At 48.7% G+C, this 57,671-nt stretch carries 54 protein-coding genes and 2 pseudogenes (1 of these 56 only partly in view); 11 read left to right on the top strand and 45 right to left on the bottom strand.

Annotation, left to right across the window (positions count from 1 at the left end; all coding sequences use genetic code 11):
- Positions 1 to 174, top strand: the final stretch of a protein-coding gene (locus NST07_RS18820; protein WP_341093742.1) for an alpha/beta hydrolase. 603 nt of this gene lie to the left of the window's left edge; 174 of the gene's 777 nt are visible here — the last part of the coding sequence; its start codon lies off the left edge, out of view; its stop codon occupies positions 172 to 174.
- A 34-nt stretch (positions 175 to 208) separates the two neighbouring features.
- Here NST07_RS18820 and NST07_RS18825 read toward each other — a convergent pair whose 3' ends face one another.
- The 7 genes from NST07_RS18825 to pdhA all read right to left on the bottom strand — a co-directional run bounded on the left by NST07_RS18825 (position 209) and on the right by pdhA (position 9,132).
- Positions 209 to 1,711 carry an alkaline phosphatase family protein gene (locus NST07_RS18825; RefSeq protein WP_341093743.1) on the bottom strand — a complete coding sequence of 501 codons (1,503 nt, stop codon included), beginning with the start codon at positions 1,709 to 1,711 and terminating at the stop codon, positions 209 to 211.
- Positions 1,712 to 2,124: 413 nt separating this feature from the next.
- Positions 2,125 to 3,099, bottom strand: coding sequence for a S66 peptidase family protein (locus tag NST07_RS18830; protein ID WP_341093744.1), 975 nt, complete (start codon positions 3,097 to 3,099; stop codon positions 2,125 to 2,127).
- Entirely contained in the window at positions 3,071 to 3,565 is a 495-nt protein-coding gene (locus NST07_RS18835) for a hypothetical protein (protein ID WP_341378837.1), read from the bottom strand. Before NST07_RS18835 ends, NST07_RS18830 begins: the two co-directional genes overlap by 29 nt.
- Before the next feature lie 297 nt (positions 3,566 to 3,862).
- Positions 3,863 to 5,275: a dihydrolipoyl dehydrogenase gene (gene lpdA / locus NST07_RS18840; protein ID WP_038592917.1), complete on the bottom strand. Its 1,413-nt coding sequence runs from the start codon at positions 5,273 to 5,275 to the stop codon at positions 3,863 to 3,865.
- 3 nt (positions 5,276 to 5,278) lie between these two features.
- Positions 5,279 to 6,919 carry a 2-oxo acid dehydrogenase subunit E2 gene (locus NST07_RS18845; RefSeq protein ID WP_341093747.1) on the bottom strand — a complete coding sequence of 547 codons (1,641 nt, stop codon included), beginning with the start codon at positions 6,917 to 6,919 and terminating at the stop codon, positions 5,279 to 5,281.
- Positions 6,920 to 7,071: 152 nt separating this feature from the next.
- Positions 7,072 to 8,049, bottom strand: a complete 978-nt coding sequence (locus NST07_RS18850) for an alpha-ketoacid dehydrogenase subunit beta (RefSeq protein WP_038592923.1) — start codon at positions 8,047 to 8,049, stop codon at positions 7,072 to 7,074.
- Positions 8,050 to 8,064: 15 nt separating this feature from the next.
- Complete coding sequence (gene pdhA / locus NST07_RS18855) at positions 8,065 to 9,132, bottom strand: pyruvate dehydrogenase (acetyl-transferring) E1 component subunit alpha (RefSeq protein ID WP_038592926.1); 1,068 nt, start codon at positions 9,130 to 9,132, stop codon at positions 8,065 to 8,067.
- 276 nt (positions 9,133 to 9,408) lie between these two features.
- On the opposite strand from pdhA, the gene NST07_RS18860 reads away from it, so the two are divergent.
- A complete protein-coding gene (locus tag NST07_RS18860; protein ID WP_341093749.1) occupies positions 9,409 to 10,140 on the top strand; it encodes an alpha/beta hydrolase-fold protein in 732 nt (243 codons plus the stop codon).
- A 147-nt stretch (positions 10,141 to 10,287) separates the two neighbouring features.
- Here the strand turns inward: NST07_RS18860 and NST07_RS18865 are convergent, their stop codons facing one another.
- Entirely contained in the window at positions 10,288 to 10,752 is a 465-nt protein-coding gene (locus NST07_RS18865; protein ID WP_341097696.1) for a low molecular weight protein-tyrosine-phosphatase, read from the bottom strand.
- A gap of 170 nt (positions 10,753 to 10,922) precedes the next feature.
- Here NST07_RS18865 and NST07_RS18870 point away from each other — a divergent pair, with 170 nt between their 5' ends.
- Together NST07_RS18870 and NST07_RS18875 are read left to right on the top strand one after the other, a co-directional pair.
- Entirely contained in the window at positions 10,923 to 11,564 is a 642-nt protein-coding gene (locus NST07_RS18870) for a thiamine diphosphokinase (protein ID WP_341093750.1), read from the top strand.
- A 282-nt stretch (positions 11,565 to 11,846) separates the two neighbouring features.
- Complete coding sequence (locus NST07_RS18875) at positions 11,847 to 12,356, top strand: C40 family peptidase (RefSeq protein ID WP_341093751.1); 510 nt, start codon at positions 11,847 to 11,849, stop codon at positions 12,354 to 12,356.
- A 42-nt stretch (positions 12,357 to 12,398) separates the two neighbouring features.
- Here the strand turns inward: NST07_RS18875 and NST07_RS18880 are convergent, their stop codons facing one another.
- From NST07_RS18880 to NST07_RS18970, 19 genes are all read right to left on the bottom strand, one after another.
- A complete protein-coding gene (locus tag NST07_RS18880; protein WP_342479939.1) occupies positions 12,399 to 13,232 on the bottom strand; it encodes a response regulator transcription factor in 834 nt (277 codons plus the stop codon).
- 38 nt (positions 13,233 to 13,270) lie between these two features.
- On the bottom strand, positions 13,271 to 13,573 hold the full coding sequence (locus NST07_RS18885) for a Dabb family protein (protein ID WP_341093753.1): 303 nt from the start codon (positions 13,571 to 13,573) through the stop codon (positions 13,271 to 13,273).
- Positions 13,574 to 13,591: 18 nt separating this feature from the next.
- Entirely contained in the window at positions 13,592 to 14,662 is a 1,071-nt protein-coding gene (locus NST07_RS18890; protein WP_038592940.1) for a ThiF family adenylyltransferase, read from the bottom strand.
- Positions 14,663 to 14,740: 78 nt separating this feature from the next.
- Complete coding sequence (locus tag NST07_RS18895; RefSeq protein WP_341378840.1) at positions 14,741 to 16,294, bottom strand: ABC-F family ATP-binding cassette domain-containing protein; 1,554 nt, start codon at positions 16,292 to 16,294, stop codon at positions 14,741 to 14,743.
- A 144-nt stretch (positions 16,295 to 16,438) separates the two neighbouring features.
- Positions 16,439 to 17,944: a serine/threonine-protein kinase gene (locus tag NST07_RS18900; protein ID WP_341378841.1), complete on the bottom strand. Its 1,506-nt coding sequence runs from the start codon at positions 17,942 to 17,944 to the stop codon at positions 16,439 to 16,441.
- Between the two features lie 170 nt (positions 17,945 to 18,114).
- Positions 18,115 to 19,182, bottom strand: coding sequence for an SAM-dependent methyltransferase (locus NST07_RS18905; protein ID WP_341093757.1), 1,068 nt, complete (start codon positions 19,180 to 19,182; stop codon positions 18,115 to 18,117).
- Between the two features lies 1 nt (position 19,183).
- Positions 19,184 to 19,960: an ATP-binding cassette domain-containing protein gene (locus NST07_RS18910; RefSeq protein WP_341093758.1), complete on the bottom strand. Its 777-nt coding sequence runs from the start codon at positions 19,958 to 19,960 to the stop codon at positions 19,184 to 19,186.
- On the bottom strand, positions 19,961 to 20,293 hold the full coding sequence (locus NST07_RS18915) for a thioredoxin family protein (protein ID WP_341093760.1): 333 nt from the start codon (positions 20,291 to 20,293) through the stop codon (positions 19,961 to 19,963).
- Positions 20,290 to 20,619, bottom strand: coding sequence for a cyclic-phosphate processing receiver domain-containing protein (locus NST07_RS18920; protein ID WP_342479940.1), 330 nt, complete (start codon positions 20,617 to 20,619; stop codon positions 20,290 to 20,292). The genes NST07_RS18915 and NST07_RS18920 overlap by 4 nt, the downstream gene beginning before the upstream one ends.
- Positions 20,620 to 20,630: 11 nt before the next feature.
- Positions 20,631 to 21,494 (bottom strand): deoxyribonuclease IV, encoded by an 864-nt coding sequence (locus NST07_RS18925; RefSeq protein WP_341093763.1) that lies wholly within the window; start codon positions 21,492 to 21,494, stop codon positions 20,631 to 20,633.
- Entirely contained in the window at positions 21,484 to 22,299 is an 816-nt protein-coding gene (locus NST07_RS18930; protein WP_341097697.1) for a DNA-formamidopyrimidine glycosylase family protein, read from the bottom strand. Before NST07_RS18930 ends, NST07_RS18925 begins: the two co-directional genes overlap by 11 nt.
- 47 nt (positions 22,300 to 22,346) lie before the next feature.
- Positions 22,347 to 23,135, bottom strand: coding sequence for an HAD-IIA family hydrolase (locus tag NST07_RS18935; RefSeq protein ID WP_342479941.1), 789 nt, complete (start codon positions 23,133 to 23,135; stop codon positions 22,347 to 22,349).
- A gap of 249 nt (positions 23,136 to 23,384) precedes the next feature.
- Positions 23,385 to 24,347, bottom strand: coding sequence for a ribonuclease Z (rnz, locus tag NST07_RS18940; RefSeq protein ID WP_342479942.1), 963 nt, complete (start codon positions 24,345 to 24,347; stop codon positions 23,385 to 23,387).
- Positions 24,348 to 24,551: 204 nt separating this feature from the next.
- A complete protein-coding gene (gene metH, locus NST07_RS18945; protein ID WP_342479943.1) occupies positions 24,552 to 27,989 on the bottom strand; it encodes a methionine synthase in 3,438 nt (1,145 codons plus the stop codon).
- 119 nt (positions 27,990 to 28,108) lie between these two features.
- Positions 28,109 to 28,531 (bottom strand): FixH family protein, encoded by a 423-nt coding sequence (locus NST07_RS18950; protein WP_341093770.1) that lies wholly within the window; start codon positions 28,529 to 28,531, stop codon positions 28,109 to 28,111.
- A gap of 238 nt (positions 28,532 to 28,769) precedes the next feature.
- On the bottom strand, positions 28,770 to 29,555 hold the full coding sequence (locus tag NST07_RS18955) for an HAD family hydrolase (RefSeq protein ID WP_341093772.1): 786 nt from the start codon (positions 29,553 to 29,555) through the stop codon (positions 28,770 to 28,772).
- Between the two features lie 35 nt (positions 29,556 to 29,590).
- Entirely contained in the window at positions 29,591 to 30,118 is a 528-nt protein-coding gene (locus NST07_RS18960; protein ID WP_341093773.1) for a hypothetical protein, read from the bottom strand.
- A gap of 50 nt (positions 30,119 to 30,168) precedes the next feature.
- Positions 30,169 to 30,378: a DUF896 domain-containing protein gene (locus tag NST07_RS18965; protein WP_038592973.1), complete on the bottom strand. Its 210-nt coding sequence runs from the start codon at positions 30,376 to 30,378 to the stop codon at positions 30,169 to 30,171.
- A gap of 110 nt (positions 30,379 to 30,488) precedes the next feature.
- The gene (locus NST07_RS18970; RefSeq protein WP_341093774.1) at positions 30,489 to 30,902 is read right to left on the bottom strand and encodes a LysM peptidoglycan-binding domain-containing protein; all 414 of its coding nucleotides are present in this window, start codon (positions 30,900 to 30,902) and stop codon (positions 30,489 to 30,491) included.
- 293 nt (positions 30,903 to 31,195) lie between these two features.
- On the opposite strand from NST07_RS18970, the gene lexA reads away from it, so the two are divergent.
- Positions 31,196 to 31,822 (top strand): transcriptional repressor LexA, encoded by a 627-nt coding sequence (lexA, locus tag NST07_RS18975; RefSeq protein WP_038592979.1) that lies wholly within the window; start codon positions 31,196 to 31,198, stop codon positions 31,820 to 31,822.
- Positions 31,823 to 31,997: 175 nt separating this feature from the next.
- Positions 31,998 to 32,336 (top strand): L,D-transpeptidase, encoded by a 339-nt coding sequence (locus NST07_RS18980; protein ID WP_341093776.1) that lies wholly within the window; start codon positions 31,998 to 32,000, stop codon positions 32,334 to 32,336.
- A gap of 415 nt (positions 32,337 to 32,751) precedes the next feature.
- Here NST07_RS18980 and NST07_RS18985 read toward each other — a convergent pair whose 3' ends face one another.
- Both NST07_RS18985 and NST07_RS18990 read right to left on the bottom strand, forming a co-directional pair.
- Positions 32,752 to 33,129 carry a multidrug efflux SMR transporter gene (locus NST07_RS18985; protein ID WP_341093779.1) on the bottom strand — a complete coding sequence of 126 codons (378 nt, stop codon included), beginning with the start codon at positions 33,127 to 33,129 and terminating at the stop codon, positions 32,752 to 32,754.
- A complete protein-coding gene (locus tag NST07_RS18990) occupies positions 33,130 to 33,681 on the bottom strand; it encodes a TetR/AcrR family transcriptional regulator (RefSeq protein ID WP_341093780.1) in 552 nt (183 codons plus the stop codon).
- A 297-nt stretch (positions 33,682 to 33,978) separates the two neighbouring features.
- Between NST07_RS18990 and NST07_RS18995 the strand changes: the two genes are divergently transcribed.
- On the top strand, positions 33,979 to 34,719 hold the full coding sequence (locus tag NST07_RS18995) for a hypothetical protein (RefSeq protein ID WP_341378849.1): 741 nt from the start codon (positions 33,979 to 33,981) through the stop codon (positions 34,717 to 34,719).
- Between the two features lie 295 nt (positions 34,720 to 35,014).
- On the opposite strand, the gene NST07_RS19000 is transcribed toward NST07_RS18995, so the two are convergent.
- Complete coding sequence (locus NST07_RS19000) at positions 35,015 to 35,434, bottom strand: hypothetical protein (protein WP_341378850.1); 420 nt, start codon at positions 35,432 to 35,434, stop codon at positions 35,015 to 35,017.
- 186 nt (positions 35,435 to 35,620) lie between these two features.
- On the opposite strand from NST07_RS19000, the pseudogene NST07_RS19005 reads away from it, so the two are divergent.
- Together NST07_RS19005 and NST07_RS19010 are read left to right on the top strand one after the other, a co-directional pair.
- Positions 35,621 to 36,040, top strand: a pseudogene (locus NST07_RS19005) (FtsX-like permease family protein); the annotation flags it as partial.
- 96 nt (positions 36,041 to 36,136) lie between these two features.
- Positions 36,137 to 36,589, top strand: coding sequence for a hypothetical protein (locus tag NST07_RS19010; RefSeq protein ID WP_341093786.1), 453 nt, complete (start codon positions 36,137 to 36,139; stop codon positions 36,587 to 36,589).
- 294 nt (positions 36,590 to 36,883) lie between these two features.
- Here the strand turns inward: NST07_RS19010 and NST07_RS19015 are convergent.
- Positions 36,884 to 37,385: pseudogene (locus NST07_RS19015) on the bottom strand (hypothetical protein).
- Positions 37,386 to 38,811: 1,426 nt separating this feature from the next.
- On the opposite strand from NST07_RS19015, the gene NST07_RS19020 reads away from it, so the two are divergent.
- Positions 38,812 to 39,528, top strand: a complete 717-nt coding sequence (locus NST07_RS19020) for a sensor domain-containing protein (protein ID WP_341093788.1) — start codon at positions 38,812 to 38,814, stop codon at positions 39,526 to 39,528.
- 104 nt (positions 39,529 to 39,632) lie between these two features.
- Complete coding sequence (locus NST07_RS19025; RefSeq protein WP_341093790.1) at positions 39,633 to 39,791, top strand: hypothetical protein; 159 nt, start codon at positions 39,633 to 39,635, stop codon at positions 39,789 to 39,791.
- Positions 39,792 to 39,860: 69 nt separating this feature from the next.
- Here NST07_RS19025 and NST07_RS19030 read toward each other — a convergent pair whose 3' ends face one another.
- The 14 genes from NST07_RS19030 to mutS form a co-directional block, all read right to left on the bottom strand.
- The gene (locus tag NST07_RS19030) at positions 39,861 to 40,028 is read right to left on the bottom strand and encodes a hypothetical protein (RefSeq protein ID WP_341093792.1); all 168 of its coding nucleotides are present in this window, start codon (positions 40,026 to 40,028) and stop codon (positions 39,861 to 39,863) included.
- Positions 40,029 to 40,471: 443 nt separating this feature from the next.
- On the bottom strand, positions 40,472 to 41,800 hold the full coding sequence (gene glnA / locus NST07_RS19035; RefSeq protein ID WP_038593006.1) for a type I glutamate--ammonia ligase: 1,329 nt from the start codon (positions 41,798 to 41,800) through the stop codon (positions 40,472 to 40,474).
- Positions 41,801 to 41,830: 30 nt separating this feature from the next.
- Positions 41,831 to 42,241 carry a MerR family transcriptional regulator gene (locus NST07_RS19040; RefSeq protein WP_036656080.1) on the bottom strand — a complete coding sequence of 137 codons (411 nt, stop codon included), beginning with the start codon at positions 42,239 to 42,241 and terminating at the stop codon, positions 41,831 to 41,833.
- A gap of 83 nt (positions 42,242 to 42,324) precedes the next feature.
- The gene (locus tag NST07_RS19045; RefSeq protein ID WP_341093794.1) at positions 42,325 to 43,578 is read right to left on the bottom strand and encodes a methionine gamma-lyase family protein; all 1,254 of its coding nucleotides are present in this window, start codon (positions 43,576 to 43,578) and stop codon (positions 42,325 to 42,327) included.
- Between the two features lie 155 nt (positions 43,579 to 43,733).
- The gene (gene hflX, locus NST07_RS19050) at positions 43,734 to 45,020 is read right to left on the bottom strand and encodes a GTPase HflX (protein WP_341093796.1); all 1,287 of its coding nucleotides are present in this window, start codon (positions 45,018 to 45,020) and stop codon (positions 43,734 to 43,736) included.
- Positions 45,021 to 45,083: 63 nt separating this feature from the next.
- On the bottom strand, positions 45,084 to 46,055 hold the full coding sequence (locus tag NST07_RS19055; protein ID WP_341093797.1) for an AAA family ATPase: 972 nt from the start codon (positions 46,053 to 46,055) through the stop codon (positions 45,084 to 45,086).
- A gap of 101 nt (positions 46,056 to 46,156) precedes the next feature.
- On the bottom strand, positions 46,157 to 46,813 hold the full coding sequence (locus NST07_RS19060; RefSeq protein WP_341093798.1) for a YdcF family protein: 657 nt from the start codon (positions 46,811 to 46,813) through the stop codon (positions 46,157 to 46,159).
- 3 nt (positions 46,814 to 46,816) lie between these two features.
- Positions 46,817 to 47,371 carry a DUF402 domain-containing protein gene (locus tag NST07_RS19065; protein WP_038593019.1) on the bottom strand — a complete coding sequence of 185 codons (555 nt, stop codon included), beginning with the start codon at positions 47,369 to 47,371 and terminating at the stop codon, positions 46,817 to 46,819.
- 201 nt (positions 47,372 to 47,572) lie between these two features.
- A complete protein-coding gene (locus NST07_RS19070) occupies positions 47,573 to 50,224 on the bottom strand; it encodes a PBP1A family penicillin-binding protein (RefSeq protein ID WP_342479944.1) in 2,652 nt (883 codons plus the stop codon).
- Positions 50,225 to 50,365: 141 nt separating this feature from the next.
- A complete protein-coding gene (hfq, locus tag NST07_RS19075; RefSeq protein WP_019910673.1) occupies positions 50,366 to 50,605 on the bottom strand; it encodes an RNA chaperone Hfq in 240 nt (79 codons plus the stop codon).
- 19 nt (positions 50,606 to 50,624) lie between these two features.
- Positions 50,625 to 51,605, bottom strand: a complete 981-nt coding sequence (gene miaA, locus NST07_RS19080; protein WP_341093803.1) for a tRNA (adenosine(37)-N6)-dimethylallyltransferase MiaA — start codon at positions 51,603 to 51,605, stop codon at positions 50,625 to 50,627.
- A complete protein-coding gene (locus NST07_RS19085; RefSeq protein WP_341093805.1) occupies positions 51,595 to 52,374 on the bottom strand; it encodes a class I SAM-dependent methyltransferase in 780 nt (259 codons plus the stop codon). Before NST07_RS19085 ends, miaA begins: the two co-directional genes overlap by 11 nt.
- Positions 52,375 to 52,482: 108 nt before the next feature.
- Positions 52,483 to 54,591: a DNA mismatch repair endonuclease MutL gene (gene mutL / locus NST07_RS19090; protein ID WP_341378853.1), complete on the bottom strand. Its 2,109-nt coding sequence runs from the start codon at positions 54,589 to 54,591 to the stop codon at positions 52,483 to 52,485.
- Between the two features lie 70 nt (positions 54,592 to 54,661).
- The gene (gene mutS / locus NST07_RS19095; protein WP_342479945.1) at positions 54,662 to 57,493 is read right to left on the bottom strand and encodes a DNA mismatch repair protein MutS; all 2,832 of its coding nucleotides are present in this window, start codon (positions 57,491 to 57,493) and stop codon (positions 54,662 to 54,664) included.
- Positions 57,494 to 57,671 lie beyond the last annotated feature (178 nt).

The following is a 57,671-nucleotide window of genomic DNA, read 5'->3' on the forward strand; positions in this document are numbered from 1 at the left end:
TTGATTTATGGAGAAAAGGACACACCCTTCCACCCTTACGCCATGCTGCTGCAAGAACGACTGCCTGTAAGTGAGCTTGTTTTTATCAAAAACACCAAACACCAAATTCCTACAAAAGCAGCGGGTAAATTGAACGTGCTAATCGAGCAGTTTATTCATCGCTGCGGGCAATGATATAGGAAAGCATTTGAAATAACCTGCAGTACATCTACTCCGTTCTCTTTGTCAAAAGGTTAAGCAAATAAGCTTTTAAATCGATAATTCGTAAATAGTCAGGTTTTTGATCCGTTCCGGCGATGATCAAGGGAACAAGCGATTCCATTTTACGAATGGAACCGTGCCCGCCGCCACCCTTATGCGTTGGAGAACTTCTGTCCGCCAATTCATATCCCGGTTTTGCTGTGACCACCAAAAATTCCCCTTGATGTGAATGGAGCGCACCTGACAACCGCTTCAGCACATCGGGATACTCATCATAATTCAGTGAATGAGCAGCAGCGTTTACCTTGATATCCAGTACCTCACTGTTCTGTTCGACCGTCCATGATTGTCCATAAGCATCAGTCAGATTGCCTTTGGCTTTGAACTTGAGCTGTTTGACTGTTGATCCCTGAATTACGTAAATCCAATCCTTTTCTTTCCAAGCAATAAAATCGATACGCGGGTCATTCTTCAGTACATTTGCCACATCTCTAAGGGAACGATCCGCTTTTAATGAATACACATAGGCCATGGTTTCATTGACTGCGAGAATGATTTCGGTCTCCTTTGTTACGGGTTCACCCGGACGTAAAACTTGGGCATCTCCAAACAAAGAAGGCAGATCGATTACCGGATTTTGTTCAGCAGGCAGAATTTGAGTCATTCCACTGTCCCCTACAATGATGATAATCGCATCCTGCAAAGCTTTTTCCGGCGAACCGAATGTTTCCATCAGAGACTGAAGCTGTTGATCCAACTTTCTAACCCCATTTAACTCCGTAGGGCCTTGCTTGTGCAGCTTACGGTCCATATCGGGCAAATATACAAATAAAAAATCCGGCAATGTCTTGTTTTTAATCAAATATTTCACGGCTTCTATAGCGAAATTATTATTAATCCCCATCCGGTTTATCACACTATCGGGCAAATTTTTTATACCTTCAAACGGATTAGACAACGAACCCAAGGAGAAAAAATCCGGACCTTTCACCTGAATTTCTTTCGGCAAAGAGGCAGCGCCTTGAATCCAGCCAGGAATCGACAACTTATGATCGGAAGCCCCCCGGTAAATCAAGCCATTTATCGATCCGGACTTTAAGTCCAGCCGGGCTAAATCTTCATAGATCGTGGGTAAATTCCGGTTTAAGTGACTCCCGTTTAAATGGATTAGCGCATCGGTTAAAACCGGGTGAATTCCGTGTCCGAGCACTTCCAGCGGCCCGGTCCCGTAATTGATTATTTTCTTGTTGTCCGCAGAATACCAGGTCAGACCCGGTACACGGTGAACATCCGGATACTTTCCGGTGAGCAACGAACTGTCGATCGTGACGGACATCGTGGGAAAAGAACTGACGAGGTCTTTATAATATTGCCCGTGATCGATCAGGAATTTAAAGGCGGGAAGCTCTTGCTTTCTGATTCCTTGGTCGATTGCCTGAGCCATTAAAGAGTCCGCAACAAATAAAATGACTTTCTTCGTATTTTCTTCATTTGCTGATTTTATCCTCATTAAATCCGTTTCTTTAGGTTTCGGATTTTGGCATCCAAAAACCAGGATAAAGATAAGCATCGCCGGCAAAATTCGATTCCACTTTTTTCGCATAACAGATCACCTACTTAATATACATTTTGTCGCGGAGATCTAAATGTTATTCAAGGGATATATTGGATTTCAGCTCGCAACCGGAGCAAACTGTTCCATAAAGCTGATCAGATACCGGATCAAACCGTAGATCTCATTTTCATCATTGCGGTACTGCACCATATTCCCGGACGAACTAATTATCGGCTGATCCAGCCAAACTCTATGCTGTACGCCAAGCCTCTATCACGAATCTGACGGCCTCAGAAGAATAGGGCAAGCTATACTTGGGATATCGCAAGGCATTGGAATATACGATATAGTCATGGTTTTGGCCTTTTTTATTCACTAATCCTCAGTTCTACTTTTTGTGACGTTGCCTTTAACACAGCCCTTCCTCCTACTGGAAAAGTAATTATTGGCGAGGTATGCCCAAAGTTCACATCGGCGATGACAGGGAGTTGTGCCAGCTCCTTTTTGGTGTTGATAATTGTACGCAGTGACTCCTGTGTCACTCGTGATGCTCTTTGAAATCTGCCTATCACAATCCCTTTGGCCAGTGCGAAGCCGGGCTGAAGAAGCAGCGACTGCAGATCGCGGTCAAAGTTCCCCGGGCGGGATTCATAGTCATCTTCCACAAAAAGAATCGCGTCCTTCAGGCTGGGCATATACTCTGTCCCCTGCAGCAGATTCAGTGTGCATAGATTACCACCAATTATAATGCCTTCCGCATAACCTTCGTGAATGGCATAAGGCCCGGCGTTTGCTTCGAATACACGATTTTCCTGATCTAAGAACCAGGCATCATCGCTCCACTGCACCGAAGGCAGCACATCCACTTCTTCATCTTCCATCATCATTTTGACAAAATAATCTACAGTGTATTCAATCCCGTGACGCATGGACAGTGTAGAGAAATGAGGACCGGAGTAGGTGATCAGTCCTGTTTTGGCATAAATGGCATTCTGCAGCACCGTAATGTCGGAATAGCCGCATAACCGTTTGGGATTTGCTGCAATCAAGCCGAAATCCAGCCCCCGCAGCAGCTGGTTGCAATTGAAGCCACCAAGCGTCGTCAATATCCCTTTTACCGCAGGGTCGCTGAACGCGCTGTGGAGATCCTCAAGTCTGGAGTCCACCGAAGACGAATCGGAGTCATCTCTTTCATAAGCATGCTTGGAAAAAGAAACGGTAAACCCAAAAGCCTCCAATTTCTTTGTTGCTGCCACGATTTGCTCTTCTGCTATAACCCCTAAGCTCATGGAAGGTGAAATAATCCGGATTTCATCACCGGCTTGCAGTTTTGCTGGCTTCATAGTCTTCACTCCCCTTGTACTTGATTTGCTCCAGCAGCAGATCTGTAAGGTCATTTACAGGCAGCGTACCGTCTGCCACATAGTCGGATGAGGGGAGAACGGTATGAAGCATTGCCAAGTATGCCTCCCGGCCTCCACGCAGGTATCCTTCCATCTCCCGGGTCACATCGCTGCTTGCGGAATCTTTATAATCTCGGATGAATCTTCTGGCCATAGCCACATCAAGCGGAGTGTCGATAAATATAGCAAAATCAATAAGCCGGCTTAGTTCATTATGTACATAGGCGAAAGGATAATCGAGTAAAATATACTCCGGCCGGTCCGCTCGGGCAAGCAGCCCTTTCAGGTCAGCCACCAGGGGCTCAAGCTTCCACTCGTTATAGTCTGCCCCACGTTCCATCCACCGGTCAAACTCATCAGGCCAAGGGAAATCATAGTCATCAAAAAACAAAGCAGCCGAGTTCACCAGCCGCTCCTGCAAGATTCTGACGGCAGTCGTTTTGCCGCCCCCTGAGACGGCTGCTATGGCGATAACACAAGTTCTGTGTGTAATGTTCCTCTCCTCCTTATTTACCCGCTTACGATGAAAGGACAGCTGTATAGGCCCGTTTCTTTCTTGATCTTACCACAAGTAGTTTCGGCTGCCATCTGAATAACTATATGTAATGCGTTAAAAAAAGAGGATGTCTACCAAGCCATTTGCATGGCTCGGCGGACATCCTCTTATTGTTGTCTGCCGAAGCAGTCTATAATTTATAATTTATTATTTAATTACGTGAATTGGGTGGCCTTCCACAAGCTCAGCCGCTTCCATGACGATTTCGCCAAGGGTTGGATGCGCGTGGATTGTCAATGCGATGTCTTCGAGCGTAGCGCCCATTTCAATCGCCAGACCCAGTTCAGCAATCAGGTTGGAAGCTTCGATACCCACAATTTGTGCGCCCAATACGAGGTTGTTCTCGCTGTTTGCCACAATCTTGATAAAGCCATCCGGAGCGTTCAAGGAAACTGCACGGCCATTACCTGCGAACGGGAATTTGCCGGCTTTTACTTTGTAGCCCTTATCCTTCGCTTCTTTCTCGGTCAGACCCACACTGGAGCATTCTGGATCGGTGAACACAACAGCCGGGATGACTTTGTAGTCAACAACGGATTTGTGTCCTGAGATCGCTTCAGCAGCAATTTTGCCTTCGTAAGAAGCTTTGTGTGCCAGAGCAAGGCCTGGAACAATATCGCCGATTGCATAGATGTTAGGAATGTTGGTACGGCCCTGATGGTCAACTTTGATCAAGCCGCGCTCGTCAAGTTCCATACCGATCAGATCCAATCCCAGCTCGCCATCCGTATTTGGACGACGTCCTACAGTTACAAGCAGGTAATCCGCAGTAATTTCCTTGGACTCGCCGCCCACGGAGTATTTCACGGTTACTTCCTTGTCGTTCTGTACAGCACTTTCCGCTTTGGCATTAGTAACAATCTCAATCCCAGTCTTCGCCATGTTCTTGGCAACCAGACGGGTCATATCCTTGTCAAAGCCAGGCAGAACTGTATCCAGACCTTCAATGATGGTTACTTTAGTGCCAAATTTGGAGTACATTTGGCCAAGCTCGGCTCCGATGTAGCCGCCGCCGATAACGATCATGCTCTTCGGAATTTCCGGAAGATCAAGCGCTTCGGTCGAAGACAGAATACGTCCGCCAAATGGGAAAGGCTTCAGTTCGATCGGACGGGAACCTGTAGCAATGATACAGTTGTTGAATTTGTAGCGGGGAGATTCATGTTCATTGAACAAACGGGCTTCGTTTGTATTGATGAACATAGCTTCACCGCTGAATACTTCAATTTTGTTGCCCTTCATCAAACCGGTTACGCCGGTTGTCATTCTTTTGACAACGCCGTTTTTGAATTCCTGTGTTTTTGCCCAGTCCACTTTGACGTTCTCGGCAGTGACACCGAAAACTTCACCGTGCTGTGCAGCTTCGAATTGATGGGCTGCAGAGATCAGAGCCTTGGAAGGAATACATCCGCGGTTCAGACATACACCGCCGAGTTCCGATTTATCCACAATCAGAACCTTCTGGCCGAGCTGGGCGGCACGAATTGCCGCCACATACCCGCCGGGACCTGCACCAATTACCAATGTGTCGATTTCGATTGAAGCGTCTCCGACTACCATTAATTACACCTCCATAACTAACATATCAGGATTTGCGAGCAGGGTCTTAATATAATTCATGAAGTTCTGTGCTGTTGCACCGTCGATGATGCGGTGGTCAAAGCTCAGGGACAGCGCCATAACAGGAGCGGCTACGATTTCACCGTTCTTCACAACTGGTTTCTCAGTGATACGTCCAGTACCGAGGATCGCCACTTCAGGGAAGTTGATGATCGGTGTAAAGAACATACCGCCAGCGGAACCGATGTTGCTGATGGAGATTGTGCTGCCTCTCATTTCGTTAGCTGCCAACTTACCGTCACGTCCACGCACAGCCAGATCGGTAATGCTGCTGGCAATCATCCAGATGCTCTTACGGTCAGCATCCTTGATAACCGGAACGATCAAACCGTTGTCTGTATCTGTAGCGATACCGATATTGTAGTATTTCTTGTAGACAATTTCATTGGACTCTTCATCAATCATGGCGTTAAGCGCCGGGAATTGACGGGAAGCGGCCACGAGTGCTTTGACGATAAACGGAAGATAGGTCACCTTCACGCCTTTCTTCTCAGCAACTGGTTTCATACGGGCACGGAAAGCTACCAGCTCGGTAACATCCACTTCGTCCATGATGGTAACGTGAGGCGCAGTGTATGCAGATTTAACCATCGCATTGGAGATCGCTTTACGGATACCCTTGAATGGAACGCGCTCTTCTTCAAGGCTTACATTGCCGGATGCTGCTGGTGCAGCTTCTTTGGCCTTGGCTTTTGGTGCTTCCGATGCTGCTGGTGCAGCAGCAGGTGCAACTGCTGCCGGTGCAGCGGAGCCGCCTTTCAGGAAGGCTTCAACATCTTCATGAGTGATCTTGCCGTTCTTGCCGGAGCCGTTCACCTTGGAGATGTCAACACTCTGCTCACGGGCAAACTTGCGCACACTTGGCGTAGCAAGTACATCGCGGTTTGGAGCAGGAACCGCTGCTGGTGCAGCTGCTGCCGGTGCGGATTCTTGAGCAGCCGGAGCTTCAGCGTGGCCGCCTTCCTGCTGTGGAACTTCGCCTTCTGCAGCAATGATCGCTACAACTTCGCCCACACGGCATACCTGTCCGTCCTTCACACGTACTTCAAGCACTGTGCCGTTAACAGGGCAGGGCACTTCTACTACAGCTTTGTCATTCTGTACTTCCATTACGATATCGTCATCGGTTACTTTGTCGCCGACTTTGATATGCATCTTTATAATTTCGCCTTCATGCAGACCTTCGCCCAGTTCAGGGAACCGGTATTCAAAGTTTACAGCGCCGCCAGTTGCAGGGCTGCTGGTTGCCGGAGAAGACTTAGTGTCAGCTCCGCCTTTGGCTGCATCTGCTTCTTGAGTAGCCTGTGCTTCCGTATGGCCGCCCTCCTGCTCAGGAACATCGCCTTCTGCATCAATAATTGCCACTACTTCGCCTACGCGGCAGACTTGACCGTCTTTGGTGAAGACTTCAAGCACTGTACCGTTGACCGGACAAGGAACTTCTACAACTGCCTTGTCATTCTGTACTTCCATTACGATATCGTCATCGGTTACTTTATCGCCGGCTTTGATATGCATTTTGATAATTTCGCCTTCATGCAGACCTTCGCCCAGCTCAGGGAACCGGTACTCAAATTTTGCCACCTTGATAACCTCCTAATAGTTATATAGCCGATGCTTCTTCAACTAACTTCTCAGAAACTCGCTTCAAAAACATCCGCTTAGTTTGTGAATACCTCAAAAGCAAATCAGAAACGGGTGCCGCCCTTTTACAAGGACGGCAAGGACGTTTCTTCTTAGAATTCCATAACTTTCTTAACAGCTGCAACTACGCGTGCTGGTGTAGGAATCCAACTATCCTCGATTTGCGCGAACGGATAAATGGTGTCCGGACCGGCAACACGAAGCACTGGCGCTTCCAGATGAAGAATAGCTTTTTCATTGATTTGTGCGATTACCTCTGCAGCCACACCGGAGCTCTTTTGCGCTTCTTGCACAACGATCGCACGGTTTGTCTTCTTCACAGAAGCAACGATGGTATCAATATCAATCGGGCTAACCGTACGCAGATCGATAATTTCAGCCTTGATGCCTTCCTTTTCCAGCTGATCGGCCGCTTTGGTAGCAGTATGTACCATTAGACCGTAAGAGATAATTGTAACATCCGAACCTTCGCGGACAACATTTGCTTTGCCCAGCTCGACGGTATATTCACCTTCAGGCACTTCTGCACGGAATGCATGGTACAGGTTCAAGTGCTCCATGAAAAATACCGGGTCATTATCACGGATCGAGGCAATCAGAAGTCCCTTTGCATCGTATGGATTGGAAGGAATAACCACTTTGATCCCCGGGCTTTGAGCGATCAGGCCTTCGAGGGAATCGGTATGCAGTTCAGCCGCTTTTACGCCGCCGCCAAATGGAGTACGGAATACTACAGGAGCATTGAATCTGCCCCCCGAACGCCAGCGCAGGCGTGCAGCCTGAACGACGATTTGATCGAGTGCTTCAAAGATGAAACCAACAAACTGGATTTCAGCAATCGGACGGAATCCTTGCACGCCCAGACCAAAAGCCAGACCGCCGATGGCGGATTCAGCAAGCGGAGTATCAAAAACACGATCTTCGCCAAATTCTTTTTGCAGCCCTTCCGTTACACGGAAGACGCCCCCTACATTCCCTACATCCTCACCGAAGATAAGAACGTTAGGGTCACGGTTCAGTTCAACGCGCATTGCGTCACGAATTGCTTCTTTCATATTCATTTGTGCCATTGCCTGATATCCCCCTTATTCAAAATCGGCTTTTTGTTCTTCCAGATGTTTCGGAGTTACCTCGAACATGCTGTCGATCAAGCCAGGAACGGTCATTTTTTCGGTTTGCTCTGCTTTTTTAATCTGCTCGTTAACAGTCGCTTTCGCTTCTTCTCTTACGCGCAGCGTATCTTCTTCGGTCCAGAGGCCTTTCTTCTCCAAATACTTGGCAAGACGGGCAATCGGGTCCTTCTCGTTCCATTGTCCTTCTTCTTCTTTGGAACGGTATTTGCTGGCGTCGTCGGAAAGGGAATGCGGACGGAAACGGTAAGTCACAGCTTCAATCAGCGTAGCTCCTTCGCCTTTGCGTGCGCGTTCTGCAGCTTCCTGCACCGCGGAGATTACTGCAAAGACGTCCATGCCGTCGATCTTAATACCGGGAATACCAGCTGCTACTGCTTTATGTGCGATGGATTTGGCAGCCGTTTGCTTCGCGAACGGAGTCGTAATCGCATAGCCGTTATTTTGAACAAAGAAGATTACCGGCAATTTGAAGCGTCCGGCAAAGTTAAGACCTTCATAGAAGTCGCCTTCAGAAGAACCGCCGTCACCAGTGTAAGTAATAGCAACGTTTTGTTGTTTCTTCAATTTGAAGCCCATTGCAATTCCGGTAGCGTGCAGAATTTGTGCACCGATGATAATCTGAGGCATAAGAACATTTACACCTTCAGGAATCTCACCGCCATGTTGATGGCCGCGGGAATATAGGAAAGCCTGGTATAATGGAAGTCCATGCCATACCAGCTGCGGAATGTCACGGTAGCCAGGGCATACGAAATCTTCTTTCTGCAGGGCGTATTCACTGCCCACCATGGTTGCTTCTTGTCCGGATACCGGCGCGTAGAATCCCAGGCGGCCTTGACGGCCCAAGTTGACCGCACGGTCATCCCAAGTACGGGTAAATACCATACGATACATGATTTCTTTCAATTGATCATCGGTAAGTGTAGGCATCTTATCCTTGTTGATAACTTCTCCATCCGGGGAAAGTACCGAAAGGGCCTCTACGTCCTCTGTATACACTTCATAAGGAACTCTAGTCATCATTTTCACCTCAATAAAAAAATTTGAATACCATTTGAATATCAGTGGCCTCTGTTATAGAATTATTATACACCTGTTTTATCTGTTTCGTCAAAGAAATACGCATAAAATTTATGTTTTCATAAATTTTGTATGTATAACAGGTTGATAAATATCCTATAACAGATTAGGGTTTTTTAAGCAAGTAAATGATTAATGCCACATTTACCGCTTGGGTAATTTTAACGCACCGCTACGTTTAATGCAAAATCCGACAAGAAAGGTGACGATTCAGCTATGAGCGAACCTGTTTTTCTGAAACGTACAATTATTAAGCAAACATTATGGAGCGAATTTCTCCAGGAAGAACGCAGGCTGCGCATTTATCTCCCCCCCGGTTATAACGAAGTCCTCAGTTATCCGGTAGTGTACTGCCAGGATGGGGAGGAGTTCTTCAACTTCGGCCGCATCGCTACTCTTGCCGGGCAGCTGATTGTGGAAGAAGATGTGGAACCTTTCATTATTGTTGGAGTGGAAGTAAATGTCCCCGTGCGAACACAGGAGTACGCCCCCTTTGGCAGCAGGTTTAAGCAATACCTGTCTTGCTTTGCCGAAGAGATTATTCCCTTCATTGAACATAATTATCCGGTTCGCCGCACCCCTGATGAGCGGATCATCGCCGGAGACTCCTTGGGCGGCAGTGTTTCTCTGCATTTGGCACTGGCATATCCCGGGCTTTTCACCCGTGTCCTTAGTCTTTCCGGTGCATATTATCCGGAGTCACGCGAAATCATTGAGCAGGAAGAGGACCTCTCCTGGCTTACTATTAATATGGTAGTAGGACTGCAAGAAACTGAATACCAGACGGATACCGGAGTTTACGATTTCGTGCAGATGAACAGGGATACCAAGGCTTTGCTGGAATCGCGGGGCGCTACAGTATCCTACCGCGAAAAAGACGGGCGTCATCTCTGGGGATTTTGGCAAAAAGAGCTCCCAGAATCATTACTCTATTTCTTTAACTCATGAAACAGGTAAAATGGGCAAAATAGTGAACATACTGCGAACATATGTATGTTTGCCAACTGATTACGCTTTCAAATCATGACGGGCATTACGGTGCCCTTCCTTTTTTTGCAAGGGCGCCAACCGATATTCTGGAATGTGGCGCCCTGTCTAGAGCTTCTCTGCAATAATCCGCTCCAGCAGTACATCACAGCCGGCACTGATCAGATCATAGACCTGCTCGAAGTTACCGGTGAAATAAGGGTCTGGAACCTCGCGAAGCTCTTCATCCGGCAGCAAATCCATGAAGAACAGCAGCTCAGCGTCCTTCCCCCCGGGAAGCTTGCGGACATTCTCCGCATTCGACTTGTCCATGCACACTATATATTGAAACTTTTCAAAATCACCGCTGCTAACCAGGCGAGCTGTCATATTCTCATAGCTGATTCCCCACTGATCGAGAATACGGCGGGTTCCTTCATGCGGTGCTTTGCCAATATGCCAGTCACCAGTACCGGCAGAATCCACCGAGATTCTATCGGATAGCTTGCGTTCACCAATTTTATGGCGGAGCACCGCTTCTGCCATAGGCGAGCGGCAAATATTGCCCAGACAAACGAATAATACACTTACGATTTCTCTCACCTCCTGCAATTGTTTCCTCAGTTATTTAATCTGCACATTTCATAAACGAAACGTACTCTATTCATTTTAGCGTTGTCCGCATCAATTGTACAACTTTTCAATCTGCATTATACTTGGTCAGGATGACAAACTATATAGCAGATTTAAAGGAGGGGATTGTATTGCCATCCAAACGTGTTGTTATCTTTGCCGGCGGCGAGCTGTCAGAGGAGTTTTTACTTCTATTAGATGAAGAAGATTTTATTATCGGCGCTGACCGTGGTGCCTTGTTTCTAATATCCCATGGGTATACACCCGACATTGCCGTTGGCGATTTCGACTCTGTCTCCCCGGAAGCCCTGCAGCAGATTGAGGCAGGAAGCAAAAAAACTATCACTTGTGACCCTGTGGACAAGGATTTGACCGACAGCGAGATGGCACTTGAACTTGCACTCAACACCCAGCCCGAGTCGATTCTGCTGATCGGTGTGACCGGCACACGGATGGACCATACACTGGCCGGGATCCAGATGATGACAAGAGCACTACAGCGCCAGGTAAGCTGCTCTGTGATGGATACTCATAATTATATCACCCTGACCGGTTCACAGGCGCTGGTGCATGAGCGGGGGTATACTTATGTCTCTTTACTTCCTCTGACTCCTGAAGTTACAGGGATTACACTTCAAGGTTTCCAATACCCGCTTACCGATGCCACGCTTAAGCTTGGCCAGTCTCTTGCTGTAAGCAACCGTCTGTTAGAGGGGTGCGGAACAGTTACTATTGAGAGCGGTCTGCTGCTGATTATTCAGAGTAAAGATTGATTTACATATGAATTCGGAGACATCGTTGTAACCTTTGTTTCAAAACGAAAAAGCCGGGATAACCCTTGTCACAACAGGGTTTTCCGGCTTTTTTATATCGAGATAACCGTCAAATATTAATATTTTGTAACTTTTAATGCGATTTTAATAAAACGCTTACAACCCATACCCAGCTTGGTTTTGAACCCTCTGTTCCATATTTTAGGGCATGTATAACCTGCTATACTACGAAACAGAGAAAGACGAATGAAAGATAGATACAAACCTGGGAGGTATTACAACATGAAAAAGCAACAATGGTTTAAGCAAGCAATCGTCGTAGGAATGTGCACCACAATTGGCCTGAGTACACTGATGGTGACAGGAGCCGGTACAGCACCCGTTGCTGCTGCATCCGTGACGTCGTCCTCTACTGGACAAAAGGTTGTTAATTTCGGTAAAAACTATCTGGGTACCCGTTATCAGTTCGGCGCATCCACTTCTACTACCAGATATTTTGACTGCTCTTCCTTTACCAAATACATTTTCGCCAAATATGGCGTCAATCTGCCGCGCACATCTGCAGCGCAATCGAAAGTCGGAACTTATGTTTCCAAAGCTAACCTTCGTCCAGGCGATCTGGTATTTTTCTCCAGCGGCAGCAGAGCTAACGGCAGAAACGTAACTCACGTAGCTGTATATGCAGGAAATGGCAAGATTCTTCACACTTATGGCTCTCCGGGTGTAACGATTTCGGATTTGAACTCCGGAAACTGGAAAAGAACCTACCTCAAAGCCCGTCGCGTACTGTAGTTTTCTATTAAATATTTTTTAGCGCTTACTCTGCACCGGAAGTCACTCCGTCTCTCCCCCTTCCGGTGCGCGCATTACATATCCGGTTCCACGTACGGTATGAATCAGCTTATTCCGATGGCCCTTGTCCACTTTCAACCGGATATGCCGGATGTAGACATCTACTACATTCGTATCCGCTTGAAAATGGTATCCCCAGACATGCTTTAGAATCTCGCCGCGGGGACAGATTTCCCCCAAATGCACGGCGAGGTAATACAGCAGATCAAATTCTTTGGGGGTCAGTGTAAGGGAATTTCCGTCCCGGCTAACCAGCCTGCGACTGGGGTCCAGCACCAGTCCATCGACCTTAAGCCTTGTCTCATGGCCCCTCCGGTGTCCGGTGAGCCATAACAGATTCATTACCCTGCATTTGAACTCGCCTGCATGAAGCGGCTTCTTCAAGTATTCATTGCCGCCCGCCTCAAAAGCCGCAACTACCTCTCCTTCCGAATTGCCGCTGGATATGACTACTACTGGCAGAAACACGCCGCGTTCTCTAAGATCCGCTATAATTTCCCATCCCTCCCATCCTCGGGCGTCGTACAGCTCCGTTAAGAGCAGTACGGGCTCCACTCTGGACAGCATTAAGCGAAGATCCTCAAGATCTTCGCTTAATGCTGTTTGCAGTCCAAGCTCATGCAGAGTGAGCTCAATGAATTGATGCTCCTCTTCCCTCCTGGTTCTGTCTTCCGCAGATTCTTTACTGCCAAGGATTGCCCCGGGCGCAAACCATACGACTACCTCATTCATGGACATCCCCGCCTCACTCATCGTTCGATAGCGGCCGTGCAGCCGCAGATATTCATTAGAGTTCCCGCAAAGCAAAGAGACCATTCCTAAGAAATGGTCTCTTTGCTGACTTCTATTAACAATTATTTCACAAAATCAATCTCCTGAAAGCCAGCCACCTCAGTGTCCCAGCGTTCACGCACAAAAGCCTGATGACTGGGGTGATTATTATAGGCCTCGTAAGCCTCCTGATTATCAAACTCCATCGAGAAGCCAAAGTCATATTCACATTTGGCACTCACCTGGCGCAGCATCTCAAAATTGCGCACCACCGGAATAGCGCTGAGAATATCCTCTCCGGCTTTCAGAAATGCCGCCGTTTCCTCAGAATTCACCGGATGTTTTAACGTAAAGATTGCCATGTGACGGATCGTTCCATTGTTCATTCTATTCTCTCCCCTTCATTATCCGAAATACCGGTGATAAAAGCTGCGGGCTGCTGCAATATCACTGGTTCCATGAATCAAAGCCCGTCCATCAGTGAAAATGACCATGCGGTAAGGCCCGTCTGTATAGGAAACAAGATAAGGATTGCTCTCTACCTTGCCGGCCCCCAGTCTGGACAGCCGGTCTGCCGTTTCCTGCAGATTAAGCTTCTGCCGCCGTGCCGGACGGATCTGCACGGTGTCCCGGCCACAGAGCACATCGCTCCGTTCCGTATTCGCCGCGGTCAGATAAGGATAAACCGGCTGGCTGCCGCAGGACGGACAATCACTCTTCTTGGCAGCTTTGACACCGATCTCCTGATGTTCATTGCGCCACACATCAAAGGTCAAGAGCTTGTTTCGAAGCTGTTCCTTCCGTCCTCCGAGCAGCTTCAGCGCCTCTGCTGTAGCGTTAGCAGTAACGAGCTGCACTGCCTGCGGCAGAATCCCCGCCGTATCACAGGTATCCCCACCCAGAGGTATAGTCCCCAGCAGGCAGTTCAGACATGGTGTTTCTCCAGGCAGAATCGTATAGGTAATACCATAGCTGCCTACGCAGCCCCCATAGATCCAGGGAATACCGTACTTCATCGCCATATCATTTATAATAAGCCGGGTATCAAAGTTATCAGTGCCATCCATGATGAGGTCCACGCCGTGAAGCAGGCTTTCCAGTTCTTCAGCACGTACATCCAGCACATGCGCTTCAACTTTTATTTCGGAATTGATGTTCTCCAGCCTGGCTTTGGCCGCTTCCGCTTTGGGCATACGCCCGATAGCGTCCTCCTCGGTGTACAGCTGCTGGCGCTGCAGATTGCTCCACTCCACATAATCACGGTCGGCAAGAATCAGGCGTCCCACTCCGCAACGCGCCAGTGTCTCGGCAATCCCCGTGCCAAGTGCGCCAGCTCCAACAATAAGTACACTGGAACGTGCTAGCCCCTGCTGCCCCTCAATCCCGAAAGGTGTAAAGCGTACCTGGCGTGAATATCGTCCATCCCGGCCTGAAGAATGGACAGCAGACTCTTTTTCATGTTCATTATGGCTCATCCCGGAAACAGCCCCCCATATTTAAAAGCCGGGGAACAGCACCAATAACATTGCTCTTCCCCGGACTTTGAAATTCAACTATACAGATTGCGCCGACCACTGCTCAACATCCCAAGTCTTTGTCACCCAATCTTCGTAGAAATCAGGTTCATGAGATACAAGCAGAATAGTACCTTTGTATTCCTGCAGGGCACGCTTCAGCTCTGCCTTGGCGACGATATCAAGGTGATTTGTAGGCTCGTCGAATAGAATCCAATTGCTTTCGCGCATCATCAGCTTACATATACGCACCTTCGCCTGTTCACCACCGCTCAACATGCTCAGCGGACGGGTAATATGCTCATTTTTCAATCCGCAACGGGCCAGATGGGCGCGCACTTCATGCTGGTTGAGACTGGAAAATTCATTCCAGACATCATCAATCGGTGTAATGTTAGCAGCCTTAACCTCCTGCTGGAAGTAGGCGGAACTGAGGTAATCGCCCAAGTACGTTTTTCCGCTGTATGCGGGAATCACGCCGAGAATCGTCTTCAGCAGCGTGGATTTACCTACACCGTTGCAGCCGACAATTGCAATCTTCTCCCCGCGTTCTATCGTCATATTCAGCTTTGGCAGCAGCGGACGGTCATAGCCAATCTCGAAGTCGATGCCTTCGAACACAGTCTTGCCGCTCGCCCGGCTTTCCTTGAACGAAAACGTCGGCTTGGCCGCTTCTTCTGGACGTTCAATCCGTTCCAGACGGTCGAGCTGCTTCTCACGGCTCTTCGCCCGTCCCGAGGTGGAAGCACGCGCCTTGTTTCGCTGAATGAAATCCTCTTGCTTCTTAATGAATTCCTGCTGCTTCTCATAAGCATCAATATGCTGGTTCTTGTTCATGTCAGCCATATCAAGGAATTGCTCATAGTTGGCCGTATAGCGGGTCAGCTTGGCAAATTCAAGATGGTACACGACATTAACAACCTTGTTCATAAATTCTGTATCATGGGAAATCAGCAAAAAGGCATAAGGATACTGCTTCAGGTAGTTAGTAAGCCAGTCAATATGCTCTACGTCCAGATAGTTGGTAGGCTCATCGAGCAGCAGCACATTCGGTTTCTCCAGCAGCAGCTTGGCCAGCAGCACCTTAGTCCGCTGTCCTCCGCTGAGCGAAGCGACATCACGGTCCAGGCCAATTGCCGTCAATCCCAACCCGTTGCCCATTTCCTCAACCTTCACATCAATCAAATAGAAGTCTCCGATATCCAGCTGTTCCTGGATTTCCCCCATCTGTTCCAGAAGCAGTTCCAGCTCTTCCGGAGAGGCATCGCCCATTTTCTCGGTAATCGCCATCATATCATTCTCCAGCTCAAGCAGCGGCAGGAAAGCATCCTTCAGCACATCGCGCACGGTTTTACCCGGCGTAAGATTGGTATGTTGATCCAGATAGCCATAACGCACCTTGGGAGTCCATTCCACTCTCCCGCTGTCCTTCAGCAAAGTTCCGGTCAAAATATTCATCAGCGTCGATTTACCGACGCCATTCGCCCCCACCAGACCAACATGCTCTCCGTCGAGCAGCCGGAAATTCACATTCTTGAAGAGCTGCCGGTCTCCGAAGTTGTGGGAAACGTCTTCTACTGTAAGTAAACTCATAAATTCTCCGTAAGCTCCTATCTATATTTAAAAATAAGCAGTATTCTGTCAATACATACAACGACCATTTTAGCACAAGTAAGCGCAAGCCTGAAATAGGAATTTAACTGAAGGAAAGATATATTGCAATATAATTCCATTCATTTACGTTCTTTTCTGAAAAAAACCATAGCGTTTTTCATAATTCTTCTTCTTCATGCTTTCACTTAGCAGTTCATCCAGAACCTCCAGCAGCTTCCCTTTCCGTTGAAAAGGATCCTGCTGGAGCGGCAAATTGTATACCCTCCCAATACCGAGCGCAGATTCCAGTAACAGTGCTGCTGATTTCCCGGCAAACGGCAGACAAATCCGCCACTTCGGCTGTGGTACAAGCCCGTTGCGGCGCAGCCAGTGAAGAGTATCTTCCAGTCTCCATTCAGCTCCCGATGTAATCAGCATCGGAACCTCGCTGTCCGTGAACGCCTCAAACGCAGCCTCATAACCGCCTGTTCCAAGGTCGAGTACTACAAACTGATATCCCCTCTCCAGTATTTCTTTCATATTCCCATGTTCTGGACGCTGCCAGAAATGCAGCTCTTTCCATTCCAGAGGAAGAACTTTACTGGTGGGGAATCCCCCGGCCACCGGAAAATCAAATAGGCTGCGGATACGATCATAAACGGATGAATCCGGGCTGAAATCCACCCAGGCCGTCATCCCCTTCCTGGAAAGGCTGCTGGCCACTGCCAGAGAGGTATGTGTCGTGCCGAGGCCCGAAGCTGTCCCGAGCAGCGCCACAATGATCATTTCCCGTTTCGTCTCCGGACCGGAAACCTGCATCTCCCGGAATGTGTAATTCTCCACCGCTGCTTCAATCGGCTCCAGCGCACGCAGCACCTCCTCGGCGCATTGATATCTTTCTTCGGGATGATGGCGCAGCAAACGTCTGATGACAGGAATCAGCTTATCTGGAATTACCCGGCGCAGCTTGGCCTCCATGCCCGGTTGCCAGCGGCTGTATTGACCTGCAGAGGCCATATACAACATTAGCGCTCCCAAACCATAGAGGTCTGAGAAAGGCCCGCTCTGCCCGCTGCCGTATTGTTCCGGGGCGGCGAAGCCGACGGTCCCCAGCTTCTCGGTATCTTCACCTGCACCGCTTCTGTAGCTGCGGGCAATGCCAAAATCAATCAGCATCAGCGAATTCGATCCGGTCAGCATAATATTGGAGGGCTTCAAATCACGGTAAATAATCGGCGGTTGATGCCCGTGCAAATAACACAATACCTCCAGCAGCTGTTTGACATAGCTGATCAGCCGTTCAGTCTGTATCGGTACAGGATGCCCGTCCATATATTGGCTAAGGGTCACACCTTCGATATAATCCATAACCAGATAACAATATCCTTCTTCATCCGGAGGGTAGAAGTCGGCAACTCTCGGGAATAGCTTGTGGTTCAGCGAGATGAGCATATCTGCCTCCGCCAGAACGGATCCGTAATTCACTTCGCCTTCAAAGCACATGCTTTCCTTCACGGCCCAGCGTTTGCCAGCCAGCCTTATATCCTCCGCCAGATATACATAACTCATTCCGCCCGTACCGATTAAAGCAGTGATTTGGTACCTGTCTCCAAGAAGCTGCCCCACTACAAGCTTCGATTCATAATTCATCCTTATTTCCTCCTTGTCCTAGCCTGATACAAACAAAAAAAAAGAGGGAGAGCCACCGTTATACAGCTTAATCCGGCGATTCGCCGGAAGCGTAGATAACGGGATGCTTTCCCTCTAAAACTAAATTATTTATGGAATGAACTACTGCTGTTACCTAAACAAAGATTCACTTAATACTTGATCATATACAGTGTAATCTCGTCACGGTTATGAAACAGCTGCTTCGCCCGCTGAATCTGCATCCGTTCACCTTCAAACATACTGATGATTTCCTTAATCATCGCCAGTGGCTTCTTATGCATTAGCTTCACTGTAACAACCGCCGTTCCACCCGGCGTGAGACTGTGCAGCAGCCCCGTAACCAGCTTCGCCATCAGCTTGGGGCTCCAGCTCATATCGCAGACCAGCAGATCAAACTCGTTCTCGCGGAATTTCACTTCACCCGCATTTTTGCGCAGAATCTTCAGTCCTGGCTGATTGCGCAGCGATTCATGCATCAGTGCCGGGTCAACTGCCGTCACCTTGAGGCCGCGTTCCAGCAGGAATGATGTCCAGCCGCCCGGAGAAGCACCAATATCGACCGCATTGCGAAAGCTGGAGAACGGAATGGCAAATTCCTTCTCCGCCTCCATCAGCTTAAACTTCGCGCGTGAAATTTGTCCATCCTCCTTGCGGAAACGGATCATTCCTCCGTTCCAGCTGGACAGGTTGTCCTCAGGCCGGGACACTCCGGCATACAGCGCTTCTCCGTCTGCATATACAGATATCACCCACGCCGGTTCCTGTACGGTGAATTCCGCACCCAGACTCACGAGCTGCTCCTGCAGCCATTCCCGAAGCTCGCCGGGACTGTCCTGCCAGAAGGAGCTTCCGCCTTTGCGCACATGCAGCGAAACCTTCCCGCCTTCCAATTCTTTGCGCCGGCTCAGATAGGCTACAAGCCGTTCCAGGCCAGACGGGTTGCCCTGATCCTGGAACTGCACGGGTTGAATATGCCGCAGAAAGATCGGCAGATTCTGCGCCAGCAGGCTGGATACCTCTTCCGGCTCCGCTTCCAGTGTCGCCAAGAAGATCTCACCCGGCAGCAGCAGCGTACTCTTCACCGCGCCGAACAGGCGGCGGAGCTCTTCCTGGGCATAAGGTGCAAAGCCGTGATTGGCGGTGCAGATATAACGTGAAAGGGTCTTTTCTTCCGGAGCAGCTGTCTGCTCACCGTTCTCTTGTATACTATCGTTCAAATCATTTGCCTCCAGGTCTGATTTTAATCCAGGGACGACCGCTATCCCATTCAACTTCTACGGGAATATCAAAAGTAGCCAAGATCATTTCTTTGGTTAATACTTCTTCTTTGGGGCCGGAGCCTGCCAGCTTCCCGTCACGGATCAGCGCCACATGAGTAAAGAGCGGCACAATCTCTTCCACATGATGTGTAACGTAAACTACGGATACATCACGCTGCTTCAGCTTGTCGATCTCGGCGAGCATTTTTTCCCGCTCGTATAGATCAAGGCCGGCACAGGGCTCATCCATAATCAGCAGCTTCGGTTCGGCCATCAGGCAGCGGGCCAGCATCGCCTTTTTGCGTTCTCCTTGGGACAAGGTGCCAAACGGATGATAGGCCATTTCTCCGAGATTCATCTCTTCAAGCAGCCTTTTCGCCTGATCCTGAACAGATTGTGGAATCGCCTGATAAAATCGCAGATAAGCGTAAGCACCGGTAGCTACCACTTCCCACACAGGGTCGGTGAGCGACAGCTTTTCCATCAGTGACGGGCCGATATAGCCGATTTCCTTGCGCACTTCCCGCAGATCGCACTGGCCGTATTTATAGCCCAGAACCTCAACAGATCCGCTGCTTGGAAACAAATAACCAGTCATCATCTCCAGAATCGTTGTTTTACCGGAACCGTTCCGTCCAAGAATAACCCAGTTTTCGCCTTGCTTCATTTCCAGCGACACATCGTAAAGAATCTGGCTTTGCTCCCGTCTAAGGGTAAGATGTTGTAAAGATATCATTTATGAGGTCACTCTCCTTATGTATTCCAGCACTTGTTCTACAGAACCCACTGCATAATGAATCTCCGGTTCAGAGCAGCGGTCCGCCGGGACCACCAGCAGTGCAGGGACACTTGAAATACGGTAGAGGTTCACGAGCTCCGGAAGCATGTTCACATTCCCGCCAGCCATTATCAAATCCTGGGGCAGCAGATGAGCCGCTACCTCCAGCATCCGCCGGGCAGCCTTACAGGTCCCGCAAAGCGGGGTATACAGAAAAACAACAAGTGGTTCACGCCCCTGCTTCAGCAAATCCAGCAGCCCGGATTGATCCATTTCAGTAATTTCAGTCATATGCATCCCGCTCCTGCAGCAATTCCCACTAGTTTCTCAGCTGTGATCGGGCCATGATGCAATACGCTTCCCTCAGGTCTTGCAGTATACAACAGCTCATACATCTCTTTGCGGCCAGCTGTACTTGAGGTATGCAGATAGATCTCCCGGGGATACAAGCCTTCCAGCACGATTCGTCTGGCCACTTCAGCCCCATTGTAATCTTCCGGCCCCATGTCATAATCCAGCGACAGGATACCGACCTCGCATTCACGCAAGAGCAGCAGACATTCTTCCGTTGTCCGGGCCAGCGTGAAGCCGGTAGGCAGCTTTCTTAGATCATCCATATAAATATTTATCACGGTCTGTCCTCCGCTTCATACCAGTCCAGCACGGCAGCAATCTCCTGACGGTGGGTGCCGTCCGGCCCCTTTCCGGTTTCCAAGGCAACTGCCAGATGACGAAACGGCTCTGAGGTCAGCAGCTTCCGCAGATTCTCTGCACCAATATGGCCTTGTCCGATTTGCGCGTGCCTGTCACGGCGCAGCCCATAGGGATAAAGGGAATCATTCAGATGTACGGCAACGAGATGCGGCCAGTAATGCAGCGCAGCCCCCCGTTCCAGCAGTTCCTCCGTATGCTGCGGATTCCAGATCCCCGATGCAAAAGCATGACAGGTATCAAAACAAAATCCGATCTTCTCCGGAAAGCGGCTAAGCTCGCGTACCTTAACCAGCTCTTCCAGCGTCATGCCTTCATTGCCATGATTCCCGGCCTGATTCTCAATAAGCAGTTTGGTCCGGCCATTCCAGGCGACCAGCGTGTCATTCATACATTGTATAATATTTTGATAGCCTTGTAACGGCTCTATTCCGGCAAAATGTCCGAAATGCACGACTATCCCCAGCGAACCGCAGGCCTCTGCGATTTCCAGATCATTCAACAGCGACGCTACCATGATCTCACGGGGAGCCGCACCTTTGGTACCGGCCGCCATATTCGTCGGGTAAGGGGTATGCGCGATAGACACGATTCCCTTCTCCCTGCAGAAGGCAGCGCAGTCCTCGGCATCCCGCCTGTCCACCGGCTTCAGCTTCAGACTGCGCGGATTCTTCGGAAAATATTGAAAACATGCCGCACCGCTCTCCCAGGCGAACCGGGCCGCACGCCCGTATCCGCCGCGAATGCTGACATGAGCCCCGATTTTGGGGTTATTCTTCATGCTGGCAATCCGGGCAATAGAACACTTTACGCCCGGATTGCTCCGTCTTAATTATCGTTCCCCCGCCGCGCAGGCATGGTTCGCCCTCACGGTCATATACCTTGCACTGGTCATTGTAAGAGCCGGTAACTATATCGCCGGCCATAAACGGCATCTCCATATAACCGCCGATTTCCGTTGCCTCCGCCAGTACCTTGCGGATACTCTCATACAAGCGTGTAATCGCCTCCGGCGATAGATTCTGAACCAATACCGAGGGCAGTAGCCTTGCCTCAAAAGCAATTTCATCGGCATAGCAGTTGCCGATACCGGCCATAACCTGCTGGTTCACGAGCAGGCTCTTAAGTGCGCCACGGCGTCCCTTCAGCAGTCCTGCGAAACGTTCCGCGGTCATTCTGCGGTCCAGAAGCTCAGGGCCCAGCTTGCCCATTGCCGCTTCGCTTTCCTTAACCGACAACAGATGAAGGTATCCGAGCCGCAGACCCATAAAGTACAGGATGTTCTCGCCAAAGGCCAATTCCACCTGTGTACTGCGATCCGGACGTTCTTCCTCTGTTCCATAGTAAAGCAATCCGCCGAGCATTAAATGCAGCAGCAGCCTGCGGCCATCGTGAAGGTGGAACAGAATATGCTTGGCACGGCGTTCTACAAACACAATGCGCGCACCTACCAGTGCATTGACAAAGGCTTCAGTGTCCATATTTATTGTTTTTTCTCTATTCACAGTTACACCCGTGATTGGAACATTTATAAGATGCTGGCTAAGCAGCTTTCGGTAATTCTCCATTTCCGGCAGTTCCGGCATATTCACATCGTCCCTTCTAGGTTGGTAAAGCAATCACAACATTGACATTATACACCGAGCCTTACCATAAATTCAGCTAAATCAGCATAAATTTCATCTGGTGTTACGCCTGTTATCTGTTGATAATGTTCATAATTGTCCGCTGTAGTCAGGCCGGTAAGCACCAATATTGTCCGGCAGCCGGCTTTTACCCCGGCCGAAATGTCAGTCCGCATATTATCCCCGACAACTACAGCCGTCTCCGGTTTAATTCCCAGCAGCGCCGTTGCATAGGTGACCAGGTGCGATTCCGGTTTGCCGATGACTACAGGGGACACACCGCTTGCGGCTTCGATCGCCGCCCCCAGTGATCCCGCTCCCGGCATGACCCCATCATCGGAAGGCAGCATCAAATCCGGGTTCGTCAGCACAAATTTCGCACCTTCCTGAATCCAGCGGGAAGCCTGCGCCAGTGAATCATATGTAAAAGAACGGTAAATCCCTTGCACCACATACTCCGGTTTCTCCGTCACAATTGACAATCCTGCAGCTGTACAAGCTTCAATCAATCCCTCTTCCCCAAGTATCGCCACCCTTGCCTTCGGTGATTCCTCGGCAATATAGCGGGCTGCAGCCATTGAGGAAGTGCAGACCTCTTCCGCCTTAGCTTCAATGCCCATCCCGTTCAGATGTGCGGCGACAGCCGCCGCTGTCCGTGACGAATTGTTTGTTACAAACAGAAAGGGGATTCTCGCTGAGCGCAGTCCTGCTATCAGTCTGTCAGCGCCGGGAATCATCATGCCTCCGTGAAATAATGTCCCGTCAAGATCAATCAGCAAACCTCCGATATCTTTCATACCGCTCCCTCCATCCCCAGAATATTAATTAATGCAATTAATAAATCACTCAATTAATTAACATTAAATAAACCACAGCAATAGCAGACAAACCCGCAACGGTTCGGCATTTTCTCTACTGCTTCGTGCTGTTTTAACGAGTCTAATCTTTAAAATTTAACATACATCGTCGAACGATAGCGAACCGCTGTCCTGTTGGTCTTTTTATGGCAGTACAGTGTCATTTCCTGCGCTTTCCCGGAAAATAATTTAATTCCCCGGGCCATTTCCCTCTGGCTTCAGGGAGTTTCGCCGATACACCGGAAAGGTGCAGAACTCTTCTGCAAGCAGTGTATTCGGGAAGATCGCCTGCGCTTCTTCCAGCAGTGGAGCAAGCTGTTCCTGCGAGATATAACGCGAGCTGAAGTGTGTCAGTAACAGTTCCCGTCCTTCCGCTTCATGAGCAAGCGTAGCCGCCTGCCGGGCAGTGCTGTGATGATATTGATAGGCCATATCCGCCAGGTCATGGGCGAAGGTTGCCTCATGGACGATAAGATCAGCACCCTGTGCCAGCGGCAGACTTCCCTTACAAGGCCGTGTGTCGCCCAGAATGGTCACGATGCGTCCTTTTTTCGGCTCGTTGACCACATCTGCAGCGCTAATAAGCGTTCCTTCATCGGTAATAACATTTTCACCTTTCTTCAGCTTGCCGTAAAGCGGCCCCGGCTTCAACCCATAGCTTCGGAGCAGTTCGGTATTGAGACTCCCCGGACTGTCTTTCTCTGTTACCCTGTAACCATAGCTGTCAATCCGGTGCTCCAGCAGGCCAGCCTCCACCTTAAAGCTGTCGTCTTCAAACACGAGACCTCCGGTATGCTCTACAATATCAAGCTTATATGGAATACGGGACTGGCTGACGGATAATGAAATATCCAGAAAAGCCTTCAGGCCCGGTGGACCATATACAGTTAGCGGAGCAGTTCCACCCTGATATCCGCGGCTCGACAGCAGACCCGGCAAGCCAAACAGGTGATCACCGTGCAGATGGGTAATAAACAGCTTCTCCAGCTTACCCAGTCGCAATGGAGAACGCAAGACCTGGTGCTGAGTGGCTTCTCCACAGTCAAACATCCAGAAACTGCGCCGTTCCTCAAGCAGCCTTAGGGCAATTGAGGTAACATTGCGCTGTAGGGTCGGCACACCTGCATTAGTGCCCAGAAAATAAACCTCCATCATAATCCTCCTCTCTTTTTTCTGTAAAGACAAAAACATCTTCCTTACACCTATGAAATGCATTCTACCTCTTTTACGATACGAAATCATCTTTCTCTGCATTTCTTCCGCTCCAGCTTCGTTCCCAGCAAAAAACCTCCCGATTACGGGAGGTTCCGCTTAGAAGGATTTCACCTTCAGACCAGTCCATGGGGAGTGGGAAGCTTACAGCTTCTCTACGTTGAAATACTGCGCTTCTGGATGGGCGAAGACCATCGCTGATACCGACGCTTCCGGCTCCATCATGAAGCCTTCGGTAAGATGGACGCCGATATCCTCCGGCATAAGCAACTTGAACAGGGGCCCTTGATCCTCCAGGTCCGGGCAGGCGGGATATCCGAAGGAAACGCGGATCCCTTGGTACCGCGCACCATGTCTCTGCTTCATCGTCATATCTGCAGGGTCCGGGAAGCCCCAGGTATCCCGCATCATGTGATGAACACGCTCAGCAAGCCCTTCAGCAACCTCAAGCGCCACTGCCTGCAAAGCATGAGAACGGAGGTAATCCCCCCTGTCTTTCAGTTCGGTCGATAATTCACGGACACCATGACCGGCGGTAACGACCAGGAACCCGACATAATCCATAATTCCGCTCTCCACTGGCTTCAGGAAGTCGGCAAGACAGAGAAACGGCTCGACATTCTGCCGCGGGAAAGTAAAGGTATGCAGAACCTCTGCAGTGTTCTGCGGGTTATAGATCAGTATATCGTTGCCCCGGGACTGTGCCGGGAAAAATTGATACATGGCATGAGGCTTAATGGTGCCCTCCAGCATCGCGTGATGCAGGATGTCATCCACTGTCTCCTTCAATTCCACGGTGCGGGCATCCCCTGCGGCAAGCTGTGCTTCCACCGAACCGCGTAATCCCAGGTGATGGCCCAGCAGCATCTGCATATTCACATATGGAATGATATGACCAAGCGGATAACCCCTTAGCACATGGCGCTCTACGTCCGGCGGAGTAAATACAGGTGCATCTGCTGAAATCTTGGACCGGACGGCCCGGGTCAGCACCGGAAGCTCCTGCTGCGGTGCCACCGCAACCGCCGCCTCCGCTTCAAGGCGGACCTCTTCTTCGATCTTGGCCCGCTCCAGCGGATTCATCAGCCGGTTAGCGATATCCAGACCATCCATCGCATCTTTAGCGTACAGTACCAGGCCGTCATATTCAGGCCGGATACGATTTTTAGTGAATTTACGGGTCAACGCGGCACCGCCTACCATGATCGGCACATCAATACCTGCTGAGCGCAAATCCTGGGCAGTCAGGACCATCTGCTGCGCCGACTTGACGAGCAGGCCGGACAGGCCGATTGCATCGGCCTTCTCCCGGCGGAAAGCCTCAATGATATTTTCAGGTGGTACTTTTATACCCAGATTAACGATCTGGTAACCATTGTTGGAGAGAATGATCTCCACAAGATTCTTACCGATATCATGGACATCCCCTTTGACGGTGGCCAGCATAATCTTGCCTTTCACCGATGTCTCGTCCTTCTGCATAAACTGCTCCAGATGGCCGACAGAGGCCTTCATCACTTCAGCGCTTTGCAGCACTTCAGCGACAATCAGCTCATTGTTGTTAAATAACCGCCCCACCTCGGACATTCCAGCCATAAGCGGCCCGTTGATGATTTCCAATGGACCACTTTTGGTCAGCGCTTCGTTAAGGTCAGGTATCAAACCTTCCTTCGTTCCTTCAACCACATAGGAAGCGAGCCGTTCCTCCAGCGAAAGATTGGAGATCTTCTCTTTCTTCTCAACCTTTTTCTCACGGAAGGCGGCAACGAAGGCAGACAGAGTCTCATCATTCGTATTGTAAATCAGCTGTTCAGCCAGATGACGCTCTTCTTCCGGGATGGAAGCATAACGCTCTACCTTCTCCGTATTCACAATGGCATAATCCAGTCCGGCCTTCGTACATTCATACAGGAAGACCGAGTTCAGCACCTCACGGCCCGCTTCCGGCAGTCCAAAAGAAACGTTACTGATCCCCAGTATCGTATGCACGGAAGGCAGGGCTTCCTTGATCATGCGGATGCCATCAATAGTCTCTTTAGCAGAGCCGATATACTGCTCATCCCCTGTGCCAACAGGGAACACCAGTGTATCAAATATCAGATCCTCTGCCGCCAGCCCATATTTGTTCACCAGCAGATCATAGGAGCGTTTGGCAACCTCCAGCTTGTCTTCCGCTTTAATGGCCTGTCCGGATTCGTCAATCGTGCCTACGACAATCGCAGCCCCGTATTTATGAATCAGCGGTGTAACCAGTTCGAATTTTTCTTCACCATCTTCAAGGTTAATGGAGTTAATAATCGCTTTACCCTGGCAATATTGCAGCGCCAGATCAATAACCTTGGGATCGGTTGTATCGATCATCAATGGAACCTTCACCTTTTTGACTACCAGCTCCAGAAACAGCTTGATGTCCTCGATCTCATCGCGGTCCGGATCCTGTACGCAGACGTCAATGACCTGAGCTCCACTTTTGACCTGTGCCCGGGCAATCTCCGAGGCTTCCTCGTATTTTCCTTCCACGATCAGCCGCTTGAATTTCCGTGAGCCGAGTACATTCGTACGTTCACCTACCATATAAGGACGGTTGTCACTCTCAACATAAACAGGCTCAATGCCTGATAATGCGGGCGGATGACATCCCTCCAGCTGGCGCGGCGGATAAGCTGCCAGTGTCTCAGCCATCGCCCGGATATGATCCGGTGTCGTTCCGCAGCACCCGCCGGCAATATTCAGCCAGCCCTTCTCGGCAAAACCGGCCAGCTTGCGGGCAAGTGAATCCGGTGACTCATGATAGTTCCCGTTCTCATCCGGCAGCCCGGCATTGGGATAGCAGCTAACTGCTGCCGAAGAGATTGCCGAGAGTGACCGGATATGATCGCGCATAAACTCGGGTCCGGTTGCACAGTTCAGCCCGATGGAGATCGGCTTCAGATGCTCCAGCGAGATATAGAACGCCTCAATATTCTGTCCAGCAAGCGTCGTGCCCATCGGTTCGATAGTACCCGAGATCATGACCGGCAAAGTGATGCCTGCCTTCTCAAAGGCGTTGCGGATCCCAATGCTTCCGGCTTTCACATTCAAAGTATCCTGGGAAGTTTCCAGCAGCAGGGCATCCACTTTGCCGTCAATCAGCGCTATAGCCTGCTCCTCGTAGCTATCCACCAGCTCCTGGAATGTTACGCCTCCGGTGACCGAAAGCGTTTTTGTTGTCGGGCCCATCGCCCCGATTACGTAACGCGGGTGATCGGGCGTTTCAATCTTTTCAACAGCATTTCTGGCCAGCCTCGCAGCTTCCAGGTTAATCTCCCGGGCCCGCTGAGGGATATCGTATTCGGCAAGCACAACCGAGGTTGCGCCGAAGGTATTCGTCTCGATCAGATCTGCGCCTGCTTCAAGATATTGCTCATGAATAGTCTGTATAACCTCCGGACGGGTGAGCACAAGCATCTCATTACAGCCATCCAGCTCATCCCCGCCAAAATCCTCTCCGGTAAGTGGCACCTGTTGAATCATCGTGCCCATTGCTCCGTCTAAAATCAGTATCCGCTGCTGCAAGCTTTCAGCAAGTGTGTATTTAGCCACTTCATATCCCCCCAGTAAAACATTAGAGTAAGTTTAGCAGAATAAAGCGGAATCGAAAAGCCTTCCTTTCCACTCTGCATAATAGTTTTTCTTTATAGCCAGCCGCTATCTCTATTTCATTATGGCTGCACTGTAAGTTCTTTAGTCGGCATAGAGTGCTGTGTTCTAGCTGTTACATGCGAAGTCACATCATATTTGCCTTCCTTCATCAGGATCGCCTCAGCTTTATATGTACCGTTGCCGGAGAGCTTGCCTTCAAGCTCCTGCTTGTCTTCTTCATTATTCTTATTCACAATCTCAAAAAGCACCGCCTTCGCATCATCCACAGCTTCACTCCCCTGGGAGACCACAGCCTCAAAAACCACCTTTTGATTTACCGATACGTCCACCGGATTCCAGCTCAGTTCGACGTGAATCGGCTCCATAGAGTGCTCTGATCCGTCATGCATATGGCTTGATTTCCCACTATTACCTGAACAGCTTACAATCATTGACATCGTCACAATCGTAAAAAGAGTAATCAGCTTCTTGGGTTTTATCATCCGGAGTCCTCCCGACCAAGGTAGAATTTATAATGATATTTCCAGCTTGTGGTTGCATTCTTTTACTATTATACACAACATATTCGCAATTTTAGAAGATTGCTTAAACTTTCACGCCTTTTTCGTGAAGTTAGTCATATACAGATGGATTATCTCCCTATTATAATTGGCCAACCTCTTTGTTTGAGCGCAAAAAAGCCAGCATCCCATTAGGGATACCGGCTTCTCAAAGGTTACACTATAGCGATTGTACCAGGGGGAGGAGCTCAGAGAGATGGCCGATTCTATAATCCGGCTGAATCTCAGGATTTGGTAATTTGCCGGTACGGTTGATCCAGACAGTAGTCAGACCAGCGGCCAAGCCGCCCTTAATATCCGTCGTGAGTTTGTCGCCGACCATGATCCCTTGTTCAGGGGTTATATCCAGCAGCGAAAGAGCATGCAGGAAGATATCCTTGTCCGGTTTTCCTTTGCCAAAGCTGCCTGAGATAACTACATGATCAAAATAGGGGATAAGCTCAGGCACTCCGTCGAGCTTCTCCTGCTGCAGTGACGGGCAACCATTCGTAAGCAGCAGTAGTTTCACCTTACCACGTAGTGCATCAAGCACCTGTAACGTCTCTTCATACATGTACGGCAGGCTACGGCGCTCGGCAGCAAACCTGTCTGCCAGCGTTTCGGCAAGCACCTCATCTTCGACACCGAGGGAGGCCAGACCACGCCGCCACGATTCTTTACGGTATACAGGAGCCAACTGTTGGAGCTTACGGAACTCCGGCTGTTCTCCAGCTGAGAAATTGGACCAAAGTGCTTCATAAGGATTAATCCCGATCATCTTTGTAAAAGGGAACGTCTCATAAGTTTCATAAAGATTCCTGGCTTCCCTGCGAACAGCAACTTCAAGCTCTTTAGGATCAATGGAGTCACCTGCAGCTTCACATGCATTGCGGAAGGCTTCTTCAACACTCCGTTCATCCCAGAGCAATGTATCGTCAAGATCAAATAGTACGGCGGTAATTGGCATTAGATTTCTCCCTCTCCCTACGCTGTTATATCTTCCTACTCGTGTACTACTTCGATGTTATTGGCTTTGCCGAACTCCTCCAGGCGTACACCCATGGCCTCAGTGTTATAGCGGTTAATCAGCTTGGAGAAAATCCACTGTTTGCGCTTGCCCTTATATTTAAGCACGACCACTCCACGGGACAAAGTGATCTTCTCAATATCTCCAGCTTGCAGCCAGCGTTCACGGTTATACTTAATCGTAGACACTCTGTTGCGCTCAACCTTCAGATACGGACGCCGGAAGAATAGAAGTGCCGCCAGCGCAAAGTAAAGAACGACGCCCAGCCAATTGGCAAGGATGCCACTGCCTCTGGCCTCGTCGATCGAGCCTACCACCCAGAACATAATTCCAAGCAGCATTAGAACAACAGGAAATGCAATGTTGCGGCCCTTAAAGATATCACTATTTTTCGCAGCTGATTTTGACGAAGAAGCATAAATGGAATCCTTGCCCTGCTTCTTTCTTTGCTTGTTGATCTGCTGTGTGTTGCGTTGAACCATTCTTTCCCAAGAACGGGCCATGTCAGTTCCCCCTAGTCATCCTGTAATATCTATGAAAAAGACACACTGGACTAATGTTTGAGTCCCTTGTTGCCTTGTTCATGCTCATCATTATCCACGATTTCAATAGTGTCGAGCTGGGCCCGGAAGTTGCTGCGGATGTTGCCCAGATAAATCTCGCGGAGCTTGGCCCGTTCAGCCAATTCCTCTTCACTCAGGCCGCCATTCTTCTGTTTGCGTGCCAGTTCATTGATGCGTGCGACCAATTCGTCAATATTCAATGCTTTCCCCTCCCCTATAAATTCATTCTAACTTTGCCATGAGAAAAAGAGCTTGTCAAGGTCTACCCCCTGAAAGCTCTTTACGTCAGTCTATACTGCTTATGATGAAGTTAATACACAGGCAATGTCAGTATATCTCCGGCCTGAATGTTCCCGTTCTTCAAACCGCTTGTTTTTTTAATTCCTTCTATATATACGACCGTCTTCATTCCCGCTGGTTTGTTCTTAAGGGCGATACTCCAGAGCGTGTCTCCGCGTTCAACTACTACCCGCTTTTCCTGCTTCACTAATGATGCTGAACTCGCAAAAACATTACCAACAACTGTAAATCCCGATACAACAAGCATAAAGACCAGCATTAGCTTCACCAGATACTCTTTCCGGCATAGTCCTATGATCTCCGAAAATAAAGCGGCGGCGGATTGTTTCATTTCATTCATATGATTAGAAGCAGAATGTCCTCTAGTTGAATTAACTTCACCGGCCTCTTCGTAGATGCTGCGGTATGTACTGTATTTTAACATTGTCATCGTCCTCCAAACACTTGTTCTTACTTTCGAAAATAATATAACACGAACATGTGTTTTGATCAATAGATTTTTTAGAACAATTGTTCGCTTTTTTTCCGTATCCATAAATGTGTCAGTTTTCAGCACCGGCATTGCCTTTTCCCGCCATTTTCAAACCGTTATTGGATACTAATATGGTAAAAGGCTACTATTTCCACTATTAATCTCAGATTGTTAGAACTTATGTTTGTACGAACGGAAGTTCTATGTTATAATTTTCCCAAACATACTATATGGGGTTGATTCCGATGTCAAAGATTTCGAGTCGTCAGCTGGCGATCCTGGAATTTATACGTAACGAAGTCCGTAGCAAGGGTTATCCTCCGTCCGTCCGGGAAATCGGTGAAGCTGTAGGCTTGGCCTCAAGCTCCACAGTGCACGGCCATCTGGACCGGCTTGAGAAGAAAGGCCTTATCCGCCGCGACCCTACGAAACCGCGTGCAATTGAGCTGCTCGGCCAGGAAGATTCCGAGAATGTACATCAATTCGTACAGACGGTTACCCGTATTCCTGTCGTAGGTAAGGTCACCGCCGGGGTGCCGATTACCGCAACGGAGAATATCGAAGATTACTTCCCACTACCTTCCCACTATGTGGGAGATAACAAGGTATTTATGCTCTCCGTTCTCGGTGACAGCATGGTGGAAGCAGGTATTATGAATGGTGACTATGTAATCGTCCGCCAGCAGCAGACTGCTGACAACGGCGATATCGTCGTTGCCATGACCGAAGAAGACGAAGCTACAGTCAAGACATTCTACAAAGAACGTGACCACATTCGTCTACAGCCGGAGAATCCGGCTTATGAACCCCTCCGTCTTAACCGCGTTACGATTTTGGGACGAGTTATCGGTCTCTTCCGCGATATCCATTAATATTTTTGTTCATATTTAAGGGCTGCTTCACTTGAAAAAGTGAAGCAGCCCTTTCCCCTTTTCAAATGGTCATTTTACTCATCACGAACATTTGTTCTGTTTATCCCATATAACAATTCCTTCGAACAGCAACAGCACTCCGCACATATTCTGATAGCAAAGGAGTGCTGAATCTATGCCTAATTATCGGATTATTGTTGATTTGTCGCAGCGCATGCTTTATTTGCTTGACAATAACATCGTTACCAGAGGGTTCCCTGTCGGTATTGGCACCATGCTTACCGTTACACCGGCGGGAGAATACACTATCATTAACAAACAGCCTAAGCCTGGCGGACCCTTCGGTGCATTCTGGATGGGTCTATCCAAACCACATTACGGCATTCATGGAACGAATGACCCTTCCTCCATCGGACATATGGTCTCCCATGGCTGTATCCGCATGTACAATGAGGATGTGCTGGCCCTTGCAGCAATCGTGCCTATTGGAACACGGGTTACAATAAGGGATTAACAGCATGGTGATCAGACAAAAGCAAAAACACCCTAAGGATCACAAAAAAATGATCGAGGGTGTTTTTCATTGTGCTTAATATGGGTCCTTCCTGTCTGCCGATTCATACCGGTCGCGTATTTCACGATTTTTAGCATATATGTACAAATCCAAAGCTATTATTCCTCTCCGGGCAAGTTTAACCAACAGTACGAATGCGTAAATACAAGCTACAACCGATATGAGCCACATCAATACGCTAAACACGCCAATTCCATTAAGGAATAAATTTCCTCTATGCACAAACAACTTTCACTCACTCCCCTGTATTCTTGAATATGAAAATACCCCACCATTCTGGCAGGGTACTGTTATTTCGTCACTATACTATTGTTTGGAACAAATTGTATATGATCTTTATTTCTTCAGCTTCAGCTTAGGCTCTATCGGAAAGGCTGGTTTGTTGTGTTTCGGCAGCCTCATCAGAGGAACCATGTCCGGGACCCAGCAAATTCAGCACAATCACACCAATGACGATTAAGGTTATTCCTATTACGCTGCCTGTATTTATTTTTTCTTTCCAGATCAGTACCGAGATAAGAACTGTAGCTACCGCCCCGATTCCAGACCAAATTGCATAGGCCGTATTTAATGGAATAGTCTTCAGTGATAACGACAAAAAGAAGAACGAGCAAATAAAACTAATCAGCATTACGATTACAGGAATAATTTTGGTGAATCCTTGCGATGCTTTGAGCATCGAAGTTCCTACAAGTTCGCTGGCAATGGATATCGCCAAAAACAGATACGGCACTTACTTCTCCTCCTTTACTCCGTCCATCAATTCTTTGTAAATGCGTTCTTTTAACTCCTGATCTGGCGGTGCCAGTCCAAACTTTTCTGCAAACCAGAGTCCGTCGGTCACCAGTCGGGCAATGGTTGCACGAAGTGGATCCACACCGTCATTTTCAAAATTGTGTTGCCATTCAGCATATTTCTCCTGCATGTTTGTCAACAACCCTGGATTCGTAAATAAAGCTGCTGCCAGCACCGAGTTCATGTCACTGCCTTCTCCAAAACCATAAAAAGTAGATTCAATGTACGCCCTGCTCCATTTACCAGCTTCTCGCTGGTCATGCTCTACACGGCTCTGAACATCTTCCGTAAAGTTTCGGGTCAGCTCATCCACCATACCGGAAACCAGTTGTTCCTTGTTAGGAAAGTGATACAGTAAACCGCCTTTGCTCACGTTGGCCGCTTTGGCCACAGCTTCCAGAGTTAAGTGCTCCACCCCTTGATCACGAACAATGGAGGAAGCCGCTTGCAAAATCATTTTTTTCTTAGAGCTGTTGTTATGTACAGTCACCTTATCACCCCCATTTGAACTGTACCGTCTGGACGGTTTTTTGTCAAACCAATATAAGTATAAATAACCTGACTACTCCGCAAGCAAAAATATATTGTGAATACGCTATCCGCTTGCAATGCCCACAAAATGGGTAATAACTACCATATAGTTTGAAGATCAGCTATTCGTTCCGCTATTGGCCGTTCTCTTTAAGTTTGGTTACGCGCATATGTCTTATCCATACTTATGTAAGGTGAATGAATGGGCTATCCTAGAGTTATACAGGAATTCACCCTTACAGGCGGGAGGAAAAAGATGAAAAAGAACAAACCATTCTATACAATTTGGTGGTTCTGGGTGGTCTTAGTAGCCGCCGGCATCATAGGGTTGGTTACCCTCGGGAACGATGACAAGTCAGATGATCATACTTCTTCGATTACGGCGCTAGCAACACCGATGGTTACTGCCAAGCCAACAACTGAATCAAGTCCATCTCCAGCAACAAAACCAACGACTAAGCCTACAGCAGAACCTACAACTGCCCCACCCCTTTCACCTTCAGCCGAACGAACTGTCAACGCCACTCAAGCAACGTCTGCTGATCAAGTACCTTTATCTGCTGACGAGGTGCTGGCTTTTACTGCCAATCTTACAGGTAAAACTTTTATAAAAGACGTAAACGTCGGGACAGACAATATAACGGTTACTTTTTTTGAGACTTACCAAGCATATAAAGAAGCGAACCCAACCTCCGGCATTACAAAAGAAGATTACATCGATTACTTTTCTACAGGCGACCAAATAAACAAACTGCTCATGGAAGAAACAAGCCGATTATTTGCGCAATTCCCCGGAGCTGCTTCGATTGACATGGTGATTCCCTACGATGGGAAAATCTATTCCGTAGCTCTCACGCAAGGAGAAATCGAGCGATTTTATAACGTGGACTTCAGTACACTGGCTTCCAATGAGATATGGAGAGAGAAAGTAAGCAATCCACACTTCAACAAAAGAGACCGGCAACAATTCGTTGAGCAGTTCATCCAAGTAAATTAATAAGTAGTTTGTGATGTACACCGATTAATTGTATAATCTACTAAATATTAACTAGGAGTGACCGCAATGAGTAAACTCACGCGTTCAGACAAAGCTATCGTTTCCTTTTTACTTGGTTTCGCCTCCGTGTTCATTATTGCATTCTTCGTAATTCGATATATTGTGCAAAATGTTTCATTTGCTCCATAAAATCCATAATCACTTTCGGCACCTGTATGGGAAAAGCTTAAACATAGACATCAATACCCCGTCATTATAAACACTGACGGGGTATTGTTCGTCAAAGGATGGTGAACTATTTTCCAGTTACAGTAGCCGTAAAGACTAAAGGTCCGGAGACAAAAGCAGTAGTTGCCGGAGTCTGATTCTCAATGATCAATTGATAGTTTTGTACACCCAGTGGCGCTGTTTCTACAAACAATTCTTCAAGTGTTATATTATTATCAAAGACATTAGTTACCAGATTATAGTAAATTTCAGTACCAGCCCGCCAAATACGCACAAGAAGTCTAATATTTCCGGCTCCGACTAATCTAACACCAATTAAGGCCCTTAATTCCACCCTATGGTTGAATGACTTGGGATTTGCAGGGTCAATAAACACCGACAACGATGCAATCTGTACGCCTCCACCATTATTAGGAATAGGCAAACTGATACCATTAGTAATAGGAGTTACAACATTATCACTATACGCAATAACCGTTTCTGCCATTTCATCATCTCCTCCCAGTTCTGCTTTATACTATTCTTGGGAGATGTTAATGCGTAGATTAATAACACCCGGCTAAACATCTTTTTTAGTTATTGCGCTAAGTAAAACTGACAGGATCGGAGAAAAATAATGAATAACATATTAATAGTTGAAGATGATATCGCTTTGAGCGATGGTATTGTAAAGAATGAAATCACAGGTATGCAAAATACAGTAGTAGTGATTGGCGGAACACTTAGCTTGATTATTGGTTTAATTGGTGTACTGATTTGCAAATGCGATATTAACTAGTATTTTGACCCGTCGCCAGGAATTTGCCATATTGCAAAGCACTGGTATGACCAATAAACAATTGAAAACAATGCTTATCTATGAAGGGCTGTACTTGGTACCAGAGTATGCTCAAGCTTATTAGGAAGTCTATCCTTACTCTTGATTGCAAAACCCTTTACTGATTTAATGTGGTTTATGAGTTATAAATTCATTATCTGGCCCTTGCTCGGTGTACTGCCTATTCTATTATTACTTGGAATCTGTATTCCACTAGCCGGCTATTCTCTAAGCGGCAGAAAAAGTATTTTGGAACGGCTTCGGACAGCTGAATAAATAGCTAATTTCTCTTACTTTTTTTATCTTAATACAAACAATCTATCATTCACTCTCATAAGCTGTATTAGCTACATGAGAGGATAGGTGAAATATATGAGTATTCAATTTTTAGATATGCGTATTGCCCAAGATAGTACATCTGATACACCAGCGTTAGGGCTAAGTTCATCTTCTTTTCCCTACACGTTTGGAGATATAGGATTACAGACAACAAGTGTTTCCCCTGAAAATGTTGGCTTGGTCCGGGTGACACTAAATGCGTATGCCCGGCTAACGTTATCCGCTTCTTCAAGTTCAACTGTCGTCCCTAATGCTACCTTTACCATACTGCGAAACGGTACTCAGATCTTTTCCACCGTCTACCAAAAGCCAGCTACGCAATTTGAGTCTATCTATGAAATGAGCGGACTGACCGCCGTTGACTACCCTCCTGCTGCAGATGTACTTTCAGGTCAACTCAGATATACCATTTATGTAGTTACTAATTATGGCATTACTTTAGGAGCAAGATGCTTCAGTGGGAGCGCAGTAGCAGGTAATGGGTAATGATCTTTTTAGTTTGTATCCCCGGAGACTACGGGGATTTTTTATTTAGTCACTCTCATCTAACTTGATCCAATCCCAATCATCCTCTGAGGCCCGCAGTTTTATACCTCGGCGCTCCTTGTCTACACTTATAAATCTCATAACAATCCCCCGGTACATTTGCAGCATACTTCTCCTAAGAATAATCGTCTAATACGAGTAGCTTCTGCACAGCATGGTCCAAATGTGCAAAAAAAGAACGTCCACCAAGGACGTTCCCTAATTTTCTTTATTCATTTTCAACATTCCAGCTAATTACGCATTACTTTCTGTTTTACGCTCTTGACTTGCATGTAATGTTTTCATTGCAAATCTTGCTATTGGCTGCGCAACCAACAGTTCAATCCAAAAAGCTATCCCAAAGTTTCTTGGCCAGATGTGAAGGAAGTTTTTAAACGGTTCTAGGCTTATTTGTTTGGTCCCAACCCATGTACCGATAATCCGATAATAAAATAGATAACACTGTGACATTCAATAAAGTATTCAATAGAACCCTGGCGTTAAATCCGTCGGTTTGTCCCATGAATTTTGGCATTACTTTCCCAACCACTGGTCCTGCAAGTAATCTTACCAATAAAACTACGATTATCCACATGAATGGAATAATCTTTAGTGTATCTATATACACTTCCTTACTGAAACCAAGTTCCAACCCCACAATAATAGGAGCAATAGTATTTACTGAAAGAATTGAAATAATCAATAAAAATAATATACCTTCTTTTGCGTTTCTAGGCAGTCTTGTGTCTCCATGCATGTTTGTCATCTCCGTGAATAATATTTCAGATGGCAGACGTATCATGAGACATATATTTTCGGTCAATAAAAAGACCGTACTGAAACTTATTAGATTCCCCTGTTGGTTACTTCAATAATAAATATTCGTAGTATGGTCCAGACATGCATCTCTACAAAGGAGATCAAATGCGTTTGCTCCACGCGCAGTATTTCGGTTGCCCGCTCATACCAATCATGCCTCTTCTTATAAAATAAAGCACATGTTACATAATCTTAAGATAGTAGTATTTGGAGTATGGAGGTGTTTGCTTGACTACTAGTACGTGGTTATCCATTATGATAATAATCATCATAGCTGCTGCACCCTTGATTCTAAAGCAGAGTAAGAAAAAATGAATCACTGATAAAGGGGATTGGGCGGTTAACCCCCTCTGTGTGTTATTATGAAAACAAAGGGGGAATTACCTTGAAAATACTAAATAAACTGTACACCGAGTATTTAATTATCCCTCGTACCTTTCGTCTGTTGATGTTGTGGGAATGGATCATTTTATTTTTTATTGCCGGGTATAAATTTGGCTGGTTTAATTGGAGTTAATAAATAGTCCGGTAATTTTTGAATCAAATACGACCTTCGTACCGTCAAATGAATTAATTTATACCCTATTCCTTTTTTTGCACAGCAGATGGGATTCGGATAGGAATCGAGAGTTTAATGCCTTTACCTACTCAGAGTAAGCACTTAGACTTTAATTAATGGGCTATGACAGCCCCTTAAACCTAATTATACAAAATCTATACGATAGACCTTTTTTCACTCATGGATAAAATTTTCCCTCAAACAAAAAAACCTCAATAATTACGCGTTAAGGGCTCCTTTATTTCAGTAATGAGTCATGTACTGATCTCTTTCCCTCTCGTAAACTTAGGTGTCTTTGATATCTCCTCTGTAATATTCGCCCTCTTGGAATATCCGTGGTTGTTTTTTATCCATTCTTTACATCGCATACGTATAAGTGGAATAAACACTGCCTTCATTTGCCATAGTTGCAAACCTAACGCCTTCCGTTTTTTCAGGAATAACTTCGTTGCATCCGAAACATTTATGAGGCTTCCGTGTTTTAACTACCTTGTCAAGTAGAACGTCCATCTTACTTATCCTCCCTTGGAGGCAGAGAAGGGCTGTAACCTACTCTATCCCCTTATGTCATGTATCTTCGCACTTTGCATTAACCTCAACGCAATCAGATTTGTTATAAGTGCTTTAGTCATAACATTATTGGATTCATGCTGCCTTGGATATTTGGACTTATATTTCCTGCTGCTCGGAGAAACAAATCCTAGCCTTAGGTCTGGTACAACTCCATTCCCAAGACTGTTTTGAGCCTTCTCTTCACCACGTATAATGAAAGTAATTGAAAAACGTGAGAGGAAGGACAGGGAAAATGAATGATAAAGTGTATACTAGGCCGATTGGAGTGCTGGATTCCATACAAGTTCCTGTAGAATCACAATCTAAACCTCGCAAACGTGGAGGAAGTCCCAAGACATATCGGAGTATTTTGTATTTCTTAATATCATTGCCGATCACGATTGTCTATTTCGTGTTTATGGTGACAGGGCTAGCGTTATCCATTGGATTAACACCAATTTTCATCGGCATTCCCTTGTTTTTTGCAGTAGCTAAGGGATTAGATTACATCGTAAATTTTGAACAAGAGCTAGTAAGATCATTGCTGGATATTCCTAGATCGACCGAGGAACACAGATCAGATATGCAGAAGGAGGTAGCAAGCTTCCTTCAACGAATAAAATTGGGTTTTCATGGTGCGGATTTTGCACGTAACATCATGTTGATTATGGGGCGGTTCGTTTCCAGTATTGTCTTCTTTTCACTTACGGTAGCGATGGTAGCGACTGCATTGAGTCTGATTACACTACCTGTGCTTCATCAGATTTTTCTGCAAACGATGGATTTGAACATTCTTGAGAATAGTGTGTTTGCTTTGTTTAATATCCACTGGACATTACCTCAACAGTATATTTCTTATGTTGTAGCTGGATTGGTCGTTGCCGTGATCGCATCTTGGGCGATTCGGTTGCTTATGGATGTACAGCGTAGAATGCTGCTTGTACCCTACGAGGAAGTACAGCAGTATTAATAGTAATGAAGAGGGTTGTCCCTAAGCCATGAAATGGCTGTCTGGGACAGCTCATTTTTTTAGTGCGCCCAGTATTAGCGCTATCTCTTGCATTAAAGTCCCGAATGGCGAAGGCAGTTTCACAGTTTGCGTCTACTGCGACACTGATCTACTCTTTAACACTACTAAGCGTGTTATATGCCGCCTCTGCCATCTCTCTATGGCTGGCGGTGAGCAAATCCGACACGGCAACAATGCCTTCCAGTGATCTTCCAAATACGTAGACATAAGAGTGGCAAATACAGCAATATCCTTATCTTCAAATGATTGAAGCAAGCGCAACTCCTTAGCCTTTAGGCTCCGGCCAGCAGCCGTGCTGAGTAGGTCAACAACTGGCTTAATCTGACTCTGGCGTTCTTGTTTCTCGTGTTCTTTCTGTTGTAGGATTGCTTGTTTCCGGGGAAGCTCTTCACAAGCGTTACTGAGAACTCCACGTCAACCTCTTCCGCGAACCAAAACATGATGAGTCGTCGCAAAAGATCTTTCTTACAATACTGGAACTGCCTTTTGATCGTCAATAGCTGCTTTTACGATATCTCCAGTAAATTCCCCTCTGTTTGCTTTAGTTGGATTTGATTTTGTGATGAGCAAGGAGATCCTTCTTCCAATCTGGAATTTCCTTTTGGCCTTCGGTTTATTTGATCCCAGACTACTATAGGTCTTTTTTCTCCTTAATCTGCTTTTCGGGCTTCCAGAATGTTTTATGTGCTTCCTGCCTGCTGTCGAGCTACTTTAATCTTGGATCACCCCCTATTCCGGGGCTGAAATGATGTGCAAATAACTTCTTTATGCCCGCATCTATTTGTGGTGAGTTTGTGGTAACCCATCTCCTCGAAGACAAATCGCCCTTCCTTCCCACACAAAGAAAAGCCCCCAACGCTTACGCGTCAAGGGCTGCTGTATTCTAGTAAAGAGTCATGTACTGATCTCTTTCCCACTCGTGAACCTGGGTGCGGTAGATATCCCACTCGATTTCTTTCAGCTCGTAGAAGTGAGCCAGTGCATGTTCGCCGAGGGCTTCGGTGATGACATGGCTGCGAATCATTTCGTTCAGCGCTTCCTTCAGATCGGATGGCAGGCTAGGGATGCCTTCTTCAATCCGCTCTTCTTCGGACATCACATAGATGTTACGGTCGATTGGAGCCGGAAGATCCAGTTGGCGCTTGATGCCGTCAAGACCTGCCTTCAACATTACAGCAAGTGCAAGGTAAGGGTTAGCTGCCGGATCCGGATTGCGGACCTCGATGCGAGTGCTCAGCCCTCTGGAAGCAGGGATACGGATCATCGGGCTGCGGTTGCTGGCGGACCATGCTACGTAGCAAGGGGCTTCATAACCGGGAACCAGACGTTTGTAAGAGTTCACTGTCGGGTTCGTGATTGCAGCAAACGCACGGGCATGCTTCAGAATACCTGCCATGTAGTAACGGGCTGTCTTGCTCAGGCCAAGTGTGTCGCTCTCATCGTAGAACACATTCTCTTTGCCTTTGAACAGGGATTGGTGAGCGTGCATACCGGATCCGTTCATTCCAAAAAGTGGTTTAGGCATAAAAGTAGCATGCAGGCCGTGCTGGCGGGCTACCGTCTTCACGACAAGCTTAAAGGTTTGAATTTGGTCAGCAGCTTTGATGGCATCAGCATATTTGAAGTCAATTTCATGCTGGCCGGAAGCAACTTCATGGTGGGAAGCTTCAATTTCAAAGCCCATCTCTTCAAGAGTCAAAACGATTTCGCGGCGGCAGTTCTCTCCAAGATCCATCGGCGCCAAATCGAAATATCCGCCTTGGTCATTCAATTCCGTAGTCGGGTTCCCTCTCTCATCAGTTTTGAAGAGGAAAAACTCAGGTTCAGGTCCAACGTTCATCGCGGTATAACCCATTTCTTCGGCTTCTTCCAGACAACGCTTCAGAATACCACGCGGGTCTCCGGCAAACGGTGTTCCGTCAGGCATGTACACATCACAAATCAGACGGGCAACCCGGCTGTCCGTCACCCAAGGGAAGATTACCCATGTGCTGAGGTCAGGATAGAGATACATGTCGGATTCTTCAATCCGTACATAACCTTCAATGGAGGATCCATCGAACATCATTTTATTGTCGAGCGCCTTTTCGAGCTGGCTAACAGGAATCTCTACATTTTTGATCGTTCCGAGCAAGTCGGTAAATTGCAGGCGAATAAAACGGACGTTTTCTTCCTTGGCGATGCGCATAATATCCTCTTTAGAAAAGCTCACTATACCCTCTCCCTTTCATGTCTCTTTATGTTATTTATTAAAAAACCGGGAAAGTTCGCCTTGAATAAGAGAGACTTGTCCCGGTCTTTTACCGGAAACCAGTTCCTGCTTCAGCAAACGATGAAGCTGTGAATCGGACAACTCTCTACGTCTAACCTCTGTATCAGGGGTAATAACCGTAGCTTCTTCGGATTCCTTCGTGACTGGGTTCATCACCTGCTTGATGCCGGCAATGTTAACACCCTTCTCGATTAATGCTTTGATTTCCAACAGGCGTTCCACATCATTAAATGAGAACAAACGCTGATTGCCGGAGGTACGAGCGGGCACTATCAGACTGTGCTGCTCATAATAACGAATTTGTCTGGCAGATAAATCGGTTAGCTTCATTACAATACCTATAGGAAATAGTGCCATATTTCTGCGGATTTCATCACCCATGACTCATCCAACCTTCCAATGATCTTTTTCTCATCTCATTGTACATTTCCTGGTTTCGCGTGTCAATGGTGTGTGAGTTTTTCTTACAGAAGATTTCTATCCCGCATACTTTGCAGTGCCATCAACACACCGTACTTCACATGAGAATAGGTTAATCCGCCTTGCATATAGCCAATATAGGGCGCCCGGATCGGCGCATCCGCAGATAACTCCAAGCTGCCACCCTGAATAAACGTTCCTGCCGCCATAATGACAGGATGTTCATAACCGGGCATATCCCAAGGCTCAGGCACAACATGGCTGTCAACGGCTGCAGCACGTTGAATCCCCTGCACAAAGGCAATCAGATGCTCCGGCCCGTCAAAAGCAACCGCCTGGATCAGGTCCGTACGCGGTTCATCCCAGGCTGGTTTGGTCGTAAACCCGCAGCGCTGAAAGACAGCAGCTGCAAAGATACTCCCTTTGAGCGCTTGCCCCACCGTGTGTGGAGCCATAAAGAGCCCTTGGTAGAGTCCGCGTGTTGTTCCCAGCATCGCGCCCACTTCTCCGCCTATCCCCGGTGCTGTGAGCCTGTAGGCCGCCAGCTCAACAAGATCGCTGCGTCCGCAAATATATCCGCCTGTCTCAGCGATTCCCCCACCCGGATTCTTGATCAGTGAACCTGCGACGAGGTCGGCTCCCACCTGGGGAGGCTCAAGCTCTTCCGTAAATTCTCCATAACAGTTGTCTACGAATACAATGACATCCGGTTTCAACGTTTTCACTTTTGTTACCATATCGCCGATTTCAGCGACCGTAAAGGAAGAACGCCAATCATAGCCCCGCGATCTTTGGATTCCGATAACTTTTGTATGGTCATTTATAGTAAGTGCTACTTCGTCCCAATCCACTTTCCCCTCGGCAGTTAAAGCGGTCTCACGGTAGCCGATACCAAAATCGGCCAAAGAGCCTGTCCCGTCACCGGGCTTGCCAACTACTTTATGCAACGTATCGTATGGGCGTCCTGTGATGTACAGCAATTCGTCTCCTGGACGCAGGACGCCAAAAAGCGCCGTAGAGATGGTATGCGTACCAGAAGCAAAATGAGGCCGAACCAGCGCTGCCTCCGCACCAAATACCTCAGCATATACAAGATCCAGTACTTCACGGCCCCGGTCATTATAGGCATAGCCGGTAGAACCGGCAAAATGAAAATCGCTCACCTGCTGCCGCTGGAACGCCTCAATAACCTTCCATTGATTGTGATCCACTATCCGGTCGAGCTTTTTTACCGCACTTTCAATTTCAAGTTCTGCAGCCTCCGCCGCATGTAAAATATCCTCTGCAAAAACAGCCATTTCCCCTTGTTCTCCCCTTACATTACATTTACTTAACATCAAGAATTAGCCCCACACAGTAGGATTCGGCTTCGAAAACAGAAGGAGATATCCATGCTTTGTGGGGACACTCAATGCATTCCTTAATTTATTTGAGACTTGCTCAAAATGATGGTTTATTCCTGCACTACGAACTCCGTTAACTTGTAGCCCCATTTCTCATAATCCTCTTTGTTTAAGCGGACATTGTAGAGCACATCATTCTCCTCGTACTGCTGCTCGAGCACCTCTCCTACACGGTAGAGCAATGAAGACAGGTCGCCACGGTCACCCGGAATCCGGAAGGTCAGAGTATCCCCTGCCAGCGAATCTTCGATGATCTCCCGGATCAGGGTTAGATCCTGAGGGTTAAAAGCGCTGATCTTTAAATATCCCGGGCCCGCAGGAAGCATTTCCAGCTGTTCCGGCTGACAGATATCGCTTTTGTTGAACAATGTAATTTGCGGCTTTCCGGCAGCTCCCAGATCCGTGAGAATCGCTTGGACAACCTCCATTTGTTCCTCACGCATTGGAGAAGAGGCGTCGACTACATGCAGCACCAGATTCGCTTCATTCACTTCCTCCAGAGTGGCACGGAAGGATGCCACCAGATCATGCGGCAGATTCTGTATGAATCCAACCGTATCTGTTAACACAACCTCTTTGCCTGAAGGGAGCTGCAGTACACGTGAAGTCGGGTCAAGTGTGGCGAATAGCTGATTCTCAATATATACATCCGCATCCGTAAGCTGCTTCAACAGTGTCGATTTGCCAGCATTTGTGTATCCGACAAGGGCCACCTGTACGGCACCGCTCTTGCGGCGGCGTTCACGATGCAGCTCACGGGTCTTCACCACTTCGTCGAGCTGGCGTTTCAGTTCATCAATCCGGTTGCGGATGTGCCGGCGGTCCGTCTCCAGCTTGCTTTCCCCTGGTCCTCTTGTACCGATACCGCCGCCGAGCCTGGACAGGTTCTTGCCCTGCCCGGAGAGGCGCGGCAGCAGATAGGAGAGCTGTGCCAGCTCTACCTGAATAATACCTTCCCGCGTCTTCGCCCGTCCGGCAAAGATATCCAGGATCAGCTGGGTGCGGTCGATAATTTTCAGATCCAGAGCTTCCTCCAGATTGCGCACCTGCGCTCCGGACAGCTCCTGGTCAAAGATTGCCGTATTCGCACCGAAACCATCTGCAGCCATCCGCAGCTCTTCTACCTTCCCCTTGCCGATGAACCATTTGGAATCAGGAGTTTCCTTGTTCTGGCGCAGCACGTCCAGCACTTCGACACCGGCTGTCTCTGCCAGCTGCACCAATTCCTGCAGGGAAAGCTCCGGGTCGATGCCGGTGCGCTTAATTTTGTCCGTCACCAAACTGACTAATATTGCCCGGTCCTGGATATCTGTTTGTGTATCATGTGTTGTCGCCATGCATTCAATGCTCCTTATCTCCATACCCCACTGAGGTATATCATCCGTTAATCGTATTTTGTTTTACAGCTTAAAATCTTCAGTCCGCAGTGTCATCAGCTCCTGCTTGCCGGGGCTGTTGCTCTCGTACTGGTTCAGCAAACGTACTGCTTGTGCACGCACGGCTTTCTCAATCGAATTGCGCACAAAGCGCGCATTGCTAAAGGCATGAAGGCTTTCCGTCTTCTCCACCAGCAAATGCTGCTTTAACTTGAGTATCGCCTGCGGCATCAAAATATAATCGCGCTCTTTGGCCATAAGTTCGGCAATCTGCAGCAGCTGATCAATTGTATAGTCGGGAAATTCAACCTGTATAGGAAATCTTGAAGGCAGCCCCGGATTGCTCATCAGAAAATAATCGATCTCGCCGGAATACCCGGCCAGGATCAGCACAAACTGGCTGCGGTGATCCTCCATGGATTTTACCAGCGTATCAATGGCTTCTTTTCCAAAATCCTTATCCCCGCCGCGGGCAAGACTGTAGGCTTCATCAATAAATAGGATGCCTCCGAGCGCCTTTTTCACCAGGTCACGTGTCTTCTGGGCGGTATGTCCAATATATTCGCCGACGAGATCTGCTCTCTCTACCTCGATCAGATGCCCCTTGCTTAATACACCCATTCGCTGGAACAGCTTAGCGACAATTCTCGCTACCGTCGTTTTACCGGTTCCGGGATTGCCCTTGAAGACCATATGGTAAGCCTGGCCGCCACTGGCAAGCCCTGCCTCGCTGCGCATCTGGGTGATCTGCAGAAGCGCATATATCTCAAATACAAGCTCCTTGATATTATCCAAGCCAACAAGACCATCAAGTTCCCGGCTTAACTCCTGGAACAGTCCGCTATGGCCGTGATTTTTGGGGAGCGCGGTTCCACTGCTGCTGTCGATCACCGCACTGCTCATCGGAGGGGGATCTTGATTCCGCAGCACAATATTGATTTGCCTTGACGGTCTGCCTTCCTCCCGCCCGCTTGCTGCCGCTACGCGTCCGTTCACCTTATTCACCTCATTATCCAGGGCTGACTGCTCTAAGTAAGTCTATTCCGGTACATGAGGTCTTATTAGCAGTTTCAGGATTTTTATACTTAGCAAATGATTTACAGAAATAACTGCTGCAGCTTCCATTTGGTGTAGGCCAGGATTTCACGGGATTTATACTTGGCCATCGACATTACCTCTGACTCTGTAAGCCCCAGCTCAGGTGCAGCATAGCCCAATTCTCTGGCAATTTCCTGCGCCCGCCGTCCATGAAAATTATGCGTAATAATAACCGAAGACGTCATCCCCTCACGCTTCATGATTTCCTGGCTGAACAGCAGATTCTCGTACGTGCTGGTAGACTTGTTCTCCATAAGAATATCTTCTTCCGGCACACCTTGCTCCACCAGATAATTCCGCATTCCTTGACCTTCAGTAAATTTGTAGTCTGGATCATCCAGCCCCCCCGAAACAATAAAGGTGCTGAACATTCCCTCCCGGTAGAGCTTTAGCCCGCAATCCAGCCGCTCCTTTAGGCCCGGGCTTGGCTTATCCCCCCACATGGACATGCCGAGAATAATACCTGCATCCGCTTTCGCCATAGGCGATGTTGTAGCTGCACTGTTAATGTTATTAAACACAACCGCACACCATAGGAGGCCTGCTGCCACAATCGTTATACCTGCAATAAGCAGGTTGCGCTTACGCCGGGAGCGGCGTTTTCTGGACACTTTGCGTATTGGGGATGAACCTCTTTGGTAAACGTACCATTCCATTTTTTATTTCCTCCTGAATTCTCCGTGATGGAATAATTCGGCACGATGCTTCAGTGAGAGAGAGAAATAAGGAAAGGCATGTGCGTCAATACTGCGTAGAATGCTCTTGGCTGTTGCCCAGGCCAAATTATAGTCGCTGTCCGTAATGTCTTCCCTTTCTAGCGCTTCCTCAAGCTCATCCTCATCCAGCAAAAACACCTCTCCGTTCCAAAGCACCACAACGTCCAGGTACAAATCATCAAACCATGGAACGCCTTGATCCGTGACGCCTTGAACTTTGCAGGTGTCAATGTACCATTGTACGATATTCTGTCGTTCGTCGAACATAGCCGTCACAATATAGTGGCTATCCTTGGGAAAATATTGCAGCCAAGAATACCCTTTGTCCGCTATGCGGTATGTATGCCTTCCATAGCTCTTCCACAGTGGTTCCTTCAGCCCGTAAATCGTATAAAGAGTGATATAACCGCTGAATTCCCGGGTTTCCACATAGCGGCAGGCGAAATGTCGGCGCGTAATCCGGCGCCAGTTGGCCCGGTCTCCGAATTTACGTTTCATATGAATTACCCTCTCAAGAAATGGTGTCTTCAGCTTAACACATTTAAGAGACACACTCAAAACATCCCGTAAAAAAACAGAACTGCCGGTAACGTAATCAAAGGTTACTGCTTCTGGATTAAAGGAAATATTTAAAGGTCCATTCAAAAAAAAGGACTATCCTTCCCCATCTTGGAGGGGTAAAGGATAGTCCTTTGGATGTTATTGAGGAGATTGACCCTCATTTGAAAATCCGTTCTCCGGAACTGTTCCCGCCTCAGTACTGTTATCCGTACCAGCATTTCCTGAACCGGAGGTTTCAACAGGTGTAATAGTTGGCAGCGGGGTTGGTGGAAGCGGAGTAGCCGTTGCTTCCGGCGGGGTTACAACTCCACCCCCGTTACCGTTGCCACCTCCATTGCCATTGCCATTGCCATTGCCGTTCCCATTGCCGTTCCCATTGCCATTTCCATTCCCGTTACCATCGCCGTTGCCATTCCCATTGTTTCCACCGGGATTGCCGTTGCCTTCGCCGTTTCCGTTACCCTGTCCGTTGCCTTGATCATCTGTCGGAAGATTCGGATCAGGCGTTGCTTCCGGTTCCGGTGTCTGCAGTTCATCCTGAACCATTACGGTAACGATGCCCGATGGCTCGCTCTCCACATCCAGTTCGGGATAATAAGCTGTTACATAATATTCGTAAGTCAGTCCAGGCATGGCACTAATATCACCCATTGTGAGAGACTTTGTACTGAGAAGTGAAGTGAATTCCGTCTCCGAGGTTTCCCGGCGGTAAATCCGGTATTCCACTCCTGCAACCTGAGCCGCTTCCCAGCCAAGGTTCACAGTCAATGTTGAAGGATCATATTCAGCGGATAGACCCGTGACAGGCTGTACCGTTTCCGGAGTAGCCGTTGGTTCGGGCGCACTCGCACCTTCCGGTTTAGGGAAAGATTTTTCCGGAATCCCCTCCAGAGCCTTCTCCATAACTTTACCCCAGAAGGCCGCTGCAAGCGGACTGCTGTTCTTGAGCAGATGTGTCTTGCTCGGCTTGTCATAACCCATCCACACTGCTGCGGTCCATTCCGGTGTATAACCGACAAACCACACGTCACGGTTGGATTTGATCCCGTCGTACCCGCTCTGGGTAGTACCGGTCTTGCCGGCAACCGGACGGTTGATTTTCGCTTTTTTACCTGTACCGTCCTGTACAACTTCCTGCATCATTTGGGTCATTTGGTAAGCTGTATCCTTACTCATCACCCGCTCAGGCTTTGTATTGGCCTTATAGACCGTGTCCCCGTCACTGTTGGCAATCGATTTAATCGAATACGCCTCACGCAGTTCACCGCCGCTGGCAAAAGCACTGTAAGCCTGAGCCATTTCCAGCGTATTGGTTCCTTTGCTCATCCCGCCGAGGGCGAGTGACAGGTTCTTGTCTTCATCGCTGAGGCTGATCCCCAGCTTCTTCGCAAACTGGAAGCCGGTATCCACACCAATCTCATTCAGCAGCCAGACCGCCGGGATGTTCTCCGACTTCGTTATCGCCTGACTCATGCTGATCGTTGATGAGTAGCCATGCAGGTTTCTCGGACAGTATTTGCCGAAGCACTGCTTTTCATTGCTGAGCATTGAGGAGCTTGAGAATTTCCCCGACTCCAGAGCAGGAGCGTAAGAAACCAAGGGTTTGAAGGAAGAGCCCGGAGAACGACGGCTGCCATTAACACGGCTGTAGCCCTTCTTCTCATAATTCCGTCCGCCCATCAGCGCAACGATGCTGCCATTCTCCTGGTTGATGATGGTCATCGAACCCTGTACCAGCTCCTCATCCACACTTTTTTCGAAATTGTCGCTGTCGGCAAATGCATCTTCTACCGTCTGCTGGGCGTTTTTATCCATCGTTGTATAAATTTTGTATCCGCCGATGTTGAGATCATCTTCGGTTAATCCAAACTTATCTTCCGCCTCGTCTATAGCATAATCAATAAAGGCCTGATAACGCTGTTTGCTTTCGGGCGGTTTGTAGTTGTAATTGACCGCTGCGGCTTCAGCCCGCTCCTGTTCAGTAATTTTCCCCTGTTCATACATCAGCTGGAGCACTACACCGCGGCGTTCCTTGGACAAATCCGGATTGCGCAGCGGATTGTAACGGGACGGCCCCTTCGGCATAGCAGCCAATGTGGCGATTTGCCACAACTTAAGTTCGTTAAGATTGCTTTGACCAAAATAACGGATAGATGCTGCCTTGATGCCGTAGATTGTGCCACCAAAGTTAATCCGGTTCAGGTATAACGTAATAATCTCATTTTTGGTCTTCTCATTCTCAAGCGCTACAGCAATGGAAACCTCAGTCGCTTTGCGGAAAAATGTCTTATCACGTGTCAGAAAGATATTCTTCGCAAGCTGCTGGGTGATCGTACTGCCGCCTTCCACCATGCTGCGTGCAGCGATATCCTTGACGGCTGCTCGGCCGATCGACCATAAATCCACACCCTTGTGTTCAAAAAAACGTTTGTCTTCTGTAGCAACAAAAGCCTCGATCAGCTGTTTCGGAATATCTTCATACTCTACCGGATCACTTTTTTCCAGTGACAGTTCACCGATCAAATTTGCATTGCGGTCAAAAATCTGTGTCGGCGGGTTCACGCTTAATTTATCCTCGTTCTCATTCAGCAGTTTCTGCCCGTTCAGCATAATAAACAGGTAACCGCCAAGCGCACAAAAAATCGCCAGCGCCGTTGCAAAAAATAAACTCCACAGTACGCGTTTCTTGGTTAGAAACTTCTTCTTTTTCTTAGGCTTCCCTTTGGGACTCGCAGGGGTGGTGCCCCTGTCTCTATTGCGGTTCGTCCTGGAAAAATCGTCTCTAGACATGCTGCCTCCTGACTCCCTTTCGGAAACATCTTGAAATTGTATACACGAATGAAAAGAACAACCTTCACAGGTTGCTCTCTCGCACTCTCTATTCAAACGCTTTATAAACAAAAAGGTTTCACTACAAGGTTGTAAAAAATGTTATTCTTCGCTTCCGCTGTCCTGCATCAGCGATACGCTGCGCTGTGGCGTGAAGGTGGAAATGGCATGCTTGTACACCATTTGCTGGCGTCCGTCACTGTCGATGACAATTGTAAAATTGTCAAATGCTTTGATGATTCCCCGGATTTGAAAGCCGTTGGTCAAATATACTGTAGCAGGGATATTCTCTTTACGCAGCTGGTTCAAGAACGTATCTTGGATGTTAATGGACTTGTTCATATGACGTACCCCCAATGGTTCAATTAGATTGTTCAGAAGTATATTCAAGACCTGAGAGAAACTTTCCTGCTATTATAGCACGTATTTTTGCAAAATTCTCTGAAAAGTTTTGCTCATTGAAATCGTCGATCCACTGGATTTCCTTCATGTGGCGAAACCATGACAATTGTCGTTTGGCGAATCGGCGGGTATCGCGTTTCAGCAGTGTCACAGCCTCGTCCAGCGTCGTTTCTCCCGCGAGATAAGCGGCAATTTCCTTGTAGCCCAATCCCTGCATGGACACAAGAGTTCTGCTGTAGCCGTGATCCAGCAGTCCTTTCACCTCGGCGACGAGACCTTCCGCCAGCATCTGATCGATTCGGTCTTCAATACGTTTATATAGTATTTTCCGGTCCATTGTCAAACCTATGAGGCATAACTCATATGGAGACTCCTTCTTCTGAGCCTCATGGGACGCCGAAAGCGTAACCTTTGTCTGGTGATGAATTTCCAGTGCACGGATGATTCTGCGGCGGTCATTCGGATGCAATCTGGAAGCGCTGGAAGGGTCTACAGCCGCCAGTCTGGCGTGCAGGGCTTCTGCTCCATGCTCCTCGGCAAAGGCGTCCTGCTCGCTGCGGAACGCCTCATCCGCCACGGCCTCAGAGAAGCGGAAACCGTAACACAGGGATTCAATATACAGTCCCGTTCCACCCACAATAAAAGGAAGCTTGCCCCTGGCGCTGATCTCCTCGATCAGCCGGACGCCCTGCACCTGAAATTCTGCGGCGGAATAGGCTTCTTGCGGATCATGGATATCAATTAAATGATGCGGAATCCCCTTCATCTCCGCTGGTGTGATCTTGGCTGTGCCGATATCCATTCCGCGGTAGACCTGCATGGAATCACCGGAGATGATCTCTGCACTGTATGTCTCCGCGAGCTCCAGGCTTAGCCTTGTTTTGCCGACTGCAGTCGGCCCCAGCAGTACCAGAACCTTAGGTTTAGTCTCAGTTGTCAATGTGTATCACCCCGTACGATGTTTTGGAGCTGCTGCGCAGCTGTTCGGTAAAGCCCAGCCGTGAGAATTCACCGCTTAAGGCCTTCTCTTTGAGCAGGACAGCCTTGCGTGCTACTCTGACTGCCTCAGCGACACTCTCCCCGGTCAAGGCCGCTGTGTTAGCGAAACGGCGCAAGGGGGATATCGCCGCAGAATCCGTTAAGGGAACCCGGAACATCGGGTCGAAGTAGACGATATCGACACTATTGTCCGGCTGTTCCCGCAGGTACCCCAGATGTTCGCTGTGCACAACCTGGATGCGGCGCAGCGCTTCGTTTACTTTCTGCTGGCCGGAAATGTACTGGCTCATGCCTTCAAGCAGCAGCGCATACAGCGGCAAGGAGCTTTCCAGCGCAGTCACCACGGAATCTTCTCCGCCGTGGACGGCAAACAGCAGAGAATCGCTGCCAAGCCCCGCCGTACAATCCAGCACGCTGTCTCCCGGCAGCATTCCGGCAGCTTCCAGCATGGGATCAGATTCGCCCTTCAGGATGCGTTTCGCCCGGACAAAGCCCATACTGGGATGAAACTCCATCGGTGGCAGACCCGGCGAGATCAGCCGTACCGCCTCCTGCAGAACTACCAGAATCTCCTCGTCCCCGTAACGTTCCGCCAGCTTTGGCATGGAGAACCTAGCCCTAAGCACATAAGGTGCGCCCGTGCGCCCGGCAAGCTGCTTAGCCCGCAGCTCAATTTCCGGTATCGGGTCAAAGCCCGTTGTTATAATCATGATGCCTCCGATCTGGTACGCATTAGAGCGTTAAAATAGAAATGAACAGAGATTGCAGATCAAGAGCTGTAAGTGAGCTGGCTTACCTCATATGCAGTGCAGCTGCACTTACATGACACGTTTGAACAGCTTCTCCAGGTCATAGGAAGAGAAAGAAACCACGATCGGCCGTCCATGCGGACATGTATATGGCTGGCGGCAAGCTGCCAGCCTGGACAGCAGAGCCTCTACCTCCTGCTCTGTAAGCTTTTGATTGGCCTTGATGGACGCCTTGCAGGAGCAGAGAATGGAGGATTTCTCACGCAGTTTGGCCAGGTCGATGTAACGTTCGCTCAGCACCCATTCCGCCATTTCCTCAATGACCGCCTTCTCATCTCCCTCAGGGAACCAGTACGGCAAGGAACGGACCAGAAAAGTCTGTCCTCCGAAATGCTCAAGAAATACACCTGCCTGTTCGAACCAATGCAGCCTTTCACTGAGCTGGCGGCTCTCCGAAGGGGTGAATTCCAGGGTGATCGGCAGGAGAAGCTCCTGCGAAGCATCCTCGGGACGCCCGAATTTCTCATAATAATATTCATAATTAATCCGTTCATGTGCCGCATGCTGGTCAATCAGATAAAGCCCGATGTCATTCTGGGCAATAAGATATGTCCCATGATGCTGGCCGATATAATTCAGCTCAGGGAACTGAGGAAGCGCAGGATCTTCACTGCCGGCTGGAGCATACAGCTCCTCTGCTGATGGCATCCCTCCCCGGGTCGGCATTGCCCCGGCAGGCTCGCGGTAGCTGCCGCCAGTCCCTTCACGCGGCAATGAAGAAGTACTGCCGCTGTATAACGCAGCAGTCTCCCGGGCCACCGGCATTGCGCTCTGAGGCTCTCCTGTCCGCTGCTGTGTGTTGCCCGAGTAGCGTTCTCCTCCTGCAGCACCGCTACCGAAGGAGGAAGCACCGCTGATTCCGCTGTTCCAGGAGCCCGGTCTCTCTGCAGGATGGTTAGCATCCAATGTACCCGCTTGCTGCAGATCACTCTGCGGAGCAACACCGGAGGGCATATCACTTCGCGGACCAGCGGTCCGCGGGTCTTGACTGTCTTGGTCATTACGGGCCATTCCTGGCAGGCCATCGGCTGGCTGAGGAATGGCTCCTTTCGGAAAGGCAAACTGCTCCTGGATAAAGGAGCTGCTGCCCTTGGCGCCTATTATTTCTTTGCCCGGCCGCGGAATCAGACTCTGGCCCAGCAGAACCTTGCGGATCTCCTGTTCAACAAATGCGTACAGTTCGATCTCCTTGCTGAAACGCACCTCCAATTTCGCCGGGTGTACATTGACGTCGACGAGAGACGGATGCATGTCCAGCTGCAATACGAGCAGCGGATAGCGGTTAATCGGCAGCAGCGTGTGATAAGCCCGCATAATAGCCGCATTCAGCCCGTTACTGCGGATGTATCTTCCGCCTACAATCGTGGTGACCGCATTGCGGTTGGAGCGGGTCCACTCCGGCCTGCTGACAAAGCCGGCAATCCGGTAATCCGGATCTTCTGCTGAGATCGGCAGCATCGCCTTGGCCGCTGATGTACCGTAAACGGCAGCAATCACCTGTAACAGATCGCCATTGCCAAGTGTATGCAGCAGCTGATTACCGTTGTGATGCAACGTAAAGGAGATGGACGGATGAGCCAAAGCCATCCGGTACATCGCATCCGAAATATGCCCCAGCTCGGTTTGGATGCTCTTCATATATTTCAGCCTTGCCGGTGTGTTGAAAAATAATTCCCTTACTGCAAGATCACTTCCCTTGCCGGAAGGTGTATCCTCGTTGCGGATCAGCTTCCCGCCTTCGATATCAATCAATCTGCCTTTACCATCATCACTGCTGGCAGTCAGAAGGGACACCTTCGAGACAGCGGCGATACTGGGCAAAGCCTCGCCGCGGAAGCCAAGGCTCGTGATCAGGAACAGATCGCGTCCATTCGCAATCTTGCTGGTCGCATGGCGGTAGAAGGCGGTCTCGCAGTCCTCTGGCTCAATACCTGAGCCGTTGTCTTTGACGCGGATGCTCTGCAATCCGCCCTCTTCAACAGAAACCTCAATTCGGGTGCTGCCGGCATCAATCGCGTTCTCCACCAGCTCCTTCACAACGGAAGCCGGCCGCTCCACAACCTCACCCGCTGCAATCTGGTTGGCAATATGCTCGTCCAGTACATGAATTTTAGCCATTTTGTATTCACCTCGCCAATAGTGATGTTTGTTCTTCGCTAGAATTACGCTTACTTGGAAAAACCCTAAGTTACAGCTCCTTGGCTTTTTGCTTAAGCTCATTCAACAGGCCCATTGCCTGCAGAGGGGTCATATTCATCAGATCTGCACCCTGAACAGCGGCAACCAGCTCTTTCAGTAGCGGATTTTCTTTAACAGGTGCAGGTGCGGAAGCCGCTCCACCTTTACGGTTCCTGCGCGGCTCTTCTTCCCCAAAGATCGACAGTTGTACGACTTCAGCGTCTTCTGCATCCGGCAAGGAGGCCAGCGAGACGGCAGCTTCGGAGTAAGCTGATCCGCCTGATTTGCTCACGGCGGCTGCATTGCCCGCATGCATGAAGGCAGCATCCTCTCCTGATGGCAATACATCCGTGTCTTGCGTCCGGCTTGCAGATAGTCCACTTGCCTGTTCCTTCACACTGTGACGACTCTCATAGGCAGTTCCGTATTGCAGCGCAGGCGAGCCCGGAGGTGCCGACTGCTCAATGCTCTGGAGCAGACCATATGCCCGGTCAATAATACCTTCCGGCAATCCGGCCAACCGGGCACAATAGATGCCATAGCTGCTGTCGGCAGCTCCCGGCACAAGCTTGCGCAGGAAGTTCACTTTGTCTCCGCTTTCTTGCACGGCCATAGAATAATTCTTCAGCCCTTGCAGGCTCTGCTCCAAATGGGCCAGCTCATGAAAATGCGTCGAGACCAGTGCTTTGCAGGCAATGGTATCATGCACGTATTCAATAACCGCCTGGGCAATAGCCATGCCCTCGCTTGTTGAGGTGCCCCGGCCCAGCTCGTCAATAATAATAAGGCTGCGCGATGTTGCTTTCTCAGTCATGACCTGAATATCGGCCATCTCCACCATAAAGGTGCTCTGCCCGCCGATCAGGTCATCCGCCGCTCCAATCCGTGTAAAGATCCGGTCTATCAGCGGAACCTCCGCGCTTTCTGCCGGAACAAAGCAGCCGATTTGGGCCAGAATGCAGATCAGGGCCACCTGGCGCATGTATGTGCTTTTGCCAGCCATGTTAGGGCCGGTGATAAGCAATATATTGCCTTCATTCTTGCTCAGTGTGCTGCCGTTTGCTATAAATGCAGAATCTTTCAGCACCGCTTCTACTACCGGATGCCGTCCACCTGTAAGACTCATGTCATAACCGTCGGATAGCTTGGGTTTTACAAACCGGTGCTCGGCGCTGACCGCAGCAAGACATTGATACACATCTATTTCCGCAACCTTCTCCGCCAAGGCCTGCAGCCGGGGAATTTGTGCGCCAATACGGTCCCGCAGCTCGGTAAACAGGCTGTATTCGAGATCAGTCATTTTGTCCTGGGCTTCGAGAATCAGCGCTTCTTTCTCTTTCAGCTCAGGGGTAACATAACGCTCTGCATTCGCCAGGGTCTGCTTGCGTTCATATCTTCCTTCCGGCAAGGAAGCAAGATTGGAGCGGGTAATTTCTATATAATAGCCGAAAATTTTGTTGTAGCCGATCTTCAGCGACTTGATGCCTGTAGCCTGGCGCTCCTTCGCCTCCAGCTCGGCGATCCAGCGTTTACCGCTGCTGCTCGCTTCCCGCAGCTCGTCCAGGCGCTCATGATAGCCTGTCCGGATAATTCCCCCGTCCCGCACAGACACCGGCGCATCTTCGGTAATTGCCCGCTCGATATCCTCACGCAGCTCTGCACATTCATCCATGGTGGAACCGATCTCTCTCAGCGTCTCTGAACCTGAAGTCAGACACATATCTTTCAGGGCCGGTATTTGTGCCAGTGACTGCTTCAGGGCATTCATATCGCGTCCGTTGGCACTGCCGAAGGCGATGCGCCCGACGAGCCGCTCCAGATCATAGATTTCTTTCAGCGCCCCGCGCAAATCCTCACGGACAATGAACTGGTTATAGAGATAATCTACTGCCTCCAGTCGACGCTCAATCGGAGCCCGCTGCAGGAGCGGCTTGTCAATTTTGCGGCGCAAAAGACGCCCGCCCATCGAAGTTTCGGTGCGGTCCAGCAGCCAGAGCAGTGAACCTTTTTTGGAGCGCTCGCGCACCGTTTCAGTGAGTTCCAGATTGCGGCGTGTGAACGGATCCAGAATCATATAGTTGCCAGGCTCATACGGCGAAATCTGGCTAAGCTGTCCCAGGGAACGCCGCTGGGTTTCACTCAAATAGGAAATGAGCATCGCCAGACATTTGCCCCGTTCACTCTCCAGACGCACCCAGGCCGCTTCGCCGAACTGGCGGCGGGCCAATTCCTCTTCGCGTTTCTCCCAAGGTGTGTACACGACCGGCTTCGCCAGAAGTGAGGCCTCACTGCGCAGACTCTCGAGCAGGTTAGCATCTCCGATAATCTCGGCTGGCTCATAAATGCCGATCTCGTCACGCAGCCATTCCGAACCTGAAAGAACGGAAGTGACATACAGCTCACCCGTAGTCAAATCGCAGGCAGCCAGAGCCATCATCCCGTCCTGCTCGGTCACGCAAACGAGGTAGTTGTTGCTTTTGTCCGTAATAATTTTGCCGTCCATTACTGTACCTGGTGTGACTACGCGGACAATATCCCGGCGCACCATGCCCTTTGTTACAGAGGGATCATCCAGCTGCTCGCAAATCGCAACCTTGTATCCCTTTTCGATCAAACGCTGTATGTAACCTTCCGCGGCATGGTATGGCACTCCACACATCGGAATGCGCTCTTCGCCCCCACCCTCACGGCCGGTTAAAGTAATCTCAAGCTCTTTCGAAGCGAGAACCGCATCCTCGAAGAACATTTCATAAAAATCGCCCAGCCGGAAAAAAAGGAAAGCGTCCTTTGCCCCTTCCTTTACCTTTAAATACTGTTCTATCATCGGCGTATATTTTGCCATCATTGACCTCCATACCTATCTTCTGTGTTCTCTATTATAACAGAAACATGCAAGGCAAAGTCACCCCGGGAAGTCACAATAAGAGAACACCAGAGCTGGAACGCTGCCTGCATCGGGTGCATTACAGATATTGTTAATTATAGCCATTGAAGATCAGCATGACCATATGATGTGCTTT

This window comes from Paenibacillus sp. FSL L8-0340, assembly GCF_038593145.1.
GTDB lineage: Bacteria > Bacillota > Bacilli > Paenibacillales > Paenibacillaceae > Paenibacillus_AQ.

Excerpts from the sequence above, each read along its gene's own strand:
- NST07_RS18825 (WP_341093743.1), bottom strand. The coding sequence starts at position 1,711 with ATGAGGATAAAATCAGCAAATGAAGAAAATACGAAGAAAGTCATTTTA.
- NST07_RS18830 (WP_341093744.1), bottom strand. The coding sequence starts at position 3,099 with ATGAAGCCAGCAAAACTGCAAGCCGGTGATGAAATCCGGATTATTTCA.
- lpdA (WP_038592917.1), bottom strand. The coding sequence starts at position 5,275 with ATGGTAGTCGGAGACGCTTCAATCGAAATCGACACATTGGTAATTGGT.
- NST07_RS18850 (WP_038592923.1), bottom strand. The coding sequence starts at position 8,049 with ATGGCACAAATGAATATGAAAGAAGCAATTCGTGACGCAATGCGCGTT.
- pdhA (WP_038592926.1), bottom strand. The coding sequence starts at position 9,132 with ATGACTAGAGTTCCTTATGAAGTGTATACAGAGGACGTAGAGGCCCTT.
- NST07_RS18860 (WP_341093749.1), top strand. The coding sequence starts at position 9,409 with ATGAGCGAACCTGTTTTTCTGAAACGTACAATTATTAAGCAAACATTA.
- NST07_RS18875 (WP_341093751.1), top strand. The coding sequence starts at position 11,847 with ATGAAAAAGCAACAATGGTTTAAGCAAGCAATCGTCGTAGGAATGTGC.
- NST07_RS18880 (WP_342479939.1), bottom strand. The coding sequence starts at position 13,232 with ATGGTCTCTTTGCTTTGCGGGAACTCTAATGAATATCTGCGGCTGCAC.
- NST07_RS18885 (WP_341093753.1), bottom strand. The coding sequence starts at position 13,573 with ATGAACAATGGAACGATCCGTCACATGGCAATCTTTACGTTAAAACAT.
- NST07_RS18890 (WP_038592940.1), bottom strand. The coding sequence starts at position 14,662 with ATGAGCCATAATGAACATGAAAAAGAGTCTGCTGTCCATTCTTCAGGC.
- NST07_RS18895 (WP_341378840.1), bottom strand. The coding sequence starts at position 16,294 with ATGAGTTTACTTACAGTAGAAGACGTTTCCCACAACTTCGGAGACCGG.
- NST07_RS18900 (WP_341378841.1), bottom strand. The coding sequence starts at position 17,944 with ATGAATTATGAATCGAAGCTTGTAGTGGGGCAGCTTCTTGGAGACAGG.
- NST07_RS18910 (WP_341093758.1), bottom strand. The coding sequence starts at position 19,960 with ATGATATCTTTACAACATCTTACCCTTAGACGGGAGCAAAGCCAGATT.
- NST07_RS18915 (WP_341093760.1), bottom strand. The coding sequence starts at position 20,293 with ATGACTGAAATTACTGAAATGGATCAATCCGGGCTGCTGGATTTGCTG.
- NST07_RS18920 (WP_342479940.1), bottom strand. The coding sequence starts at position 20,619 with ATGGATGATCTAAGAAAGCTGCCTACCGGCTTCACGCTGGCCCGGACA.
- NST07_RS18925 (WP_341093763.1), bottom strand. The coding sequence starts at position 21,494 with ATGAAGAATAACCCCAAAATCGGGGCTCATGTCAGCATTCGCGGCGGA.
- NST07_RS18930 (WP_341097697.1), bottom strand. The coding sequence starts at position 22,299 with ATGCCGGAACTGCCGGAAATGGAGAATTACCGAAAGCTGCTTAGCCAG.
- NST07_RS18935 (WP_342479941.1), bottom strand. The coding sequence starts at position 23,135 with ATGAAAGATATCGGAGGTTTGCTGATTGATCTTGACGGGACATTATTT.
- rnz (WP_342479942.1), bottom strand. The coding sequence starts at position 24,347 with ATGGAGGTTTATTTTCTGGGCACTAATGCAGGTGTGCCGACCCTACAG.
- NST07_RS18950 (WP_341093770.1), bottom strand. The coding sequence starts at position 28,531 with ATGATAAAACCCAAGAAGCTGATTACTCTTTTTACGATTGTGACGATG.
- NST07_RS18955 (WP_341093772.1), bottom strand. The coding sequence starts at position 29,555 with ATGCCAATTACCGCCGTACTATTTGATCTTGACGATACATTGCTCTGG.
- NST07_RS18960 (WP_341093773.1), bottom strand. The coding sequence starts at position 30,118 with ATGGCCCGTTCTTGGGAAAGAATGGTTCAACGCAACACACAGCAGATC.
- NST07_RS18970 (WP_341093774.1), bottom strand. The coding sequence starts at position 30,902 with ATGTTAAAATACAGTACATACCGCAGCATCTACGAAGAGGCCGGTGAA.
- lexA (WP_038592979.1), top strand. The coding sequence starts at position 31,196 with ATGTCAAAGATTTCGAGTCGTCAGCTGGCGATCCTGGAATTTATACGT.
- NST07_RS18980 (WP_341093776.1), top strand. The coding sequence starts at position 31,998 with ATGCCTAATTATCGGATTATTGTTGATTTGTCGCAGCGCATGCTTTAT.
- NST07_RS18995 (WP_341378849.1), top strand. The coding sequence starts at position 33,979 with ATGAAAAAGAACAAACCATTCTATACAATTTGGTGGTTCTGGGTGGTC.
- NST07_RS19000 (WP_341378850.1), bottom strand. The coding sequence starts at position 35,434 with ATGGCAGAAACGGTTATTGCGTATAGTGATAATGTTGTAACTCCTATT.
- NST07_RS19010 (WP_341093786.1), top strand. The coding sequence starts at position 36,137 with ATGAGTATTCAATTTTTAGATATGCGTATTGCCCAAGATAGTACATCT.
- NST07_RS19020 (WP_341093788.1), top strand. The coding sequence starts at position 38,812 with ATGAATGATAAAGTGTATACTAGGCCGATTGGAGTGCTGGATTCCATA.
- NST07_RS19025 (WP_341093790.1), top strand. The coding sequence starts at position 39,633 with ATGGCGAAGGCAGTTTCACAGTTTGCGTCTACTGCGACACTGATCTAC.
- NST07_RS19030 (WP_341093792.1), bottom strand. The coding sequence starts at position 40,028 with ATGTTTTGGTTCGCGGAAGAGGTTGACGTGGAGTTCTCAGTAACGCTT.
- NST07_RS19040 (WP_036656080.1), bottom strand. The coding sequence starts at position 42,241 with ATGGGTGATGAAATCCGCAGAAATATGGCACTATTTCCTATAGGTATT.
- NST07_RS19045 (WP_341093794.1), bottom strand. The coding sequence starts at position 43,578 with ATGGCTGTTTTTGCAGAGGATATTTTACATGCGGCGGAGGCTGCAGAA.
- hflX (WP_341093796.1), bottom strand. The coding sequence starts at position 45,020 with ATGGCGACAACACATGATACACAAACAGATATCCAGGACCGGGCAATA.
- NST07_RS19060 (WP_341093798.1), bottom strand. The coding sequence starts at position 46,813 with ATGGAATGGTACGTTTACCAAAGAGGTTCATCCCCAATACGCAAAGTG.
- NST07_RS19065 (WP_038593019.1), bottom strand. The coding sequence starts at position 47,371 with ATGAAACGTAAATTCGGAGACCGGGCCAACTGGCGCCGGATTACGCGC.
- NST07_RS19070 (WP_342479944.1), bottom strand. The coding sequence starts at position 50,224 with ATGTCTAGAGACGATTTTTCCAGGACGAACCGCAATAGAGACAGGGGC.
- hfq (WP_019910673.1), bottom strand. The coding sequence starts at position 50,605 with ATGAACAAGTCCATTAACATCCAAGATACGTTCTTGAACCAGCTGCGT.
- NST07_RS19085 (WP_341093805.1), bottom strand. The coding sequence starts at position 52,374 with ATGATTATAACAACGGGCTTTGACCCGATACCGGAAATTGAGCTGCGG.
- mutL (WP_341378853.1), bottom strand. The coding sequence starts at position 54,591 with ATGGCTAAAATTCATGTACTGGACGAGCATATTGCCAACCAGATTGCA.
- mutS (WP_342479945.1), bottom strand. The coding sequence starts at position 57,493 with ATGGCAAAATATACGCCGATGATAGAACAGTATTTAAAGGTAAAGGAA.